Annotated in this window: 35 protein-coding genes and 4 pseudogenes; 14 read left to right on the plus strand and 25 right to left on the minus strand. The window is 60.3% G+C overall.

What is annotated here, in order from left to right:
• On the plus strand, nt 1-2,834 hold a 2,834-nt coding region (locus IT775_RS19350; protein WP_212702891.1), incomplete at its 5' end, for an OmpA family protein.
• 314 nt (nt 2,835-3,148) lie between these two features.
• Nucleotides 3,149-3,306 (plus strand): annotated as a pseudogene (locus IT775_RS21340) (IS3 family transposase); the annotation flags it as partial.
• Between the two features lie 113 nt (nt 3,307-3,419).
• Here the strand turns inward: IT775_RS21340 and IT775_RS19360 are convergent.
• The gene (locus IT775_RS19360) at nt 3,420-4,805 is read right to left on the minus strand and encodes a M20 family metallopeptidase (protein ID WP_212702893.1); all 1,386 of its coding nucleotides are present in this window, start codon (nt 4,803-4,805) and stop codon (nt 3,420-3,422) included.
• A 307-nt stretch (nt 4,806-5,112) separates the two neighbouring features.
• On the opposite strand from IT775_RS19360, the gene IT775_RS19365 reads away from it, so the two are divergent.
• From IT775_RS19365 to IT775_RS19380, 4 genes are all read left to right on the plus strand, one after another.
• Nucleotides 5,113-5,256 carry a hypothetical protein gene (locus IT775_RS19365; protein WP_212702894.1) on the plus strand — a complete coding sequence of 48 codons (144 nt, stop codon included), beginning with the start codon at nt 5,113-5,115 and terminating at the stop codon, nt 5,254-5,256.
• 237 nt (nt 5,257-5,493) lie between these two features.
• Complete coding sequence (locus IT775_RS19370; RefSeq protein WP_212702895.1) at nt 5,494-7,452, plus strand: ferritin-like domain-containing protein; 1,959 nt, start codon at nt 5,494-5,496, stop codon at nt 7,450-7,452.
• 132 nt (nt 7,453-7,584) lie between these two features.
• On the plus strand, nt 7,585-7,965 hold the full coding sequence (locus IT775_RS19375; protein WP_212702896.1) for a DUF3307 domain-containing protein: 381 nt from the start codon (nt 7,585-7,587) through the stop codon (nt 7,963-7,965).
• A gap of 25 nt (nt 7,966-7,990) precedes the next feature.
• Nucleotides 7,991-9,871 (plus strand): cation:proton antiporter domain-containing protein, encoded by a 1,881-nt coding sequence (locus IT775_RS19380; protein ID WP_212702897.1) that lies wholly within the window; start codon nt 7,991-7,993, stop codon nt 9,869-9,871.
• A 23-nt stretch (nt 9,872-9,894) separates the two neighbouring features.
• On the opposite strand, the gene IT775_RS19385 is transcribed toward IT775_RS19380, so the two are convergent.
• On the minus strand, nt 9,895-11,673 hold the full coding sequence (locus tag IT775_RS19385; protein ID WP_212702898.1) for an adenylate/guanylate cyclase domain-containing protein: 1,779 nt from the start codon (nt 11,671-11,673) through the stop codon (nt 9,895-9,897).
• 40 nt (nt 11,674-11,713) lie between these two features.
• On the opposite strand from IT775_RS19385, the gene IT775_RS19390 reads away from it, so the two are divergent.
• Nucleotides 11,714-15,181 (plus strand): adenylate/guanylate cyclase domain-containing protein, encoded by a 3,468-nt coding sequence (locus tag IT775_RS19390; RefSeq protein WP_212702899.1) that lies wholly within the window; start codon nt 11,714-11,716, stop codon nt 15,179-15,181.
• Nucleotides 15,182-15,457: 276 nt separating this feature from the next.
• Here the strand turns inward: IT775_RS19390 and IT775_RS19395 are convergent, their stop codons facing one another.
• From IT775_RS19395 to IT775_RS19425, 7 genes are all read right to left on the minus strand, one after another.
• A complete protein-coding gene (locus tag IT775_RS19395; RefSeq protein ID WP_212702900.1) occupies nt 15,458-15,829 on the minus strand; it encodes a VOC family protein in 372 nt (123 codons plus the stop codon).
• A 60-nt stretch (nt 15,830-15,889) separates the two neighbouring features.
• A complete protein-coding gene (locus IT775_RS19400) occupies nt 15,890-16,663 on the minus strand; it encodes an SDR family oxidoreductase (protein ID WP_212702901.1) in 774 nt (257 codons plus the stop codon).
• A gap of 4 nt (nt 16,664-16,667) precedes the next feature.
• Complete coding sequence (locus tag IT775_RS19405) at nt 16,668-17,435, minus strand: SDR family NAD(P)-dependent oxidoreductase (RefSeq protein WP_212702902.1); 768 nt, start codon at nt 17,433-17,435, stop codon at nt 16,668-16,670.
• Nucleotides 17,432-18,745, minus strand: coding sequence for an acyl-CoA dehydrogenase family protein (locus IT775_RS19410; RefSeq protein ID WP_212702903.1), 1,314 nt, complete (start codon nt 18,743-18,745; stop codon nt 17,432-17,434). Before IT775_RS19410 ends, IT775_RS19405 begins: the two co-directional genes overlap by 4 nt.
• 45 nt (nt 18,746-18,790) lie before the next feature.
• Nucleotides 18,791-19,570: an enoyl-CoA hydratase-related protein gene (locus IT775_RS19415; RefSeq protein WP_212702904.1), complete on the minus strand. Its 780-nt coding sequence runs from the start codon at nt 19,568-19,570 to the stop codon at nt 18,791-18,793.
• Nucleotides 19,567-20,793, minus strand: coding sequence for a 3-hydroxyacyl-CoA dehydrogenase (locus tag IT775_RS19420; RefSeq protein WP_343231167.1), 1,227 nt, complete (start codon nt 20,791-20,793; stop codon nt 19,567-19,569). Before IT775_RS19420 ends, IT775_RS19415 begins: the two co-directional genes overlap by 4 nt.
• A 62-nt stretch (nt 20,794-20,855) precedes the next feature.
• Nucleotides 20,856-22,562 carry a class I adenylate-forming enzyme family protein gene (locus IT775_RS19425; RefSeq protein WP_212702906.1) on the minus strand — a complete coding sequence of 569 codons (1,707 nt, stop codon included), beginning with the start codon at nt 22,560-22,562 and terminating at the stop codon, nt 20,856-20,858.
• A 214-nt stretch (nt 22,563-22,776) separates the two neighbouring features.
• Here IT775_RS19425 and IT775_RS19430 point away from each other — a divergent pair.
• The 5 genes and pseudogenes from IT775_RS19430 to IT775_RS21620 all read left to right on the plus strand — a co-directional run.
• Nucleotides 22,777-22,956 (plus strand): annotated as a pseudogene (locus IT775_RS19430) (integrase core domain-containing protein); the annotation flags it as partial.
• Entirely contained in the window at nt 22,926-23,066 is a 141-nt protein-coding gene (locus tag IT775_RS19435; protein ID WP_212702907.1) for a hypothetical protein, read from the plus strand. The pseudogene IT775_RS19430 and the gene IT775_RS19435, both read left to right, overlap by 31 nt.
• Before the next feature lie 10 nt (nt 23,067-23,076).
• Complete coding sequence (locus IT775_RS19440) at nt 23,077-23,283, plus strand: hypothetical protein (protein WP_212702908.1); 207 nt, start codon at nt 23,077-23,079, stop codon at nt 23,281-23,283.
• 132 nt (nt 23,284-23,415) lie between these two features.
• Nucleotides 23,416-24,243 carry a hypothetical protein gene (locus IT775_RS19445; RefSeq protein ID WP_212702909.1) on the plus strand — a complete coding sequence of 276 codons (828 nt, stop codon included), beginning with the start codon at nt 23,416-23,418 and terminating at the stop codon, nt 24,241-24,243.
• Between the two features lie 330 nt (nt 24,244-24,573).
• On the plus strand, nt 24,574-25,419 hold the full coding sequence (locus IT775_RS21620; protein ID WP_212702910.1) for a peptidoglycan-binding domain-containing protein: 846 nt from the start codon (nt 24,574-24,576) through the stop codon (nt 25,417-25,419).
• 115 nt (nt 25,420-25,534) lie between these two features.
• Here IT775_RS21620 and IT775_RS21350 read toward each other — a convergent pair.
• The 8 genes and pseudogenes from IT775_RS21350 to IT775_RS19485 all read right to left on the minus strand — a co-directional run.
• Nucleotides 25,535-25,673: pseudogene (locus IT775_RS21350) on the minus strand (IS3 family transposase); the annotation flags it as partial.
• 101 nt (nt 25,674-25,774) lie between these two features.
• Nucleotides 25,775-26,683 carry an alpha/beta hydrolase gene (locus IT775_RS19455; protein WP_212702911.1) on the minus strand — a complete coding sequence of 303 codons (909 nt, stop codon included), beginning with the start codon at nt 26,681-26,683 and terminating at the stop codon, nt 25,775-25,777.
• A gap of 4 nt (nt 26,684-26,687) precedes the next feature.
• A complete protein-coding gene (locus IT775_RS19460; protein ID WP_212702912.1) occupies nt 26,688-28,310 on the minus strand; it encodes an ABC transporter ATP-binding protein in 1,623 nt (540 codons plus the stop codon).
• Between the two features lie 10 nt (nt 28,311-28,320).
• Nucleotides 28,321-29,142 carry an ABC transporter permease gene (locus tag IT775_RS19465; protein ID WP_212702913.1) on the minus strand — a complete coding sequence of 274 codons (822 nt, stop codon included), beginning with the start codon at nt 29,140-29,142 and terminating at the stop codon, nt 28,321-28,323.
• A 3-nt stretch (nt 29,143-29,145) separates the two neighbouring features.
• Nucleotides 29,146-30,108: an ABC transporter permease gene (locus IT775_RS19470; RefSeq protein ID WP_212702914.1), complete on the minus strand. Its 963-nt coding sequence runs from the start codon at nt 30,106-30,108 to the stop codon at nt 29,146-29,148.
• The gene (locus IT775_RS19475) at nt 30,105-31,616 is read right to left on the minus strand and encodes a carnitine 3-dehydrogenase (RefSeq protein WP_212702915.1); all 1,512 of its coding nucleotides are present in this window, start codon (nt 31,614-31,616) and stop codon (nt 30,105-30,107) included. Before IT775_RS19475 ends, IT775_RS19470 begins: the two co-directional genes overlap by 4 nt.
• Nucleotides 31,617-31,721: 105 nt before the next feature.
• Entirely contained in the window at nt 31,722-33,272 is a 1,551-nt protein-coding gene (locus tag IT775_RS19480) for an ABC transporter substrate-binding protein (RefSeq protein WP_212702916.1), read from the minus strand.
• Nucleotides 33,273-33,331: 59 nt separating this feature from the next.
• Nucleotides 33,332-34,225: a beta-keto acid cleavage family enzyme gene (locus IT775_RS19485; protein ID WP_212702917.1), complete on the minus strand. Its 894-nt coding sequence runs from the start codon at nt 34,223-34,225 to the stop codon at nt 33,332-33,334.
• 97 nt (nt 34,226-34,322) lie between these two features.
• Between IT775_RS19485 and IT775_RS19490 the strand changes: the two genes are divergently transcribed.
• On the plus strand, nt 34,323-35,276 hold the full coding sequence (locus IT775_RS19490) for a GlxA family transcriptional regulator (RefSeq protein WP_212702918.1): 954 nt from the start codon (nt 34,323-34,325) through the stop codon (nt 35,274-35,276).
• A 277-nt stretch (nt 35,277-35,553) separates the two neighbouring features.
• Here IT775_RS19490 and IT775_RS19495 read toward each other — a convergent pair whose 3' ends face one another.
• The 5 genes from IT775_RS19495 to IT775_RS19515 form a co-directional block, all read right to left on the minus strand.
• Nucleotides 35,554-36,462, minus strand: a complete 909-nt coding sequence (locus tag IT775_RS19495; protein ID WP_212702919.1) for a sugar phosphate isomerase/epimerase family protein — start codon at nt 36,460-36,462, stop codon at nt 35,554-35,556.
• 75 nt (nt 36,463-36,537) lie between these two features.
• Nucleotides 36,538-37,401: an ABC transporter permease gene (locus IT775_RS19500; protein WP_212702920.1), complete on the minus strand. Its 864-nt coding sequence runs from the start codon at nt 37,399-37,401 to the stop codon at nt 36,538-36,540.
• Nucleotides 37,398-38,333, minus strand: a complete 936-nt coding sequence (locus IT775_RS19505; protein ID WP_212702921.1) for an ABC transporter permease — start codon at nt 38,331-38,333, stop codon at nt 37,398-37,400. Before IT775_RS19505 ends, IT775_RS19500 begins: the two co-directional genes overlap by 4 nt.
• Nucleotides 38,272-39,420, minus strand: a complete 1,149-nt coding sequence (locus tag IT775_RS21675) for an ABC transporter ATP-binding protein (RefSeq protein ID WP_425519565.1) — start codon at nt 39,418-39,420, stop codon at nt 38,272-38,274. Before IT775_RS21675 ends, IT775_RS19505 begins: the two co-directional genes overlap by 62 nt.
• A complete protein-coding gene (locus IT775_RS19515; RefSeq protein WP_212702922.1) occupies nt 39,413-40,537 on the minus strand; it encodes an extracellular solute-binding protein in 1,125 nt (374 codons plus the stop codon). Before IT775_RS19515 ends, IT775_RS21675 begins: the two co-directional genes overlap by 8 nt.
• A gap of 147 nt (nt 40,538-40,684) precedes the next feature.
• On the opposite strand from IT775_RS19515, the pseudogene IT775_RS19520 reads away from it, so the two are divergent.
• Nucleotides 40,685-40,831, plus strand: a pseudogene (locus tag IT775_RS19520) (IS3 family transposase); the annotation flags it as partial.
• 110 nt (nt 40,832-40,941) lie between these two features.
• On the opposite strand, the gene IT775_RS19525 reads toward IT775_RS19520, so the two are convergent.
• The 3 genes from IT775_RS19525 to IT775_RS19535 all read right to left on the minus strand — a co-directional run bounded on the left by IT775_RS19525 (nt 40,942) and on the right by IT775_RS19535 (nt 45,859).
• A complete protein-coding gene (locus IT775_RS19525) occupies nt 40,942-43,599 on the minus strand; it encodes a TRAP transporter large permease (protein ID WP_212702923.1) in 2,658 nt (885 codons plus the stop codon).
• Nucleotides 43,600-43,609: 10 nt separating this feature from the next.
• The gene (locus tag IT775_RS21520) at nt 43,610-44,605 is read right to left on the minus strand and encodes a TRAP transporter small permease subunit (RefSeq protein WP_343231168.1); all 996 of its coding nucleotides are present in this window, start codon (nt 44,603-44,605) and stop codon (nt 43,610-43,612) included.
• A gap of 162 nt (nt 44,606-44,767) precedes the next feature.
• On the minus strand, nt 44,768-45,859 hold the full coding sequence (locus tag IT775_RS19535; RefSeq protein ID WP_212702925.1) for a TRAP transporter substrate-binding protein: 1,092 nt from the start codon (nt 45,857-45,859) through the stop codon (nt 44,768-44,770).
• Nucleotides 45,860-46,300 lie beyond the last annotated feature (441 nt).

The raw sequence follows: 46,300 nt of genomic DNA on the forward strand, positions 1-46,300 counted from the left end.
CCTACACCGTGACCCAGGCCGATATCGACGCCGGGGGCCTGCGCAACAGCGCGACCGTGGTCGGCACCTACGGCGGCGCCGATTACACCGACGTGACCGACGATGGCGACGACAGCGATGGCAACACCACCGACGACGAGACGGAAACGCTGGCGACCATTGCTCCCGTGATCAAGGTGACGAAGACCGTCGATGACAGCGCCTTGGAAGACGGTGTGCGTGCTGGCGACACGCTGAACTATACGATCAAGGTCGAAAACATCGGTAATATCACCCTTTCGGATGTTGCGCTGACCGACAACTTCAAGGATCTGCACGGCGGCACGTTGTCCCTGACCGCCGGTCCGACCAAGGCATCGGATACCGGCGCGATCGCGACCGACACCACGATGGACGTGGGCGATGTCTGGATTTACGAGGCCAGCTATGACCTGACCGACGGGGCGATTGCCACAGGTGGGGTCGAAAACATCGCCGTTGTGACAGCCAAAGCGCCGGACGATTCCGTGGTAACTGCGGAAAGCAAAGTTGGCGGCAACACCTCGGTCGATGGCGACGGAACGCCGACAGACACCGGCTTCCCCGGTGAAGTCAGCGGCACTGTCAGGCAATATGAGCGAGGCATCTCGGGTATCGTTGTATACCTGTTGAAGGAAACCGCGCCGGGATCTGGAGTGTTTGACTACGTGATGGTTCCCGACAATCCGTCGCAACGGCTTTCGACAGTGACGGATGAATCCGGGGAATACGTGTTCATCGGGCTGGCGCCCGGCACCTATGGTGTCGAATTCGACAACCCGGGGTCACAGGCCGATCCGACCGCGATCAGCGCCGACTACTCGGAAACCGCGAACCGCATTACCGGGATTGTCGTGGATGCGGGCGACGTGGAGGTCGAACAAGACGCATTCTTTGTCGATCCGAGCGGCGTGATCTATGACTCATCAAGCTTTACGCCGATCCCCGGCGCGGTGGTCACGCTTTACTATCAAGCCACCTCAGGCGCCTCTCGCTCTGTGGTTCCCAATGCCTGGCTGAATGACGCGTTGGGTGACCTGAACGCTGTTTCGACCGGAACCGACGGAGCGTATTCTTTCTTCCTCGATCCGGCCACGGCGCAAAACGGTATATACTCCATCGAGGTTTCGAAATCCGGATACGAGTTCGCTTCGCAAACCATCGCGCCCCAGCCCGGGACGTTCGATCCCGGTCTTGGTGGCGGCGTGGTGCAGATCACCAATGCGGCGGTTCCTGCCGATGGCATGGATACGAGCTACTACCTGTCCTACCAGATGGCTTTCAGTGCCGACCCTGCGACGACCTCCAACGGGGTGGTGAACAATCATATTCCGCTGGATCCGGGCCTTGTTCTGCCGCTGGTCGAAGACGATCTGTTGTTGATCCTGAAAGACGATCTGGCCGTCACGATGACGCAGCAAAGCCGTCAGATGAACAGCTATGCGGCGGGCGCGCTGCAGCGGCTCAAGTCGCGCGACAGGGATCAATGTCTTGTCGCGTTGGCGAAGGCATTGGATGATCAACCAGTTCTGTTCGACACGGACAAGTCGACGCTGAAGCCGGAAAGCGGCGCGATCCTGGACAAGATGGCCGACATCCTGAACAGCTGCGAAGCGGCGTCCTTCGAAATCGCCGGTCATACCGACGACCGCGCCAGCGATGCCTACAACATGGTGCTCAGCCAGGCCCGCGTCGACGCGGTGGTCGCGGCGTTGGGGCAACGTGGCGTGAATACCGAGCGTCTGGCTGCCAAGGGCTATGGGGAAACCCGGCCGATCGCGGACAATGCGACGGCTGAAGGCCGGGCAGCGAACCGCCGGGTGGAATTCCTGCCGCTTGATAAACGGCACAAGGCCGAGGAGTGCGTGGCAACCGACACGATCGACCGCGGCATCAATGCATCTGCCAACAATTCCGGGGCGGCCGTGGATGGCAGCTATCATCGCGAAACCCGGAATTGCCAGAACGATAGCTGGCGCATCGTTTCCGGAACCGCGAGCTATCTGAAAAACGACAACGGCGTGTCGCAGGGCATGTTCAACCTGACGGTTCGGACGGAAAAGTTCGTCACGGATGATCGCGTTTTTGGCCGCTTTCTCGGGGTTTACGGATCGAAAAGCGACATTACGGGTCTGGCAACCGGCGACATCAAAGGGTTCGGCCTTAACGCTGGGATCTACGGTGCAAACCGTTTCGCAAGCGGGCTGTTCCTGGACTATTACCTCGGCGGGGCCATCGGGCGCCACGCGTTCGACCTCGACTTCGATCGGACGGGCGGCGTGGTGCATACCGAAGGGAACTATCGCTATTTCGCGGCATTCGGCGGCGCCGCGCTCTCGGGTCAGACCCAGATGGGTAGGTTGATCGTGTCGCCCCGGGCAGGTCTGGATCTGGCATGGTCCCCCGGCGGTGACGTGGATGTGACCGCCACGCGCGGCGCCATCGAGGACAGCGGCAACCTCAGGATCGGCAGGATGTCGGGCGCACGCCTGTTCGGAGAGGCCCGGATCGAAGACTTGTTGCCCGGGAGGGCGGAGGTTCTTGCAATCACCCCGAGGATTTTCTGCGATAAGCCTATCGGTGGCGGTGAAAACAGCTGTGGTTACGGCGCCGCGATCGAGCTTTCGCGGGAAAATCTCGGAAACAGGACGAGTTTCAGCGCAACGCTTGATGGCGAACGGTCCGAGAACCACGACTCCATCGGCTTGGTTTTCGAATACGCCAAGTCCCTTTCGGGTGGTCAGTTGACGGGAACCACGTCTGTTTCCAGTCAAGGCGAAATTGCGATCACAACGCAGTACAAGCTGGAGTTTTAATCCGGAAATCGGGACTTGTCCTCCTTGCTTGAACCAGCCGGGCCAGGCAGGGAGGATACAACCGCTTCTGATATGACCAGTGCCTATTTTTCAAAATGCTGCCGCTGAATTCCTGCCTATGCGGGCACAAGTATCCGTGAGCTGGAACATCGCAATCAGTCCATGCCGAGCGCTCGCGTCGGGGAGTGAATTAAGTGCCCCGTTTCCCGTTTGGCTGACCATTCATGCGGCACCACGGCGAAAGTCGGCTCTCCGTCCGACCTGGATGGGCCTCCTTAAAGGTTTTTTTTGTTGCAGGTTCGCAAAAGGCTGGGACCGACCAACTCAGGGTTCTGAAGCGCCTTCAGGAGGAAAGCGAACGGCTTGAAAAGGCCATCTCGGATCTGACGCAGGACAAGCTGATCCTGGCGGAGGCTGCCAAGGGGAACCACGGTATCCTGCTCGCCGCCGTACTTGCGCCGATCACGTACGCACCCGGTTCCGGCTGCCCGCATGTCGATCGGATTTTGCGATTTTGGGTCAACCCGAAGCTGACCTGCAGCGAGGCCTCCTCCACCCCCGTGGCACACAACTGATGCGCATATCTCACCGCGGCGCATTGCCAGCGCCGATATCCCAGAATAGCCCCGCCATCAGCCGCAGCGCATCGCGGCACAGCGGCTTGAGCACATGTTCGTTCGGTGCATGCTGCGAACAGCCGCGATAGGAATGAGGCACCCACACGGTCGGCAGCTCGAGTATGTCGGCAAACACGTCATTGGGCAGCGAGCCGGCCAGATTCGGCAGGATGTGGGGGGCTCGTTCCGACGTTTCCTCCAACGATGCTGCCACGAACCGGACCCAGGGATGATCCGGGGCCAGTCGCGTGGCCGCGAAGACGCCCTTGCCCTGCAATGCGATCTTGACCATCCCGAAGCCATGCGCGTCGAGATGGCGGCGCAGGGCCGGCAAGATGTCCTCGGCCTCGGTCCCCACCACGTAGCGCAGCTGACAGGTGGCGCGGGCATGGCCCGAGATCGCGTTGACCGGCGCCTCGGGGACGCCGCTTTTCATCGCCAGTATGGCAAAGCTGTTCCAGCCAAAGGCGCGCTCGGCCGGTGTCAGGCTTTCTTCGCCCCAGTCCTCATCGATGGCGGGGCCGTCGCCGCCCGCGACGGGCAATCCGCGCAGCGCGGCGCGCACGTCGGCGGTCAGGCTGTCGGGCCGCCATTGGGGGATGCGGATCTGGCCGCGCTTGTCAGTGATGGTGGCAAGCGCTTGCGCCAGGATCATCGCGGGATCGGCCAGCAGCCCACCCCAGTTGCCGGAATGATGCGCCCCCTCGCGCAGCTCCACCACCAGATCGAAGGTAACGGCGCCGCGCGACCCCATAAACATGGTGGGCGTGCCCGCCTGCAGCCGCGGGCCGTCCGAGGCGATCAGTACGTCGGCGGCCAGATCGTCCCGGTGCGCGGCAAAGAATTCGGCAAGGCCGGGCGATCCGGTCTCTTCACCGGTCTCGATCACCACGCGGCAGTTGAAGCCCAGACAGCCGCGCACCTGCATCACGGCGTCGAGCGCGGCAAGGTTGATGAGGTGCTGACCCTTGTTGTCGGCGCTGCCCCGGCCATAGAGCCGATCGCCCTCCTCCGTCAGCCGGAAGGGATGCAGACCCGCGCGCCACTGGTCGGTCTGGGCGCGGGTCACATCGCCATGTCCGTAGGTCAGGATCGTCGGCAGATCATCGCCTTCGTGCCGTTCGGCCACCAGGATAGGCCCGGCCCCGTCCACCGGGTTGGGATGGATCCGGCAGGAAAAGCCCATGCCGTTCAGCTGCGCGGTCATCGCCTGATCAAGGTAGCGGACGAGTTCCGAGGCCTGTTCGGGGTTCTGGCTTTCGGTTTCATAGACCACAAGATCGGCCAATTCGGTCTGGAAACGCCCGTCGTCGAAATAGGCGGAGGCGGTGTCGATCGCGGAAGTTCTTGTCATTCTCTACCCGTTGAATTCATCGCAAGTAACGTCTTTCTCGGTGCAGCCGGCGTCGACACTCCCCTTGCGCAAAACGACCGCATGACGGCCAAAGGGGTGGTGACGTTCATTCAAGAGCAGTATCGCGACCATGTCCCGGTCTCAATCCGGCACAGTCAAACGAGACCGCGGAGCGGCTGGATAAGGATTTCGAAACCAGCGCCCGCTGACAAGCCTTTATCGCGGTCAGCCACAGGATGCGTTTCCCGATCTCGAACGCGCAAGCCGCCTCGCTCCGGCGCTCAGCCAACAGTCCTTCATTCCTTCGATGTCGCCACACCTGATGCTGGGGAGTTTCGCAAGTGCCGCCATGCTGTTTCGCGATCAGCTGCTGATTGCCAAGGGCACCGATGCCAGAACCGGGCATTCAGGTGCGCTCGAAGAAACGCAGGTGCCGGCGGGAAATGCCTGAAATAAAACCGAAGTTTTCCACCCGGCACCGGTCGGCCCGGCTTCCGTTCCCTGACGCTTCCTGCGCCGATTGCGTGATGAGCGGATTGGCCAAGACCGGGCCCGGTGACAAACGCACGCGCCGTGTTAAAAACATATCGCGCCGCAAGGGCCAGCAGCTTTCCACCAATGGCTTTCGGCACTCCCGTAGAGAGAAAGCCTGAAATGTGGTAGCTTTACAGGCAATGGGGGACGGAAAATGGCAGAGGAAGAACCGAAAATCCGTATCGGGGATCGTGAAGAACTGATCTACATGCTCTCCGAGGCCGCCGAGATCGAACACAATGTCATGTGCGGCTATCTCTATGGCATCTGGAGCCTGAAACGCGATGAAGCCGACGGATTGACAGCCGAACAATGCGGCCTGATCGCGCAATGGCGCGACCACATGACCGCAGTCGCCGTCGAGGAAATGACCCATCTCACATTGGTCGGAAACCTGCTTTGCGCGATCGGCGCCCCGGCGCATTTGTCACGATCCAATTTCCCGATCCCGGCAGCAGATCACCCCGGCACCGTGGACCTTGAACTATACGGCTTCTCGCCCGAACTGGTCGAACACGCGATATATCTCGAACGCCCCGAGGGCGTGGATCTGGCCGACGCACCCGAATTCGAACACTTGGATAATTATCACCGGGAGGCCCCCAAGGGTCGCGTCATGCCGAACGCCCAGGACTATGCCAGCATCGGCCATCTATATCGCGGCATTTACCACGGGATGGAACGGCTGACCCAGAAGCTGGGCGAAGAGGCGCTGTTTTGCGGCGATGTGGCCGACCAGATTTCGCCGGCAGATGCGCCGTTGCCCGGACTGAGCGTGGTGACCAATCTGGCAACCGCGCACCAAGCCATCGAAACCATCGTCGAACAGGGCGAAGGCGCCCCCGATCATTCCGAGGACAGCCATTACCAGAGATTTCTGAACCTGCGGGCCTCGTTTCAGGCCGCGACGGAAAACTATCCCGGTTTCGAACCCGCCTTCCCCGTCGCGCGAAATCCTGTCCCGGCCCAGCCCGCCGACCCCGCCGGCACGATCTGGGTGACCGATCCCGAGGCTTGCCTCGTTCTGGATTTTGCCAATTCGGTCTACAACCAGATGCTGCGCTTCCTTGCCCAGGCTTTCGGGCGCGACGACACGAAGGGGCATAACAAGCGCCTGTTCGTCACCCTTGCACGCGAAATGATGTCCGTTCTGACCCCCTTGTGCAATCACCTGGCCAGCCTGCCTGCCGGGCCCGAGCACCCGGGTGTGAATGCCGGTATGAGCTTCACCATGGTGCGCGATATCACCCGTCTGCCAGCGGGTAGCGGCGAAATGCGGGTGATGCGCGAACGTATGGATGAATTGGCCGCGCAGGCGCGCAAGCTGTTTGCCCCGGACCACAGGCTGGGGTCGATATCCGACGCCCTGAGCGGCATGGCAGACCGAATCGACGCCCCATCGGACAGGGCAACGCCGCAAAAGGCGCCCCCCGCGCCCCCTGCCCCGCAGGCGGGTAAGCCGAAAAAGACGAACAAAGCGATCGTCGGCCATGCCGAGGGCAAGGATATGCATCTCAGCTTTGACACCGGACGGTGCATTCACGCGCGGTTCTGCGTGCTGGGCGCTCCCAAGGTGTTCCTGTCAGGCGTCAAGGGCCAATGGCTCTTTCCCGACAAGATGGACACCGAGGCGCTGCGCGCCGTCTGCCACAACTGCCCGTCGGGCGCGGTGCAATACACCCCCAAGGGTGGCACCCAGGCCGAACCTGCCCCGCCGGTCAATATCGTCAAGCTGCGTGAAAACGGCCCCTACGCGTTCCGGGCGCCAATGCGGGTCGACGGAGAGAATGTCGGGTTCCGGGCAACCCTGTGCCGATGCGGGGCCTCCGGGAACAAGCCGTTCTGCGACGGTTCGCATGTGAAAGCCGGGTTCAGCGCCAGCGGCGAACCGGACACCCGCCCGTCCGAACCCCTGGCGGTTCGCGATGGCCCGCTCGATATCAGGCCGCAAAAGAACGGCCCCCTGCAGGTCAGCGGCAACCTCGAGATCTGCTCCGGAACCGGTCGCAACATCGACCGGGTAACCGGGGCGCGGTTGTGCCGCTGCGGCGGCTCCAAGACCAAACCGTTCTGTGACAACACCCATCTGAAAATCGGCTTCAAATCCGATTAGCGCCAGCGCCGAACCATCCGGCACCGCCGTCCCGGTCCCGGCTGTTTTGAATTTTTTATGTGAAATATGGGCATTCGCCCGTAAGCTTCCGCGTAAAAGTCTGCATCTTGACTGCGAAAACAGGGGGCGCGGATGACGGAAACGGCAATCTTGGTCATGCTGTGCCTGGTAGTGAAACACTACGTGGCCGACTATCTTTTGCAGTTTCCCTGGATGATCCGGCAAAAGGGCAACCCGAGAGCGATCGGGGGGTATGCCCATGTCGGCATACACGCTTTGGGCACCGTGGCTGTTTTCGGGCTGCTTGGTCTGCCCCTCGGGGTGACGCTGGCGCTGGCGCTGGCAGAGGCCGTCACACATTACCTGATCGATTTCACCAAGGACCGTACCGGCAACAATGTAACCAGTAGTGACCGTCCACGCCTGTTCTGGGCGATCCACGGATTGGATCAGCTTTTTCATTCCCTGACCTACCTCGCCATGACCTACGTCCTGATCACCGCGATCAGCTAGACCTCAGAAGGAAAGATCAGATTTCATGCAACAACGCCTGACGCCCAATTTCCTTGTTCTGCTATCCCGAATTTGCCTTGCCGCAATCTTCTTTGCCAGCCTGCCCCGCCTGGCCTTCGCGGCCGGCGGCGCAGTGCCTTCGCTCGTGCAGGATATCGGCACCAGCCTTCTGGTCGCGGGGGGGCTGGCCATCCTGTTCGTGCGCCTGAAAATCCCGTCCATCGCGGGGTTTCTCGTGGCCGGTGTTCTGTTGGGACCGCAGGGCCTGCACCTGATCACCGATCCCGGCAATATCGAAGCCATCGCGCAGATCGGCTTTGTCCTGCTGTTGTTCATGATCGGGCTCGAAATCGACGTGCGCAGCATGCTGTCGGGCAACCGGGCCGTGCTCGCGGCCAGCGCCATCCAGTACCCGCTGACACTGCTTTTCGGTTTCGTGATCGCCAAGGGGCTGATCCTGGCCGGGATCGGGGGCGTCCTTGGCGACATGCCTCTGGCGCCGCTTTATATCGGCATCGCGGTGGCGGGATCGTCCTCGCTCCTGGTGGTCAAACTGTTTCAGGAACACTTCCAACTCGATACCCAGCCGGGGCGGATCTGCCTTATGGTGCTGATCTTCCAGGACATCTGGGCGATCGTTGCCACTCTGGTGCAGCCCAGCCTCGAACAGCCGGAACTGTCCGCGATACTGTTTTCATTCCTCGGCATCGGCGTGCTGATCCTGATCGCGGCGGGACTTGCAAAGCTGGTCGTCAACCGTGCCTTCGGCTGGATCGCGAAAGTGCCGGAAATGATCCTGCTGGGCGCCATGTCGTGGTGTTTCGCGATGGTCGCCATTGGCACGCATCTCGATCCTGCGACCGAATTGCTGGGCTTCAATCTGCACCTGAATGTCGGTTCGGGCATGGCGGCGCTGATCGCGGGCGCCACGATCGCCAGCTCGCCCTTCAGCACAGAAATCGTGACCAAGGTCGGGCTGGTCAAGGACTTCTTCATCACGCTCTTTTTCGTCGGCCTCGGCATCACCATGCCCGCGCTGGCCGGGATCGAAGTTCCGCTTCTCGCTCTCGCGGTGGCAGCGATCGCGCTGCTGGCGCGGCAATTCGTGGTGTTCCCCCTGCTCTACTTGTTCCGCGTCGACCAGCGCTGCGCGCAGGTCAGCGCGATCCGGCTGGCGCAGATTTCAGAATTCGCGCTGGTGATCACCTTTCTCGGTCTCGAACTCGGCCATATCAACCACGAAATCGCTTCGGTCATCATCCTGGCCTTCGTCATCACCGCAGTCCTGACGACACCCCTATTCGAGCGGGCCTATGATATTTACGAGGCCATGAAAGGCACGCTGACACGGCTTGGCTTCAAGGAACCCGCCGACGGCGGCGGCGATGAAGCCGAAGAAATCGAGCTCGCAGTCCTGGGGATTCACCGCGATGCTTCGTCCTTCCTTGTCGAACTGGCGCGGGCCCATCCCGAGATCATGCCCAAGACGGTTGTCGTCGATTTCAACGTGTCGGTTCACCCGCGCACGCGCGAACTGGGCGTCAAGGTCAAGTATGGCGATATCGCCAATGAGGAGGCGCTGATCCATGCCGGCGTCGATCGGGCCAAGGTGATCCTGTGCACCATCTCCGACGACCTGTTGCGCGGCATCAGCAACCTGGAACTGGTCAAGGTTCTGCGCCGCCTGAATCCGACAGCCACGATCATTTCCAACGCGATCGAGATGAAATCCATCGCCGAACTGCGCGCGGCCGGGGCCGATATCGTCTACATGTCCCGGCTCGAGGTCGCGCATGCCCTGCTCGACGTTTTCGCCAAGGCGCGGGACGGCCGCATCGACGCGGTCACCGAAGACCAGCAGACGCGCTTCGGGGATATCGAGGCAAGATCCGAGATCATGCGCTAGGAACCCGCGCGAAGGTCAGACGGCTAGTCGTTCCTGACACCCGCCTCGGCCATCAGCCTGCGCACCCTGTCCGCGTCCTCGGCCTTGGGAAAAAGGCCGAAGAAATTCCATTGCTTCAGGCTGAAGCCGGGAAAGCGCTGTCGTAGCCGCGCAATCGCCGCCGCGGCGGCTTGATCGTTGCCCAGCGCGTGATGGGCCGCCGCCGACCATGCCAAGGCCGGTGGTCCCGTCGGCCCGCCGCGTGCGACATTCGCCTCGTGCGCTTCGATGGTTCCGGCAAAGTCCCCGTCCAGAAACTTCAGCAATGCCATCAGGTTCAGATAGGGGCCATTGATGAACTGAGGGTTAAGGCGCATCGCCGCGTCCAACGCCTCCATCCCTTTGATCCGATCCCCCGTCACCCCGGCCATCATGCCGCAAAAGGCATGTGCGTCGGCATCGTTCGGCAACAGTTCAAGCGCACGCATCAATTCATCGTGCGCCTCGTCGAAACGACCCTGTGGCCACAGCGCCATTCCCAGCGCCAGATGGGACCAACCGAAACTGTCGTCGACCGCAATCGCCTTGCGCCCAAGCGCTTCCGCCTCGGCGGCCAATTCCGTTCGGTTACCCTGCCCCCAGATCGCGTTGAATCCGATCATCCATGCCGATCCTGCGTAGCCCCCGGCAAATTCGGGATCCATCTTTATCACTCTTTCGAACATTTCGCGCGCGGCGGAAATCCGTTCGGGGATCGGCGGATAGGGGGTCGCCTTTGCCCGCACGAAAAGTTCATAGGCATCGACATTGCGGGTATGAACCTGATTGATCAGGTTCGCCTCCTGCTGCGTCAGGCGAACGGACAATGCCGAAACGACCTCGGCGCAGACGCTGTCCTGCAGTTCGAACACGTCCTCGATCGACCCGTCGTATCGATCGGCCCAGACCTGTCCTCCGGTCGTGGCATCGATCAACTGAACATTGATACGCGCGCGGCTTCCCGATTTTCGAACGCTGCCCTCCACGACATGGCGCACACCCAACTGGCGGGCTGCAACGGCGATTTCAGGCGACTGCCCCTTGAAGGCGAATGTCGAGTTACGGGCGACCACGAACAGCCCCGACACCTTGGACAGATCGGTGATCAGGTCTTCGGTCATGCCATCAGCAAAGGCTTCCTGTTCACTGTCGCCGGACATGTTCAGGAAGGGCAGAACCGCGATCGAAGGCTTTTCAGGCAGTGGCGGGGCGGCGGTTGTGATTGTCGCCGCCCCTGCCGCTTTGTCAGCCGCCGCGCCATCCGCGTTCCAATGCCAGATACGCACCGGGCGCGGGATGTTCTTCAATGCATGTCTGCCGCCATCCACCCAAGCCAGATCAATCCGGTCGCGCACTTGCCGGTAAGCGTCGTCCGAAATACCCACGCCCCCGGGCGATGCAAGCGGTTCGATCCGGGCCGCGATGTTCACGCCTTCGCCGAAAATATCCGTATCTTCGATTACGATGTCGCCGACATGCACGCCGATCCGCAACTGAAGCTTCCTTGTCGAATTCTCGCCCGCTTCCATCGCGCCCAGCGCCTTCTGGGCCTGCGTCGCGGCCTTCACGCCTGCCACGACCGATGGAAACTCGATCAGGAACCCGTCCCCCATCGTCTTGACCATCCGGCCGCCATATTCCTGCAAAAGCGGCTCCAGAATGTCCGTTTGCAGGCGGCGCACGGCAAGGATGGTGCCGGTTTCATCGGCGCTCATCAAGCGGGAATAGCCCACCACATCTGCCGCTACGATCGCAGCCAGCCTTCTTTCCACCGGGTTGGACATGATTGAACTGTAGCTGCGGGGCAGGTTCAAATCTATCGCTTTGTTTTCGGGACTGTTTGGCGGCCCGCCCAAGCCTAGACGGGGCATCGGCAATCTCTGCTTCTGCACGACATTGCCCCGCAATCGCTATTTTCTTTACCGCCAAAAGCACTTTCGGGGGTACAAATGTCAAAACGGAGATGGAATGGCATCGACGGACGCACATGAAAACGTGGCTTCATGGCTCAGTGCACTGGGCTTGGCCGAACATGCGCCCAGCTTCGAAGAAAACGGCGTCGACATCAATTTGCTCGCGGAGCTGACGAATGAGGACCTCAAGGATCTAGGGGTGACCCGGCTGGCCGACCGAAAACGCCTGTTGGCCGCGATCGCCCAGCTGCGGGATGCGCCCGCAACACCACAATCAGATCCGGCGACACATACCGACACCAACCAATTGCTGCACAGGGAAAGGCGTCAGGTCACCATTCTTTTCGCCGACCTTTCAGGTTTCACCGACCTGTCGCTGAAACTGGACGCCGAAGACCTGCATGAATTGCTGACCCGATATTTCCAGCTGGTCGATGGCATCATCGAACGATACGGCGGCACGGTCGACAAGCATATCGGCGACGGTGTCATGGGCCTGTTCGGGGCCCCTGTCGCGCATGGAGACGACCCGTTGCGCGCGTTGCGCGCGGCCTTTGAAATCCATGACCGCGTGGAGACATTGGCTGCCGAGACGTCACAACCGCTTTCGGTGCACATCGGCATCGCGTCCGGCACCGTCATCGCCGGCGGGTTGGGCAGCGAAGGTTATCAGGAATACACGGTCATCGGCGACTCGGTGAACCTGGCGTCGCGGCTTGATGGGGTGGCCAGATCGGGGGAAACGGTATTCGACCGCGAAGTCTACCAGTCCGTCGCGGGGGCGGTAAATTGCGAGGATCTCGGCAGGATCGCGATCAAGGGGCTGGATCGACCTGTACAGGTCTGGCGCGCGCTGTCCCTGTTCGATGCCGACGGCGACACCGATCAGCGGCAGACCAAGTTCGTCGGCCGTCGCAGGGAAATCCGCCAGTTCAGGAATGCACTGAGCTATTGTCGCGAAGACGGTACCGGGCAGGTCATTGTTGTGCGCGGCGAGGCGGGCATCGGCAAATCGCGACTGCTGGCGGAGTTCATGAAGGAAAGCAAAAGGCTCGATTTCGGAACCCACCGGGCCCTGGTTCTGGATTTCGGCGCCGGGACCGGCCACGACGCCATCCGGACCCTGGTCAGAAGCATTCTGAACACCAACCGTGCTGCTGGCGAAGACATTTCCCAGTGTGTCGATGCCGCGGTTGCCGAGGGGTGGATCGAAAACAACCAGGCCAGTTTCCTGAAGGAATACCTCGACCTGACCAACTCGAGCGACACGCATGCCGGCGGGGAAAACCTTGATGCCACCGCACATCAGGCCGAATTGCGAAGGGCGTTGTCCAACCTTCTGACCAACGCAGCCAGAGATCGTGCAATCGCGCTCTTCGTCGAAGACATTCACTGGGCGGACCGGGCCGTGCTGCGCCAGTTGGCCATCATCGCTGCTCAGGTGCGCGACTCGCCGATCATGCTGGTCATGACGACCCGGGTCGAAGGCGACCCAACGGATTCGGCGTGGCGCAACAGCACCTCTGGCAGCCAGTTCATGACGATCGATCTGGGGCCGTTGCGCCAAGCCGATGCGATGGAACTTGCGCAGGATTTCGCGAAAAACGGCGACACGGCCGCCCAGCGATGTGTCCAGCGGGCCGACGGCAACCCGCTGTTCCTAGAACAGCTTTTGCGCAATGCGGCCGAGGCCCGGGACGAAACCGTTCCCGGATCGATCCAAAGCCTGGTGCTGGCCCGGATCGACCGGCTCGATCCATCCGACAAGGATGCGCTTCAGGCGGCCTCGGTCATTGGGCAACGGTTTTCCATCGATGCGATGCGGTGCCTGATTGGCAAGCCGGATTACGACCTCCAAACCCTGATCCGTCATGAATTGATACGCTCGGAAGGGGACGAATATCTGTTCACCCACGCCCTCATCCGTGACAGCGTATATGGCTCCTTGCTTCGGAAACGCCTGCGCAACCTTCACTTGAAGGCCGCCGAATTCTTTACGCCCACCGATCAGGTCCTGCGCGCCGAACACCTGGACCGTGCCGGTGATCCGGGCGCCCCGGCCGCCTATCTGAGCGCGGCCCGAACCCAGATAAAATCCTACCAGTACGAAAAAGCGCTTGCGCTTCTCGACCGTGGCCTGACCTTGGCGACGGACCATGGGGGCAGATACGAACTGACCATCGTCAAGGCAAAGCTCCTGCACGATGCGGCCCAAGTCGAACCTTCGATCCAGGCCTTTTCCGACCTGATCGACCTGGCCGAAACGGAAGAACAGAAGTGCCGAGCATGGCTCGGCATGGCTGCCGCCATGCGGCTGGCCGACAGGTACAAGGAGGCGCTGGCATACCTCGACAAGGCCGACGGCATTGCACGGGACCGCGGCGATGCTTCGGAACTGGCCCAGATTCACAGCCAGCGGGGCAGTCTCTACTTTGCCTTGGGCCGCACCGACGAATGCGCGGCAGAGCACGAAAAATCACTCGCATATGCAGAACAGGCCGGTTCGCCCGAACTCGAAGCGACGGCCCTGAGCGGCGTTGCCGATGCGCGTTACGTCGCTGGCCGCATGGCTACGGCCCTGACCTATTTCACCAGAAGCACTGAGGTTGCAGCGGCCGGCGGATTTCCCGGGATCGAAAGCGTCAACCTCGCCATGGCGGGGTTCTGCCAGTTCTACAGTGCTGAATTGCGCAAGGCGCACGATCTGGCGCAAAGAGCGATCGACATCGCCACTGAAGCCGGTCTTCCGCGCTCGAAGATGATGGGCGACCTGGTCGCTTTCGCGGTCAATTTCGAGATGGACGATCTGCAGGCGGCTCGCGCCCACAACAATGAAGCGCTTGAGATTTCCCGGCTGCTTGGCGCGCCCCGGTTCGAGGCACAGTCTCTGGCATTCATGGGGCGACTGGCCTGGGCGGAAGGCGAAGGCGAAACGGCGGTCAAGGCGCTGCGGGACGCTCTCGAAATGAGCGCAAGGGTGGGACACGGATTTACCGGAGCCAGAATCATGGGCGTTCTCGCGCTCTGCATGACAAATCCACACGAGCGGCGTCATGCCTTGGAAAACGGCGAAAAACTTCTTGCGGCCGGCGCGGTGTCCCACAACCACCTCGAATTCTATCCCGACGCGATCAATGTATCGCTAGATCTCGGAGACTGGAATGAAGCAAGACGGTTTGCCGCGGCCCTTAAAGACTTCACGCGTTCTGAACCGTTGGCATTGTCCGATTTCTACATTGCCCGTGGTCAAGCATTGGCCAACCTGGGAAAAAACCCACGCGACCCGGAAGCCTTGAAGCAGCTTCGGGAACTGGAAAAGACCGCTGCCCTAAGCGATATTGTACGTTCGAAGGCCGCTATCGAAGCTGCGTTGGACTGATTGGCCTGCGTGAAATCTTGTCTCCAATTGGAATGCGGGTCCGGCCCAACATGCCGGGGATCAATGAAGCGAACGAGCGCATGAGCCGGGTGCGAAGCACGCCGACCTGCGCCGCAAGAACTGGATATCGAAAGCGCGGGCCTGCACGATCAGGACCGCTTCACCGCGCTCAGCATCTTAAACACGATGCCGCTGCATGTATTTACCCGCGGCCATGGTGCATGCAGCCGCGCGCGCCGGGACCGGGATTGGCCCGGAACGCGCGCGGCGCTCAAGTCAACCGAAGACGAAAAAGCAAAGCTTGTTGCCGTCGGGATCGCGCACATAGGCGCCGTAGAACCGGTCTGGAATGCGTTGCCCCGGCTTTCCCTCGTCGGTCGCGCCGAGCGACATTGCCTTGTTGTAAAGCGCTTCAGCTTCGTCCTTGGTGCTGGTCGGGAAGGCCACCATCACGCCATTGCCGGGAGTTGGGGCCTCCTTGTCATAGGGTTCGCACACCGCCAGCATCGGCTTTCCGCGCTCGGTCCCGATAAAGGCGATGCGCCCGGAATCGATGACGACTTTCGCGCCCTGATCGGCGAAAAGGTCGGTGTAAAATTTCTTTGCGCGCTCCATGTCGGAGACGCCAATAGTCATGTATCCGATCATTCAGATGTTCCTTGTTTGGCTGTTTTTTCGCCCCCCGGCCGGTCAGGCCGGGTGGGACAGTTATCCCTCGAACCCGCCAAAGCGCCGGTTCAGTTTGCGCATACCGCCGATCCAGCGATCGTAGTTTTCGGTCTTGGCACGCATATAGCCCAACACTTCCTTGTGTGGCAGTACCAAAAAACTTTCCTCGCGGATCGCCTGCACACAGGCCTCAGCTACCGGCTCGGGTTCCATCATGCCGTCGATAGACGCGACGTGATCCTCGTGGCCGCGCGTCATTTCTGTTCGGACCGCCTGAGGGCACAGCACCGAGACCGTGATCCCCTGGTCGCCATAGCTCATCGCCAGCCATTCGGCCAAGCCTACGGCGGCGTGTTTCGTGACGCCGTAGGGTGCCGATCCGATCTGGTTGAGCAGCCCCGCCGCAGAAGAGGTGTTGAGCAGATAGCCCCCGCCTCGCGCGGTCATCCGTGGCACCAGCGTGCGCGCGGCCCAGACATGGGACATCACGTTGATATCCCATATGCGTTGCCAGCCGTCATCCGACACTTCCACTCCACCGGCCACGGAAATACCGGCGTTCGAGCAGAATAGATCGATGGGTCCGATGTCACGTTCCACCGTATCTATCAGAGCGACGATCTCGTCCGCCTTGCCGACATCCACACGAAAAGCCGTGCCGCCGATCTCGTCCGCGGTGGCTTGCGCGCCATCAAGATTAATGTCGACGCAGACGATGTGCCGGGTGCCCTCCCGTGCAAAGCGCAGGCACATAGCCCGCCCAATCCCGCTGGCCGCACCGGTGACGACAACGATCCTGTCCTTGAGTTCCATGATCCTATGTCCACATGTTGGAACCGCCACAGACGGTAAGCGCCTGTCCCGTCATGTAGCGGCTGGCGTCGGAAGCCAGAAATACCGCGAGACCGGCAAAGTCTTCCGGCTCACCCAGGCGGCGCAGGGGGATGTCCTGTTTGATGCGCGTCTCGACCTCCGGGTTGTCCCATAGCTCGCGCGCGAACTCGGTCTTCACCAGACCGGGGCAGATCGCATTGGACCGCAGACCTTGGGGCCCGAATTCGGCCGCGAGGTTGCGTACCAGGCCGATCAGCGCCAGCTTGGACATGCCATAGGTGCCCAGCATGACAGACGGTTTGAACGCCCCGATGGAGGAGGTGAACGCCATCGACCCCGCCCCCTTCGCCACCATGTCCGGTGCCACCATCCGGGCCAGCCATAAATTCGACTGCACGTTCACATTCATCGTCTTCTCATAAGCGTCATCGGGGATTTCGGACGTCTTGCCGAAATAGGGGTTCACGCCCGCATTGCCGATCACCACGTCAATCGGGCCGGCGAGTTCGTGGGTCTTGTCCACCAGCGCCTGAAGCTGATCCTGGTAGCCCACGTTGCACGACACTCCGTGTGCCCGGCCTTTGCCTCGCGCATTGATCTTCTCCGCCGCCGCATCCAGCTGATCCTGCTTGCGTGCGGAAATCACTACCGTCGCGCCATGATCAGCCAAGGCGGTGGCCATCGCCAGCCCCATGCCCTTGGATGCGCCGGTCAGCAGCGCGACCTTGCCGGTCAAATCGAACAGGCTCATCCTACGAACCCTCCTGCAGGCTTGGTCATTTCGCGGCCATGCGCGCGGGCCTGACGCGAGTTGCTTTCCTGATATTCGCGAACTTCGTTACGGGCGATGACATGGTGGTGCACCTCGTCCGGGCCATCCGCGTAGCGTAGCGTGCGCTGCTGCGCGTACATGCCCGACAGCGGCGACCACTGGCTCAGGCCCGTAGCCCCGTGAACTTGCATCGCCTTGTCGATGATATCGCAGACCTGTTCGGGAACCTTCGCCTTGATCATGCTGACCCAGATACGCGCTTCTTTGTTGCCCAGCACATCCATAGCCTTGGCCGCCTTGAGCACCAGAAGGCGCATCGACTCGATCTCGATCTTTGCCCGGGAAATGGTTTCCATGTTCTTGCCCAGATCGACGATCTTCTTGCCAAAGGCCACACGGTTCAGACCTCGGTCGATCATCAGATCCAATGCCTTTTCGGCCTGCCCGATGGAGCGCATGCAATGGTGGATACGGCCCGGCCCAAGGCGGACCTGGGAAATCTCAAAGCCCCGGCCCTCGCCCCAGAGTATGTTCTCTTCGGGGACGCGAACATTGGTAAACCGAATATGCATATGGCCATGGGGCGCATCATCGTGGCCGAAGACATGCATCGGCCCCAGGACCTCCACGCCCGGCGTGTCCATCGGCACCAGGATCTGACTCTGCTGACGGAAGGGTTCGGCATCCGGCGAGGTCTTGACCATCACGATCATGATCTTGCAGCGCGGATCGCCGGCGCCGGAGATATAGTATTTTTCGCCGTTGATGACCCATTCGCCGTTTTCCAGCACCGCCGAGGTCGCGATGTTCTTGGCATCCGACGACGCCACGTCCGGTTCGGTCATCGCAAATGCCGAACGGATTTCACCCGCCAGCAGCGGCTTGAGCCATTGTTCCTTCTGCTTGGAAGTACCGACACGTTCCAGCACCTCCATGTTGCCGGTATCGGGCGCCGAACAGTTCAGCGTTTCGGATGCGAGCGGGTTCTTTCCCAGTTCGGCCGCGATATATGCGTAGTCGAGGTTCGACAATCCTTCGCCCGTTTCGGCATTGGGCAGAAAGAAATTCCAAAGCCCTGCGTCCCGGGCCTTCTGCTTGGCTTCTTCCAGCAGTTCCAGTTGACCCGGCGCATAGGACCAGCGATCCGAACGGCCTTCGCCCAGGCGCTGGAATTCATCCGTCATCGGATCGACGTTTTCGCGAATATGCTTGATTACGGCGGCCAAAAGCGGCTTAGCCTTCTCGGACATTTCGAGATTGTTAAGTTCAAGAGGGGTGCCCTCAGACATTGGTGTCTCCCTTTTTTCTGTTTTCGTTTCCCCGAGAGGGGCGAGTTACCTGTTCACCCATTTGGGTGCGCGTTTTTCGACGAAGGCATTCACGCCTTCCTTGAAGTCTTCGGTCTTGGCCAGATCGGCGATCACTTCACGGGAATAGGCAATGCTGTCCTGCACCCCGTCGCGGGCGTTCATGTCGTTAAGCACCCGCTTGGTGGCCTTCACGGCAGAGGGCGAGACGGTGCAAAGTTGCTCGGCCTTCTCCATCGCCCTGGCCATCAGCTGATCGGCCGGGTGAACCTCGTTCACACAGCCCAGCGCAAGCGCCTCCCGGGCGTCGATCGTGCGCCCGGTAAGCATCATTTCCTGCGCGGCCAGTCGCCCGATATAACGTGACAGGCGCTGCACACCCGAAGCGGCGGCAAAGAAGCCGACCTTCACTTCGGGCAAAGCGAATTTCGCGGTCTCGGACGCGAGGATGATGTCGCAGGACAGCGCGGTTTCGAACCCGCCGCCCATGGCAAAGCCGTTCACCGCAGCGATGATCGGCTTTTCCAGATCAAAGCGCGAGGAGAGGCCCGCAAACCCTCGGTCGGTCATCTTGGCTTTGCCAACACCCTGCGCAGTGGCCTTAAGATCATTGCCCGCCGAAAACGCCTTCTCCCCTGCCCCGGTGAGCACCGCGACCCAAAGATCCCGGTCCGCCGCGAACGCGTCCCAGCAATCGGCCATCTCATTGTGCATATCCACATGCACGGCGTTGTAGACCTCGGGGCGGTTCATGGTGACCACGAGGATGTGACCATGCTTTTCGGTCTTGATATGGTCATAGCTCATACCTTCAGACCTCCGGTATCGATCTGTATGAACTTGCCGCCCTTTGTGGCCAGCTTGCGCAATGTCTCCGCAGGCGCGAACTCGGCATCCTCGCGTCCCAACTCTTCCATCCGGTCAAGCACAGCCTGCGCGCCCACCATGTCACCATAAAACATCGGGCCACCCTTTTCGGGCGGCCAGCCGTAGCCATAGAGCCAGACCACATCGATATCCGAAGGGCGCTGCGCCTTGTTCTCTTCGAGAATCTTCACCGCCTCATTGATCATCGGGTAAATACATGTTTCGACGATCTCCTCAGCACTCTTGCTGGTGGGCGCCGCACCGGTGATGTCGCGGATGATCCCGGCAGTCACATCCGAAGGAACAGGCCGGCGGTTTTCGTCGTAGTCATAAAATCCCGCCCGCGTCTTCTGCCCTCGCCGGTTCAGTTCGCACAGCGCGTCGCGAATCGGATTGTCGGTCTTGGCTCCTTTGGACCAACCGATATCGAGCCCTGCCAGATCTGACATCTGGAACGGCCCCATTTTGAACCCGAACTGGTTGAGCGCGGCATCCACGTCCCAAGGCATAACGCCCTGATAGACCAGCTTGTTCGCCTGCTTCTGCCGTGCAAACAAGATACGGTTGCCAACAAACCCAGGGCAGACACCGACCAGCGCGGCCACCTTGTTGATATCCTTGGCCAGAGACATGCAGGTCGCCACGACATCATCGGCAGTGTGTTTGGCGCGCACGATTTCCAACAGCTTCATCACATTGGCCGGCGAAAAGAAATGTAGCCCGATCACATCCTGGGGTCGCGCCGTCATACCCGCGATGTCGTCAATATTCAGCGCAGAGGTGTTCGTGGCCAGGATCGCGCCGGGCTTCATAACACGGTCAAGTTCGGTGAAAATCTTGCGCTTTAGGTCCAAGTTCTCGAACACCGCCTCGATCACGAGATCGCAGCCCGCCAGATCGGACAATTGCAGCCGTCCGTCAAATCGCGCCATGCGCGCTTCGACCTCGTCCTGCGGGAAGCGTCCCTTGTCCGCCGAGCGCTGGTAGTTGCCGCGCACGACCTTCAGCCCACGGTCCAGCGCCTCCTGCGAAGTCTCGACAATCGTCACGGGAATGCCTGCGGTAGCGAAATTCATCGCGATGCCGCCGCCCATGGTCCCGGCGCCGATAATCCCCACGCTTTTCACCTGCCGGAGCGGCGTATCCTCGGGCAAGCCGGGCACGTCCCATGCATTCCGTCCCGCCTGCGCGATGTAGGCGCCGATGTCATCTGCATTCAATTCGTTCATGTGCTTGTCTCCAGCTTTTTCAGACAGATCGAGCGCACCCCGCGTCGGTCGATCTTATCGGTCGCGCCCCGCATCAGGGGCGTGTACTGGCACCACAAGTGTGTCGGCATTTTGAAGGTCGCGAGATGCCCCTCCAGTGCTTGCGTCATCTGCGCATGGCTCAGCATTGTGCCCTCGCGCAACTGCACGGCGGCACCGACCGTTTCTCCGAGACGTTCATCAGGGATCGAAAACGCGCAGGCTTCCAACACCTGTGGCACCTTGTGCAACGCGCCCTCGACATCCAGACAAGCGATATTTTCGCCGCCTCGAATGACGATGTTCTTCTTGCGGTCGAGAATGGTCACATAGCCCTCTTCGTCGATCACTCCCAGATCACCGGAACGCAGCCAGCCATCCTGTATCGTCTCGGCGGTGGCCTCGGGCTTGTTGAGATAGCACCGCATGTTGGCTGGGCTCTTGACCGTAATCTCGCCCAGTTCGCCCACCGCCACTTCGTTTCCCGCGTCATCGAGGATTTTTAACTCCTGCACCGGCGGGTGCAGCTTGCCCGCACTCTCGGGACGCTTGATATAGTCGTCCCCGATCATCCCGATGCCCAGCGCGTTTGTCTCAGTCATGCCCCAGCCGGTCGCGATACCTGCATTCGGAAAGGTCTCGGCCAGCTGTGCCACCTGGGCGCCGGGCCGCTTGGCGCCGCCCGAGCCGAGGTAGTCCAACAGCGGCAATGTCTCGCCCATTTGCCGGGCCGCCATCATCAGTTCCGCAGACTGCGTGGGCACGCCCAAAAAACGCGTGATGTCGTGTTCCAGGATAAGCCGCACGGCCTTTTCCGCGTCCCATTTATGCATCAGTGTTATTTTTGCCCCAGCGGGCAGGCTTAGCAAAAACAGCGGATGTGTTGCCGTCACATGGAAAAGCGGCGTCACCACCAGCGCCGAAGGGCGCGGAGGTTCGGGCGCCCCCGGTTCGGGCGGCGTGACCAGTGGAGCCACGACCGACTGCATCAGCCAGCTGAACACGGCATTCACTGCGCCCCGGTGCGTCTGCACCACTCCCTTGGGATGGCCCGTCGTGCCCGAAGAATACATCACCGCGAAATCGTCGTCCGTGTCTATCGAAACCTCCGCCGCATCCGCACGACTGGCGCCGCTCAGTAAATCACTGAAGTCACGGTCGGCATGGCCTTCGGCATCTCGGACGCCGACGATCGTCAAGCCCAGTGTTTGTTTCAGAGGTTCCAACCGCTGCGCCCGCGGCCCGTCGGCGAACACCACCTTCGCTTCACTGTCGCTCAGGGCGTAGTGCAGCTCTTCGGTAGTCCACCACGCATTCAAAAACACCACCGTCGCCCCGATGGATGAAATCGCCAACATCGTCACCAGGAACTCGGGATAATTCCGCATTGCAATAGCGACCCGGTCGCCCCGCCCCAATCCCAGATTATCGCGCAGTGCATGGGCCATTCGGTGCACGTTCTCAGTGAACTGCGCATAGGTCAGCCGCTCGTTCTCATAAACGAGATATTCCAGGGCACCATCGCCATGACGCGCCCAACCTGCCGCCAGCAGGTCCGGCACGGTTGGCGGAATGTTCTTGAACGCCTTGTATGTCACGCCGCGAACCTCGGTAAGTTCCACGGCGAAGGTCGGGTCGGTGCTCAAGACGTGCTGCACCGCTTCTTCAGGCGTCGTCCCCGTCATAGACGCACCTTCTGAGTTCGCCAGCGGGCGATTGGATAATGCATGTTTTCTCCTCCCAATGCAGAGCGCTACTTCCGATTCTGATGACGGATGTGCGCGTCTGCTTCGGCTAGCTTATGCAAGCTATCGACTTGAGCCAATACCGCAAAGCAGAATTTTATTCCGCATTTTTTGCATCATGAAAAGTTTGACATGACCAGGCCCGTTCAATCGTCTTGAGGTTGGGCCACCCCTTCTTCCCGGGATCTGCGGTGCCCGCAAACCCGATAAGATCGCCGAATGCTTCAACGCCAGATTCGGCGATGGACTGCTGAACGGGGAAGTTTTCTTCGACCTTCGGGAAGCAGCGAACCTGATCGAGCAATGGAAAAAACACTCCAGAACGAAACGACCACTCAGGGAGGGGCTGATCAACCGGAGCTTTTGCGCCAGAAAGCGCTGGAGTTTTTTGATGCCAATGCTGCACGCATAGAGCGTGCATGGCTACGTGAAGCGAACGACTAAGAGCCTTCAAATGGGCGATGCGTCGAGTTTAACCAATGATTTCATTGACGGCATCAAATCTGCGAGCGACTTACGACAAGTGGCAGAAATATTTGCCCCAGAGGTTCTGAACTCCTGCATGGGCGGGCAACTGACCACGCTCGGCCCTACCTTAATGTTGCTGGAGGCACGTGAAATTCGCGACCTGGACGACTGCAACAAAATCAATGGGTCCTGAGCCTAAGGATAGCTGAAGGATCATAGGTATATATGGGGCTCTGACTTCCTGCTGATGGGAGGGTTTAAAAGGCTTACCACGTGGTATCGCGATCAATCTGCCATATTCTTGCCTTCATTATCACATCAGAATGTGCAGCCCGAAAACACGACAGGAAATGAAGAAATGACGCACGGTTTGAAAGCCTCACTGAAAGCAGCCACTATCGCTTTCTCTGTTTTGGGGATCGGGATAGCAGCGACCGTTTCAATGACCGCGACCGAGGTCTCGGCCAAGGGGAATGGCGGTGGTAACGGAGGCGGCAACGGCGGCGGCAATGGCGCTGGCAATGGCGGCGGGGGGCATGGCGGCGTTGGATCGGGGCATGGCGCCATGGGTGGCAACGGCAAAGGGCTCGGCAATGCCAATGGTGTCGCGAAAGGATTCGGACAAAACTCCGCCAAGGGCAAAAGCGCCGCAGCCAAGGGAAAAAACGCCGCAGCCAACAGCAAAGGCGCCATCGCTTCCGAAATGAAGGGCCTGAATGCAGTTCATGCCAGCGCGACGGCCTTTGCGAATGCCTCTCCCGAAAGCATGGTGGGACAAATCGCGGCCTACGGCGATGCTCTCGGGGCTCTGGCGGACGCACAGGACGCGCAGGAAGACGCAGAGAATGCGGTTTCCGATGCTCAGCAAGCCGTCGACGAAGCAATCGATGCCGTGGCTGAAGCCCAGAAAGCCGTAGACAATGCAGAGGACGATTCAGCACTGGCAGAGGCCGAGGATGCGCTGGCAGAGGCCGAAGACGGGTTGGCGGATGCTCAAGCCGCACTGTCGGAGGCCCAGGATGACGCGACCGCTGCGGAAGACGCGGTTGCAGTTGCTGAAACGGTCGTCGGCGATACCAGCACCGCACTTGGCCTCGATTCCCTGTCCAACGAGGCACGGGAAGCCTTCGAGGCCGAACTGGCAAGCAAATAAGTCCTGGGTGGGGGCAGCCTGTTCCTGCCCCTTCCAAACGCCCGATCAGGTGGGACGGCGCCAACACAGTCGCCCGCCCTGTCTGATCGTCGCGTCACGCCTGCAGGCCGGTATCCCACCACCGGCCATGCAGCGCGGCAGGACCAGCGGGTTGCGTTGAAATGCGCGTGCGCGACTTGCAGCCGACCAAAAGCGCCCTGCAACCCGGGCGCTTCCACTCCGGGCAAAGGGCAGTATGCTCGGGCCGTTTTGAAGAAACCGGGACCTGAACCTTTGCCCAAGGACAAAATCACCAGACCTCAAACCGCTGCCTCCAACCGGAAGACGCCCGTGCGCAACACCATCGCCGCTTTGCTCTGTGCGGGCACCCTTGCGGGTCTGACCGCCCCCGCCATCGCCGAAAACCCGACGGTAGATATCGCGCAGCCGGGCACGCCCGCGCGGGAGGAAATCGCCGTAAAGGAAGCTGCGCAAGCGGCATCCGAAGCGTCCCGTCAGCAGGAAAAATTGCTAAAGATGGCACTGGGCGGATGCTTTCAGCAACCGCCGGATGTCGCACCGGGTACGAAGGTGACAATCGGCTTCGAACTCGACGAGCGAGGCGAGCTTGTCGGGATTCCCGAACCTCTCGGCGATGCAACCGCGAACGCGGATGTACGGCGCCTCTATCTGAGGGCTGCCACGGCTCTGGACACCTGCGCGCCCTTTCCGCTGACGGGCGAAAGCGCCAGTTTCAAAGCCGTTCTGTCGAACAGCAATGTCCTGTCGATGAGACGCATTTCGGACGCCAAAGCGCCATCCGTGCGCCAAGCCGCTGCGGCGGTGCATAGACCGACGACAGAGGAGACCGAGAATGCGCTTTCGCTGAACCGCTCCCGGCGCATCGAAATTCAGCGGCGGCTGCAACTGCTGGGCTTCGACCCAAAAGGGGTTGACGGGGTATTCGGGCAGAACACCAGGGACGCCATTTCATCGTGGCAGGCGGATAAAGGATTCCCCGCCACTGGTATCCTTGGTGCGGTCCAGTTGCTGGCCCTGAACGCGCAAAGCCAGGTTCTCTATGCCGACTACATCGAAAAACACCCGCCGAAGCTCAGAAAGCATCGCGTCAAAGTCTGCCGAAACAGCGGCTTTTTCGATATCAAGCAGTGCCGGTACGAAGACCGCTGGTACTGAAGAGACGCCGGGGCTTCCCGATCAGACCCGCTGGCGAGCCGCCGCTGGCCGCGCGAACGTACGGGCGGCCGGATCGTTTCGGAAGGCTGTGACCTGATCCCCTTGGAGACCGCTTTCATAAGTTAGCTCTGTTCAGGGGCTGGCCCTCATTTGAGCGTTGGTGACGCTCCCGCGTGTTGAGACCGTCGTAGCTCGACTGCGGGGCGGTGGTGATTGCAATCGTTGCGCCATGCCGCAATCATGCGACGGACATGTAGTCGAGCGGCCAGAAAAGAGTGCTCATCACGCCCCCATCCGTTCAGGAGCGAGCAACACGCGAACAAAACGACCGCAAGCCGGTTAACGGGGCCAGACCCTAAGCCAAGAAACGGTTGATCCAGTCACAAATCGCCCCAAAACTTCTCTTCGCACGCTCGCTGCAATGCCGGGCGCGCAGATACCCGTGAACAAGTTGCGGCTCGTTGCGCCAATCGGCCCGGATGCCTGCGGCCTGAAGCGCCGCCTGGTAGGCGGGACCGTCATCGCGGATCGGATCGACATCGGCGGTTACGACAAAGGCCGGGGGCAGGCCCTCGAAACTCGCGGCGCGCAGCGGCGAGGCCTCGGGGTTTGAACGCCGAATTTCCGCATTGCCGCCGGTGATCATATCGGCATAGCCTTTCAGGTCCTGGGTACGCAGCAGCGGTGCCTCGGCATTTTCGGTATAGGAAGGCGCATCCATATCCCCGCCAAGCCCGGGATAGATCAACACCTGCGCCAAGGGCACGGTTCCTCCGATCCGCCGCATACGGAAACACAGCGCAGCGGACAGGTTCCCGCCCGCGCTGTCCCCGATCGCAATCCCGGACCGGCCATTTGCCGTTTCCGCCTGCCAGACGGCGGCGACATCGTCGATCTGGGCGGGAAACAGATGCTCGGGCGCCAAACGATAATCGACCGAAACCACCTCGCATCCCGTCGCCACCGCCAGTTCCGCGCAGACATCGTCGTGACTGTCCAGGCCGCCGACGACGTAGCCGCCGCCGTGGGAATAAAGCAGGAAAGGCCGGCCGGCGGATCCTTCGGGGCTGTAGCGGCGCACCGGCACGCCCGCGACCATTTCGTCCCGGACAGGCAGGCCCGCGGGACGCGGTGCCCGAAAGATGTCGCACATGGCATCGTACATGCGGCGATTATCCTCGGCCGTCGCGCCATTCGCCTCGGCGGGATAGGCGGCCTCGGTGTCAGCAATGAAGCGCAGCACTTCGGGGTCGGTGATCTGCATGGGCTCAGCCTTTCTTGCGGTCTTGTATCGTGGTGTCCAGCCAGTCCGGGTCCATTTCGGGGACCGAACTGAGCAGCAGTTTGGTGTAGGGGTGGTGCGGCGGGGAGAACATCTGTCCCTTGGGGCCCTGTTCAACCACGCGCCCCTTCTGCATCACCACCACATAATCGGCGATGGCCTTCACCGTCGCCAGATCGTGGGTGATGAACATATAGGCCAGCCCGCGTTCTTCCTGCAGGCGCTTCAGCAACCGCAGGATGCCCTCGGCCACCAGTTGGTCCAACGCCGAGGTCACCTCGTCGCAGATGATGAAGCGCGGCTCTGCCGCCAGCGCGCGGGCAATGCCGATCCGCTGCTTTTGTCCGCCCGACAGGGCCGCGGGGTAGCGATCGATGAACTGGTCCGGTTCCAGTTCGATCGCTGACAGCAATTCGCGGATCTTCTCTTCCTGCGCCTTGCCGCGCAGTCCCAGATAAAACCGGATCGGACGGCCGATAATTTCCCGGATGGTCTGTTTTGGGTTCAGCGCGGTATCGGCGGATTGATAGATCATCTGAACCTGCCGCAGCTCGTCCTTGCTGCGCGCCGCCAGTTGCGCGGGCAAGGCTGCGCCATCCAGTTCGATCGCCCCCGCGACCGGCGGCAGCAGCCCGGTGATCGCCCGCGCGGTGGTGGATTTTCCGGACCCGCTTTCGCCCACCACGGCCACCGTATGACCGGCATGGATGTCGAAACTGACATCGTCGAGGACCGGCGCCCCGCGCACGTATTCTGCGGTGACGTTCCGAACCCGTATCACGGGCACCTCATCCGACGCGGGGGCGCTTTTCTCCTCGGAGGTGAAGCTGCGCACCGCCCAGAGCGATCTGGAATACTCCTCCTTCGGGGCGGCCAGCATGTCGCGGGTCGGTTGTTCCTCGACCTCTTCGCCCCGCAGCAGGATCTTGATGCGGTCGGCCATCTGCGCAACCACCGCCAGATCGTGGGTGATATAGATCGCGGCGGTCCCCAGTTCCCTGACAACGTCGCGGATCGCGCCCAGCACTTCGATCTGGGTGGTCACATCCAGCGCCGTGGTCGGTTCATCGAAGATGATCAGGTCCGGCTTGCAGGACATGGCCATTGCCGTCATCGCCCGCTGCAATTGGCCGCCGGAAACCTGATGCGGATACCGGAAACCGATCTCGTCCGGGTTCGGCAGGCGTAGCTGGGCGTAGATTTCGCGCGCTTCCTGTTCGGCTTGCCCGCGCGGGATCAGGCGGTGGATGCTGGTCGGCGCTTCGGCGTACTGGTCGATCAGCCGATGGGCGGGGTTGAAATACGCCGCTGCGGATTGCGCCACGTAGGCAATGCGCTTGCCCCGCAGCCCGCGGCGGCGGCGCTCGCTCATCCCCAGCAGGTCCATGCCATCGAAGGTGACGCTGCCCTGCGAAATCCGCGTCCCGTCCCGCGAATATCCCATCGCCGCGAGACCCAGCGTGGATTTGCCCGCCCCGGATTCTCCGATCAGGCCCAGCACCTCGCCGCGCCGCAGGTCAAGATCCACGCACTTGATGATCGGCTGCCAGATATCGCCTTGCCGGCCTTCGATCCGAAGATCGCGAATGGTCAGAAGAGTGTCGCTCATCGGATCGCCCTCAGTCTTTCAGGCCGGATGCGCGATGCAGCATCCAGTCCACAACGAAATTAATGCTAACCGTCAGAAGGGCGATGCAACCGGCGGGCAGAAGCGGGGTGATGTCGCCGAAAGTGATCAGCGCCGCGTTGTCCCGCACCATGGACCCCCAATCCGCTGTGGGCGGCTGTATCCCCAGCCCCAGAAAGGACAGGGCCGAAATCGCCAGGAAGACGAAGCAAAAACGCAGGCCGAACTCGGCCACAAGCGGGGCCATGATATTGGGCAGGATTTCGCGCCGGACCAGCCAGCCCAGCCCTTCACCGCGCAGCCGGACGGCCTCGACATAGTCCATCACCACCACGTTCATCGCGACTGCGCGGGACAGTCGAAACACACGGGTCATTTCCAACATGGCGATGATCAGGACCAGCATCAGGATCGACGTGCCGAAAATCGACAGCAGCAGCAACGCAAACACCAGCGAGGGGATCGCGATCAGCATATCCACCAGACGCGACAGCGCCTGATCGGTCAGCCCGCCCAGGACAGAAGCCAGCAACCCAAGCGCAGTGCCGATGGTGAAGGCGAGAACGGTCGTGGCCAATGCGATCCCGATGGAATTGCGCGCCCCGAAGATCAGCCGCGACAGCATGTCCCGGCCCAGATTGTCGGTGCCCAGCAGATAATCGCCGCCCCAGGGTTCGAACTCCATCCCGACGATTTCGGTCTCCGCAAAGGGGGCCAGCAGATCGGCAAACAAGCCGGTCAGCAGGAAGCCGGTGATCACCACGATCCCGAACAGCGCTGTCAGAGGTACGGATTTAAGCGAAATCGATGTCATGGATTACTTCCTGTGCATCAGGCGCGGATTGGTGGCGATGGCCAGCACGTCGGCGCCAAGGTTCAGAAGAATGTAGATACCGGCAAAGATCAGGCAGCAGGCCTGCACGACCGGGATGTCCCGCTTCGCGACCGAGTCCACCATCAGCTGCCCCAGGCCGGGATAGACGAAGACCACTTCGACAATCACCACCCCCGTCACCAGATAGGCCAGGTTCAAGGCCACCACGTTGACAATCGGGGCCAGCGCGTTCGGCAGCGCGTGCCGCAGGATGACCCGGACCGGGGAGGCGCCTTTGAGCCGGGCCATTTCGATATAGGGTTGCGCCAACAGATTGATGATCGCGGCACGTGTCATCCGCATCATGTGGGCGGTGACCACCAGCACAAGCGTCAAGGCAGGCAGAAAGGTCCGGAACAGCATCGTGGACAAATCCGCATCGCTGCCGAAATCCGCGATCGAGGGGAACAGCCCCCACGTCACCGAGAAATACAGCAACAGGATATAGGCCACGAAATATTCCGGGAACGAAATCGAGGTCAGTGTCAGGATGTTCACCGCGCGGTCGAACCAGCTTCCGCGGTACAAAGCGGCCAGCAGGCCCAGCGTGATCGACAGAGGAACCGCGATGGCGGCGGCATAGATGGCCAGGAACAGCGTATTGGCGAAGCGCCCCGCCAGCAATTCGGCGATGTCCCGGCCATTCGCCAGAGACGTTCCGAAATCGCCCCGTACGACGCCGCCCAGCCAGTTGAAATAGCGCAGCATCGCGGGTTGATCCAACCCCAGTTCGCGCCTGAACGCCTCGACCGTTTCGGGGGTGGCGGATTGGCCCAGCACTTCCTCGGCCAGATCGCCGGGCAACAGTTCGATCGCAAAAAAGATGAACAGGGATATGGCGAACAGTGTCAGCAGGCCAAGCGCGAGCCTGTGCAGGATCATCGAGACGAGCGGGTGTAGCGTCATGTTGCCTCCACTTCCCTAACCGGCCAGCCAATGTCGCGGATCGGCTGGCCCGCATGCGCCGGGGCGGCGATCCCGCGCTGACCGGGGGACAGTTGCGCCAGGCGTTCGGTCAGCGGAGAGGCCATCGGCGCGGCCTTCCCTGCCGCCGTATCCACATGCATCAGCATATGTTCGGCCGTCGCCTGAACATTTCCTGCCTCGTCAACCATCTCGTGATGCAGACGGATTCGCTTGGCATCGTGGCCCAGAACGGTTGTGCGTACGGAAATATGCGTGTTCGCCTTGGTTTCCGACAGGTGGCGGATATGGGTTTCCACCGTGTAGACCGACCGCCCCGCCGCGCGATACCCGGCATCCATGCCGATGTGGCCCAGAAAGGCGTCGGTCGCATCGCCGAACACCTGAAGATAGCGGAACTCTGTCATGTGGCCGTTATAGTCCAGCCACTCGCCCGAGACTTGCGTTTTGTGCAAGACCAAAGGCCTCGTATAGTCCGGGGTTTCCCGGACAGCCGTGTCTTTGGCCCGCTCGAAGAAGCGTTCCTCCATCTGCCGCAGGCTCTGCCCCGCGCCCCAGTCCTGCGCTTTCAGCGCTTGATAGATGCCGATCAGGTTGTCGTCGCGGATGCGTTCCAATTCGCGGATCGAATACTGCCCGGATTGCGCATCCGACTGATCGCCGATCTTGCCGGCAAGCTCGTCCGTCATCTCCGGCACGTCCATCAGCTTGGTCCAGGGCCATTTCAGCGCCGGGCCGAACTGTTCGATGAAATGCTTCATCCCGGCTTCGCCGCCCGCGATGCGATAGGTTTCGAACAGGCCCATCTGCGCCCAACGCAGGCCGAAGGAATATCGGATGACGTCGTCGATTTCCTCGGTCGAGGCGACATCGTCATGCACCAGCCACAGCGCTTCGCGCCAGACCGCTTCCAGCAGGCGATCCCCGATATGGGCGTCGATTTCTTTGCGCACCCGCAGCGGGAACATCCCGATTTCGCGCTGAATGCCGGCGGCGCGGGCCAGGGCGGCTTCGTCATTGGCGGGGCTGCCCACCAGTTCCACCAGCGGGATCAGGTAGACCGGGTTGAACGGATGCGCCACGAACAGGCGTTCGGGATGGATCATCCCCTCTTGCAGTTGCGACGGCTTGAACCCGGAGGTGGACGAACCGATCAAGGCATCGGGCCGGGCGGCCGCTTCGACTTCGGCGATCACCTTGTGTTTCAGGTCAAGCCGCTCGGGTACGCTTTCCTGGATGTAGTCGGCATCGGCCACCGCGCTGGCCAGGTCGTCATGGAAGGTCAGCACACCTTCGGGGCACGCCGGGGCCTGTATCATCTTGCCATAGGCGCGGCGGGCGTTTTCCAGCACCTCCCCGACGATCCGCGCCGCTTCGGGATGGGGATCGTAAATCGCCACGTCGATGCCGTTCAGCAGGAACCGGGCGATCCAGCCGCCACCGATGACGCCACCACCGATACAGGCGGCTTTCTTGAGTGTCACAGACATTGCAATCCTATTGCTACAGAGGGACCGGCGCCCAAAGGCGACGAAGTCGAAGAAAAAGAAAATGTATCGCCCCGCCGCCGACAGGCGACGGGGCAGCGGATGCGCTTAGACCATCCACCAGCGTTCGACGGCTTTCCAGCCATCGAGGAAGCGGTTCGAGGCCAGCTTGCCATGCTGGATACGCTCGGATTTCCCATCGATGAAGTTCGAGAACATCGGGATGATCGACCCGCCATCGTCGCGGCAAAGCTGCTGCATCTCGCCGTACATCTCGGCACGCTTGGCGTCGTCCAGTTCCACCCGCGCCTCTTTCAGCAGGGCATTGAACCGTTCATTCGACCAATGGCTTTCGTTCCAGCTTGCCCCGTCCGCATAGACCATCGAGAACATCCAGTCCTCGGTCGGGCGACCGTTCCAATAGCTCATGCAAAAGGGTTTCTTCAGCCAGACGTTGGACCAGTACCCATCTGCCGGTTCGTTCTTCACATTCACCTTGATCCCGGCCTTTGCCGCAGATTCCTGGAACAGCACCGCCGCATCCACCGCGCCGGAAAAGGCCGCGGAAGACGCCGACAGGGTAACGTCCAGCGCATCCATTCCGGCCTGTTTCAGGTGGAACTTGGCCTTGTCAGGGTCATAGCTTCGCTGTTCCAGTTCGGCGTTGTAGAACCGGTAGGCCGGACCGATGGGAGTGTCATTGCCCACGGTGCCATGACCGCGCAAGATTTTCTCGACCATCTCTTCGCGATTGATGGCGTGTTTCAGGGCCAACCGCACGTTCACGTCATTGAACGGTGCGGAATCGCAATGCATCGGGAACGGGAAGTGTGCCGATCCGGTGACTTCCACCGTTTCGATCCCCGGCCGGCGTTTCAGCATGTGCACCGTCTTCGTGGGAACACCGTTGATGATCTCCACTTCGCCGGTGACAAGCGCGTTTTGCCGTGCGGTCGGGTCGTTGATGGTCAGCAGCGTCACCTCGTCGAACCAGGCGCGGCCTTCCTTCCAATAGTCGTCCCGCCGCTTCAGGCGGATACGCACACCCGGTTCATGTTCTTCCAGCGTATAGCCGCCGGTGCCGATCCCGGATTTCCAATCCAGTTTGCCCGAGGCATCGGCAGGCATGATCAGCAGGTGGTAATCCGCCGCGACAAAGGGGAAATCGGCATTGCCCGACCCCAGTTCGAACACCACCACATGATCGCCATCGGCGCGGATATCCACCACATCCTTCAGCAATTCCTTGGCGCCCGATTTCGTTTCTTCGCCCCGGTGGTGATTGTAAGACGCAATGACATCCGCTGCGGTCAGCGGTTTGCCGTTGGAAAAGCTGACCTTGCGCAGTTTGAAAGTCCATGTCTTTGCATCTGCACTGGGGGTGATCTCCTCGGCCAATTCGGGTTTGGCCGCGCCGTTTTCGTCGATTTCGACCAGGTTGTTGCAGACACCGCCCAGCATGGCCGTCACCACCGGCCCACCGGTGTAGGTCGCCGGATCGATGCTGTCCGAGGTCGCCCCGCCGGAATGGCCGATCCGCGCATGACCGCCCTTTTGCGGTGCAGGCTGGGCAAATACCCTGGGGGCGACCCCCAAGGCAAGCGCCGCAGCAGACGTGCCGCGCAGAAATCCGCGGCGGTCAAGATGGGTCAGTGTCATGGTCTTCTCTCCCTTTGGTTCTGGGGTTCGAGTGCCCCAAACTTGTGATAAACGGCGCCTTACCAGCGCTTCTTCAATTTCAGTTTCTCCCGCACCTGCGCGGGCGTCATCAACGACACGTTCATCGCCGACAGCAAGTTGGCCGTGCGTTCGACCAGATCGCCATTCGTCGCCAGAACGCCCTTTTCCAGCCAGATATTGTCTTCCAGGCCCACGCGAACATTCCCGCCCGCCAACACCGCCTGCGCGGCATAGGGCAATTGCATGCGTCCGATCGAGAACATGGAATAGACCCATCCGTCCGGGATGTTGTTGACCATGGCCATCAACGAATTCGGATCGTTCGGCGCACCATAGGGTATGCCCATGCAAAGTTGGATCAGAACCGGATCGTCGATCAGCCCCTCTTCGACCAGCGTTTTCGCCAGCCAGAGGTGCCCCAGGTCGAATACTTCGATTTCGGGCCTCACACCGGCATCCTGAATGCGCTTGGCCATTGCCCGCAGGGTACCGGGCGTGTTGGTCATCACGTAGTCCGCCTCGGCGAAGTTCATTGTGCCGCAATCCAATGTACAGATTTCGGGCAGCAGTTCCTCGACATGCACCAACCGTTCGGTGGCGCCCACCATATCCGTGCCGTCCGGATTCAACGGCAGCGGCGCCTCGGCCGATCCCAGAACGATATCGCCGCCCATACCGGCCGTCAGGTTCAGGATGACATCGGTGCCACTGTCGCGAACGCGGGCCACGACTTCGCGATACAGCGCCGGATCGCGCGACGGCGCGCCGGTTTCAGGGTCTCGCACATGCACGTGCGCCACCGCCGCGCCCGCCTGCGCCGCCTCGACACAGGCCGCCGCAATTTGTGCAGGTGTCACGGGCACCTTGTCGCTTTTCAGGTGGCTTTGTCCCGATCCCGTCACAGCACAGGTAATAAATGCATCCCAGTTCAAGGTTGCGCCTCCGAATCTCTAAAATTGGTTCCGATGACGGATAGCCTAGACACGAAATTCTCTTTCTATTTTGCCGTATCCGCCATACTATTTGCCTATGACGCCAAATTTACCAATCCATCTGACATTCGTCCTGTTCGATGGCTTTTCGAATATGGTGCTGGCCAATGCCGTGGAACCGCTGCGGGCGGCTCGCAACCTGTCGGGGCGTAACCTGTTCGAATGGCAGATTGCCACCATAGACGGCGCTCCCGCGCGCAGTTCGTCGGGGTTGCAGCTGCAGGCAGACAAAGCCTTGTCCGAAGCAGATACGAATACCGGGATGTTGGTGCTGGTGGCCGGATACGGCGCACGCGAACACGCCGCAAAATCCCAAGTGCGCGCCGCCATCCGGGAAGCGGCAAGGCGGGCGGAAACCGTGATCGGGCTGGACATGGGGGCCTGGATCATGGCGTGCAACGGACTGTTGCACGGGCGGCGCGCCACCGTCCACTGGCACGAATTCGATGCCTTCGAAGAGGAATTCCACCATGTCGAGGCCGTGTCCGACGGCCATGTGATCCAGGGCGATCGCATGAGTGCCGGAACGGCGACCTCGGCCATGTCGCTGATCCTCGAAGTGATCCGCGCCAACGCCGGAGATGCGTTGGCCTACGATGTAAGCACCCTGTTCCGCTATGACAGCGCCGAAAAGCAGCGGACCGCCAGCAGCGCGCTTTCACCACGCCTCGGCCGTGCCGTGCGCGAAATGCTGCGTCATATCGAAGACCCCAAACCCCTCGCCGATATTGCCGGGTGGGCCGGGGTCTCGCTGCGCACGATGGACAGGATGTTCCAACGCGAACTGGGCGTCACGGCCGGGGAATATTACCGTTCGGTCCGGTTGGCCCGGGCGCAGAACCTTGCGTCGGCAACCAGTTTGCCGGTGCATGCGATCGCGGCACAAACGGGTTTCGCCTCAGCAGCTACCCTCTCTCGTGCATTCCGAAGGCATTTTGGACAGACGCTGATGGATACCCGCCGCAACGCGCAGCGCGATACGCCCTTCTAGCAACTCTATCTGTCGGGCTCAGGGCCCGTTAACATGCTTGAGGCTGGATTGTCTGCGTGTTTCAAGCCCCAAACTGAAGGGGCGTGATGAGCAATCTCTAGTAACTGACTGACGAGCAGATGGCACGGTTGCAGCAGTTTCAGACCTCTGCGCCGGATCAGGTCTGGGTGACGGGCATCACGATAACAAACCCCACGAGGGCTGGCTTCATCTCTGTGTCGTGATCTGCGCGCCGGGCAAAGTCTTCTAGCGCACGCTTGTAGCCGTTGATTCCAGCCTAGAATGTTCGAATTCTCTCCGACAAGATGCGCGTTGCTTTCAAACATTCCGACGCATCTTCGGAGAACCGGGGATTCAGTTCTATGTTCATGACCGCTCCAGCGGGGAAGACACATGCGTCCATCAACTTCGTCCAGGGAATATCCCCCCACCCTACCGGCAGGTGCAAATCCCCTAGCCCCAGGGCCAGGCGCTCACTATCGGTATATGCCCACATATCGTCCTGACGTCCAAAACAATCGTGGACATGCAGGTGCCGCGCATAGGGTGCCAGCGCGGCACATTCTGCAACCAAATCACCGCGCCGGTTTTCAGCATCCAATTTGATATAGCTGTGACCGAAATCCAGTGTTGCACAGACGTGCGAGTGATCGATTGCAGCAAGTTCCTTGGCCAGTTGGCAGGGATTTGGAGTGTGAATCCAGCCGTCATGCTCAAAGAGCGTTTCAACGCACAGATGGAGCCCCCGTGCGGCGGCAGCGTCACCAGCTTTGAAAAGCCATTCGCGTTGCCGGAGATAAGCGTCTCTTTGCCGAACCGGATCGTTCTCCATTGTCATGCCCGCATGAAGTACAAAATGCTTGGCCTCCAGCGCCTCCGCGACATCCAGGAACACTTCCAGCAGTTGGAAATGCTTCGGCAAGCGGTCTTCAATATCCATGAAGTTCAAGGCCAAAGGACCATGTACGGAATACGGGACTTCGCGGCCCCCGCAGATATCCAGAATTTTTTTCAGCTGCGACTGACGTAGTCTACCACCAATAATCAGATCGAAATCGAAGGCAGAAAGTTCGATCAGGTCAACTCCAAGCCCTTGCAAATTGTCCAATTCCGCGCCCAGATCTGACAGGTTCCCGTCGCGCAGTCGGGTGGACATGCCGACCCCAAAAATGCCGTGTTTTTCCAAGGTTAGAACCTTTACTCATGTATTTTTCGAGATATGCTTTCCTGCCGCAGCAGGCCTGCCGCAGCAGGCCGGGCGTCACGCCGTTTTTGCGACCCGCCCACGCCGCCGCAGCCAGAATTCCCACAGCACCGCTCCCAAGATTGTGCTGGCCATCAGCACCAAGCCCAAAGCATTGATCACCGGCGTCAGCCCGGTCCGGACCTTGGTTGCAATAAAGACCGTCAAGGGGGTTTCGGTACCGCGGACAAACAGCGTGGTGTTGTAGTTTTCAAACGACTGCAGGAAGGCGAGGCAGCAGGCCGCCAACAACGCCGGACGCAGATAGGGCAGCAGGATGCGGCGGAACACCAACAGCTGGGATGCCCCCAGACCAAGCGCCGCGTCCTCCATTGTCCGATCGAACCGCTGCAGCTGCGCCACGACCATCAGCATGACAAATGAAATGATAAAGCTCGACTGGGCCAGAATAGTTAGGAAATAGCCGCCGTTCACGCCCAACTTGCGCCAGAACAACAGTGTGGAGATCCCGATTACAATTCCCGGTATCAGCATCGGGGACACCATAAGCGCATAGGCAAAGCTGCGGGCCCGCCCATGCAGGCTGGTCAGTACAAACGCAGCAGCGACACCTACCGGAAGCGACACCAGGATCACCCCTGCTGCGATGATCCCCGAACTGACCAGCGCACGTCCGATTTCCCCATCTTGGAACAGCGCCACGATCCATTTCAAGGTGCTTCCCTGCCACGGCGAAACTGTCGGAAAACTGCTATCGTTGAAAGCCGCAAGGCCCAGGATCAGCAGCGGACCCAGCAAGAACCCGATAAATGCCAATAAGTAGAACCGCGCGGCAAGGGATCTGAGCCCGGCCAGCAATCCCGCCTTGGAAAAGGAAGGCATCATGATCTTGGCAGATGCAGCCATGGTTGCTTTGGTCATTTGATTGCACTCGTCAGGTTCACGCGGAACAGCGCAAGCAGCCCCAACACAACGCTCAGGCACATTGCCATCAGGGCCACACCATAGGCCGCACCCCGGTTCCAGTTTCCGATTTCGAAAAACCATTCATAGACAATCTGGGTGAACCAGCGGCTGCCCGGGGCCCCCAGCAGGGCCGGAGCCACGTAACTGCCCGCTGCCATCATGAAGACAAAGACGCAGCCGGTCGCGACACCAACCTTGGCATGCGGCAGCACAATCCGCCAATGGATGCGCCAGGCGCTGGAGCCAAGATCACGGGCGGCGCTGATCTGATCCTTCTCCAACGTGGCGATCGCGTTGCAGATGGGAAACAGCATGAACAGCACATAGGCATAGGCCATGCCCGCCACAACACCGCCGTCGCCATACCAGCGCACCGGCTCATCAAGCAGCCCCAGAGCCATCAGCCCCGCATTCAACGGTCCGGCCAAAGCCAGAATGATGTACCAGGCAAGACCGCGCAGCACCTCGTTCATCAGATAGGGTACCAGCATCAGGACCAGCATCACCCGCATCTGCCACTTGCTCGCCACCTGGGCCAGCCAATAGGCCACCGGATAACACAGCAGCAGCGTGGCCATTGTAACCAAGGCGCTGGACCAAACTGTTTTCAGAAAAATCTGCCCGTGATTTGAGTGATTGATAAGATAGGCAAAGTTATCAAAAAGGTAGACATCCTGATCTCCACCGCGCAAAGGGGGCGGCAGATGCGGGCGCAGCGATGAATTGATCATGAAGATCCCGGGCACCAGCACCATCCCCGCCAGCCAGAGCAGGACAAGAACCACAAAACAGCCGCCAAGCGGCTTGCCGAAACGCTGGAAAATCTCAGTCATCTGGCAAAATGATCGCATCTTGCGAAGAGAAACCCGCCCGGAAGGCCGCGCCAACGGCCGGCGCTTCGGATAGGTTTCTCTGGGAAATGGTCAAAGAGATCTGCCGCGGCTCCGTGCCCCCGGAAACCACCGCCTTGGCGATGGCAAAAGCACCTTCGAAATCGAAGCGCTCCATCGTCAGAGGCAGGCTGTTTTCATAGCCATTAGCCTCCAGGTTCAGGGCTTCCGGCCGGACATACAGGCATGCCCGCATACCGGGCTGCAAACCGGCAAGGCAGCGCCCAGTAAATCTACCGTCCGGGCCATCCAGAACCGCGGTTCCGCTGGCGGAGCTAACCACAACACCCGCGATGGCATTTGTTTCGCCGACGAAACTGGCCACAAACTGGGTAGCGGGCTGGCTGTAAAGCTGTTGCGGTGTGCCAACCTGCTGCAAGGCCCCCGCATTCATCACCGCCACCCTGTCAGACATTGCCAATGCTTCGGACTGATCGTGGGTGATATAGAAAAATGTAACGCCAGTACGTTTTTGCAGATCGCGCAATTCGGTCCGCATATGCTGGCGCAGCTTCAGGTCCAAGGCAGACAAGGGCTCGTCCAGCAGCAGGACTTCGGGCTTGATCGCCAGAGCACGTGCAATCGCGACGCGTTGCCGCTGCCCGCCGGACAGCTCGCTGGGCATCCGAGCACCGTAGCCCGGCAGCGCGACAAGCTCCAGCAGCCGCTCCGCCTCGCGCCGTCGTTCAGACTTTCCGACCCCTCGCGCCTCCAACCCAAACGCGACATTTTCCCATACAGTCATAAAAGGAAACAAGGCCAGCGACTGGAAAATCATCGCGGTCGCCCGTTTATTTGACGGCACGCTCAGCATGTTACGGCCATTAATGAACACCTGCCCGGCGGTGGGCTGCAAAAAGCCAGAAATCAAGCGCAGCAATGTTGTTTTGCCGCAGCCCGATGGACCAAGGATCGAAAAGAATTCACCCTTTTTTACGTCCAGAGACAGCCGCTTGATGGCCTGAGTGCCGCCGAAATCCATTTCAACGTCACTAAGCCGTACGGCACTTGGCGGGCAGCCGGATGCGACGAGCATATCGCCTGCCGCATTCCCGGCCTTTTCCGAGAGCAAAGTATCAAGCACTGAGAAACTTGTCCTGATATTCTCCGCGCAGTTCAACGAACCAGTTCTCCTGAACCGGCCACCACCACAGATTGTTGATCGCATCCGCTGGATAAGCGGTCTGGAAGAAGGTCTTCATTTCCTCCGGCAGGAAGGCGTCTGCCCCTTTGGCAGTGGTGTTTACCTTTGCATGGCTGGCATACATTGCCCCGGCTTTGGCGGTCAGCATCCAGTTGATGAAAGCATAGGACTGCTCGATGTTCTCGGCGCCGACCGGCAGCGAAATACCCTCCATCCAAGACAGCGCCCCCTCTTTAGGGGCTAGATAGCTGATCGGCTGGCCTTCCTCCTTGAGCCCGGCGGCGGTAGAGTCCCAAGTCTGGCCTAGAATGCACCCATTGGTTCTGAAAGCTCCCTGGGCTTCGTTCTGATTACTCCAGAACTGAGCGATCGTCGCCTTGCGCGCCACTGCTTCGGCTAGGACGACATCATAGTTCGCGCGCATCGCTTCGGCATCCGTGAAGCTGTCCAAGAAAGGACGCGGAAGCTTGCCTTCCTGCTCTAGCCATAGCGCCAGCCCCACCAGCGCGGAATGGCCGCGCACCGTGACTTTTCCGGCAAGCTCAGGCTTCCACAAGTCCGCGTAGGATGCGGTGCCATAATCCAACGAAAGCTTTTCGGTGTTGTATGCCAGCGCCTCTGTCCCCCAATCCGTCGGAACCTGGTAGCGCTTTCCATTCACTACCGCGCCCAGCGTTTCAGAGCTTTTGATTGCACTCTCGATGCAGCGGTCCCATTCAACCCGGCTTTCGTTGATCGGCTGGATCAGGTTGTCGTCGACATAGTTCGGCACCCGGTCCAGTGCCGGCCAGATCACATCAAAGCCCATGCCCTGATTGACACGCATCATGCTGAGGATTTCCTCATTGGTGCCATAGGGTGTGTAGCTTGCCTTGATCCCGGTGTCCTGCTCAAAGGCTGCCAGCATTTCGGGGGAAACATAGCCGGCCCATGCCGCGATGCGCAATTCTCCGGAGCTGGACCTTGCAAAACCAGGTCCAGCCACGAAGGGAGAGGCCAAAACCGTAGCTGCAGCACCGCGCAATAATGTGCGACGGCTGTATGTGTTTGTCTTCATGCGTATATGCCCGCTTCTGTGACCATCATAGGTCCGATTGCTCTCCCACGATCTCTTAGAGCTCTCGAGCAAAACATATGTGAAGGAATGGTATTGTTTTTGTGAATCAAGTTGACCGGGGGTTTGAGCTACCCCCCGAAAATCGGATGGTCGGCCCGCGAAGCCGCACGGCAGGACGTGTTTGAGTATATCGAGATGTTCTACAATCCGAAACGCAAGCACACGAACAACGGTATGCTGTCGCCCGTTGATTTCGAAACCAGACAGCTCAATCTGAACAAGGCAGGTGTCTAGGAAACTAGGGGCACCTCACTACCCGGTTTTCAGGGCCAGGTCATTTTTGAATAACCCGTCAAATCAGGGGAGGCACGGCGAAGCCGCGCCTCCCCTTTTCGCTCCACCACTCAGAAGTGAAGCGACAAGTCGCGGTGATCAGCGCTGCAACGGGCAATGTAGAGCGCTTGAGCACGGGTCAGGTGCTCGTTTTGACGTGCGCCGAGGGTCTCGGCCATACTGTCAAGATACGCTTCCAATCCGGGCCGCAAACGCTCCTTCGCCACGCCGCGCCAAGTGACTTGTTCCGCGAAGGCTTCCATCGCGGACTGCCACTCTTTCAGAGTAGCCTCCCGGTCGCCTTTGCGCATCTTACTGCGAGCCTTAGACAGAGCCGAGTTGACGGACCGCGCTCCGTTCACCGCGTTGAACGCGCTCCCGACTTCTTTGATCGCATCTTCAGCAGCCTTCGGATCAGCCGTTTGGATGGTCTGTTCCAATCCCGCCAGCTGCCCCTCCAGTGCAACAAACGCGTCGTTGGCGTCGAGCACGGCCAGGAATTCCCGAACCGGTTCGACCGACCGGTCCGCATTCCGGCGGTAGATCGTTCGCGCCTTGCTCTCGGCGTTCAGAAGAGCGCTGAAGTTGGAATATGTTTCCTTCCAGCTGTCTGGGATCTCGGCCTGGAGGGCCTCGATCTGCGCGGCAATCTCGTCACGACGGGCCTCGCCAACGGCTATGGTCTCCAGGTTTTCCTCGACATCGAGGAACCGGATATTTTCGCGAATTTCTTCCGACTGCCGCTCGAGATCTCGAATCTCGCCCTGAATGTCGCGAACCGCGCTTAGCTGCGGGCGGAACTCCGGTGCGGCGGCTTCGACCTTGGCGTTACTCTGCCAAACCTCGTCAAGGGTCGTTATCGCGCTATCGGCGGCGTCGTAAGCACCCGAAAGATCACGCACCATCTTGTCTGGCAGCATCGAATAGTCGAGCGATCGCGCCGCCGCAATGGCGCCCAGAACACTGTCCTTGTTTGTCTTCAGTTGCTCGTGGACATAGTCCTCAAGGCAGATTTGAAGCTTGGGATTGCGCGGCGGAGGTGCGCTTTCCGAAAGCAACGACACGCGGGTCGGAAGGTAATTTACCAGAGGAGGATAGTAACCCACGATCCCAAGAGCCGTAAGTTGCAGCAAAATGAAGGGTATCACGCCCTTGTAGATCTGGATCGTCTTCACGACAGCCGGCGCCACGCCTCTCAGATAGAACAGCGCAAAGCCGAAGGGTGGCGTCAGGAACGAGGTCTGGATGTTGAGACCGATCATGACACCCAGCCAGACGGCAGTAATGTTGGCATCGGGCTGCGCCAGCAGAATCGGCGCGACAATCGGCACGACAACCACGGCGATCTCGATGAAATCGAGGAAGAAGCCAAGGATGAAGATCACGAGCATCACGATGATGAACTGTGTCCAGAAGCCACCGGGCAGCGAGTTGAGGAAATCGCGCACCAACTCTTCGCCACCGAACGCGCGGAAAGCGGCGGTCAGCATCGCGGCGCCAAGCAGGATGATGAAGACAAGCGATGAGGTCTTCGCGGTTTCGACCATCACTTCCTGCATCGTGTTTTCGATACGCAGAACGCGGACACCCGACCAGATCAGCGAAACCACCAGAACCACGCTGGCAATCGCCCCGATCCAGATGCCGGTCATGTCGCCGCCACTGGAAAGAAGCGCCTTGATGTTCATCTGATAGCTGGAGAGCGCGAAGGTAATCATCAACAGCGCAGCGATACTGGCGATCGCGGGCACAAAGGTCGACAGGCTTTTCTGTTCCGGTAGCCGGTAGCCAGCCATGATCAGAGCGCCTGCAGCACCGATGGCGCCAGCCTGGTTCACCGTGGCGACGCCCGCGATGATCGATCCCAGCACGAGGAAGATCAGCGTCAGCGGCGGAATCAGCGTCAGCGCCACATTGCCCCAGAACTTGCCGCCACGCTCGCCTTCGTACGGAACCGCAGGGGCCATTTTCGGACGGATGATCGCATAGACAAGGATAAATGCCATGTAGAGCAGGACAAGCAGAATGCCCGGCACAAAGGCCCCCAGGAACATCTCACCCGCGCTGGCCGAGGCGACATCAAACACGCTTGGCATGGACAGTTCGCCGGTAGCGTCCTTGTACAGCACCTTACGCAGCGTCGAGGCCTGATCAGAGGCGCTCGCCAGCTGGTCGGCAAGAATGATGAGAACGATCGAGGGCGGAATGATCTGCCCCAGCGTGCCGGAGGCGGCAATCGTGCCCGTGGCAAGCGTCTGGGAATAGTTGTTGCGCAGCATTGCCGGGAGCGAAATCAGCCCCATCGCAACCACGGTGGCACCCACGATGCCTGTGGTTGCAGCGAGAAGCGCCCCCACGAAAACCACGGTGATGCCAAGGCCGCCGGGCACGGGGCCAAAAAGCTGGGCCATCGTGACCAGCAGGTCCTCGGCGATCTTCGAGCGCTGCAGCATGATGCCCATGAAGATGAAGAGCGGGATCGCGATAAGCGTATCCCTTTCAACCTCGAAATAGACACCGCGCAGGTTGGTCACACCCGCCGTAAGCCATTGCGATGGCCCGCCGGAGTGGAAAAACGCGTCCACGTTGCCGGCGAGGAGATATCCCGCACCGGCAGCCAGAAAGATCGATATGATCGCGGCACCGGGCAAGGCGAACGCCACCGGGTAGCCCGAGCCGAGCGCGGCAGCCATGATGCCGATAAGCAGAATGAGAAAGAAGAGTTCCATTATCTAAACCTCAGGCCGACGCGCCGGCGTGTTCTTTGTGTCCCGGCTCAGAGCGGGCATCCGCGACGGCCTCGAAGAGGTAGCTCACGAACTGAATCAGCATGGTGACCGCGAAAACAGCGAGGAAACCGGCCATCTGGTACTTGATGAACATGCCAGCGGTTCCGCTTTGGCTGACCTCGAAATTCTTGATCGGTGCGTTGATGATCGCGTGGGACGATCCCATGCCGATCGCGATGATGACCCAGCAAGTGGTCATCCCGAGCAGGATCGTGCCGATCGAATTCACCTTGCCCTTGGTCGGCGTTTTGAAGCCTGCATAAAGCACATCGACCCTGACATGCCCCTCTTCGAGAAGGGTATACGCGGATGAGAACAGGAAAAGAGCTGCATACCAGTAGCGCACCAGATCGCCCATCAGGGCCTGTTCATATGAGAAAACGAAGCGCGAGATGACGATCAGAAGTTCCGCCGCCACGATAAGCAGAGCAAGCCACTGGAAACCGAGAGTCCGCGAGAACCGCGCCACCACGAATGCGACAATGATCAGCGGGAAATGAATATACGGCCCAACGAACCGGGCACGCAGCAGGTTTTTTGCGGCAGTTTCGCCGAACAACCCGGTGAGCAGGTTCTCGACCCTCAGGAAGGCAATGACGAAATCGGCTATTCCGACGAACAGGATAGCAAAGAAGCAAGCCCGGATAAGGTAGGCGTTGAAATCGCTGATCTTGCGAGCTTCGTGACGCAATGCGTTGTCGGACCGGCTGATCACCCACCACCCCGCGCCGGCAAGGCTGATCACGTAGAGCGCCAAGCTGCCCCAAACCCGGGCATCACCGCCATCTAACACCGACACTAGCGTCGGAAAATCAAACCAGACAATCAGGATGTTGTTCACGAGAAACGCAGCCAACACCGCCAGCGAAGCCCAGCCAATGAAACGCACGACAGGTGCGGGTTTTCCGATTGGCGAGAGGATTTCGTCATTTGTTGAATCGCCCACTGCACTCCCCCTCATTTTGTTCCGGCCAAGTCATCTTCACGTGCACGGACGTCATGCTTGGGCCGATTTTGCCGTATTTCTAGCCCGCTCGAGCACCGGTTGCGGGCAGTAAGCAGGAACCGACGAAATGGCCGGATCCTGCCAATCTCGTGTCCCGTCGAATCAGCTCAGGCCGAAGATCCGGTTACGCTGGTTCGAGTAGGTGACCTCTGCAGCCGCACGCCAGCCTGCGATCTCGCGCAACTTTTCCTGGTACTGGTCGTTGATCTCTGCCGCCAGCGGCGAGTGATCGCGGGTTTCCTCGAACACTTCCTCCGCGGCCATGCCAAAGGCATCCCAGACGTCGTCGTTGAACTGACGCGCCTGCACACCGTGATCGTCGATCAGACGCTGCAGATACTCGCCGTTCAGCGCCGAAGCTTCCTCGGGCTGGGCTGCGTGTTCTTCGTAACAGCAGGCGGTGATCACGGCCTGTTCGTACTCCGACAGGCTTTCCCACCACGACTTGTTCATGCCGAAGGCCAGACCGCCGCCCGGCTCGTGCATACCAGCGGTGTAGTAGTAGCTGGCGGCTTCATAGAACTTCATGAAGTAATCGTTGTACGGACCGACCCATTCGGTTGCTTCGATCGCGCCAGACACGAGGTTTTCGTAGATCTGGCTACCCGGCAGCGAAACGGTCGAGGCACCGAGCTTGGACATCACGTTGCCGCCAAGACCCGGGATACGCATCTTCAGGCCCTGCAGGTCGTCGGGCGAGTTGATTTCCTTATTGAACCAGCCGCCGGCCTGTGCGCCGGTGGCACCGCAAGGCAGGGCTTTGAGGCCGAATTCGGCGCCGAGCTTGTCCCAGAGTTCCTGGCCGCCGGCAAACTTGATCCAGGCGTTCCACTCGGGCGTGGTCATGCCGAACGGCACCGAGGTGAAGTAGGCCCAGGCAGGATGCTTACCGGTCCAGTAGTAATCTGCAGCGATGTAGGCTTGCGAATTTCCGCTGGCGACTTCATCGAAAACGTCGAATGCGCCGACGCGCTCACCGGCAGCAAAGTACTCCGTGCGCAGTGCGCCGTTCGATACGATCGGAATCCGTTCGGCCAGACGTTGCGCCGAAAGGCCCAGACCCGGGAAGTCCCGCGGCCAAGTCGAAACGATCGTGATCGTCTTGGCGCTTTGGGCATTCACTGCTGGCGCGGCAAGCGCTGCAGCCCCGGCGGTCCCGACGGCAGCCGTCCTCAGAAATTTACGGCGATCCATATTATCTCCTCCCTTTGGGCGGGGTTTGTTATTGGCTTACCCCAGCACGCCGCCCCGTCGACGCGTTGGAATCTACCCTCACGATATTATTAAATAGGAATATTTCAACAATGCTGTTCGTAAGGTTCAGATATCGCGTAACTGAGGCGCGTTCGTCGCTCATCAAATGATCAACCTCATCACCTGTCGAGAGCGATGTTTGAATGTATTGCCTGGGCTCAGGACCCATTAGTTGTCTTGAGGCTGGCACTACTGCGCGATTGAAGCCCCAGAACTGATGTGAGCATGATGAGCAATCAACTTTGGCTGACGGACGAACAACGGCATGCTGTCGCCCGTTGATTTCGAAACCAGACAGCTCAATCGTAAGCGCCTCGGCGATCCCCTACGCGGCGCGGCTTGACGCGACCGCGAAGTTCCAGGGCATGAGTTCGTCGATGC

The sequence above is a fragment of the Thalassovita aquimarina genome (genome assembly GCF_018219815.1).
Taxonomy (GTDB): Bacteria; Pseudomonadota; Alphaproteobacteria; order Rhodobacterales; family Rhodobacteraceae; genus Thalassobius; species Thalassobius aquimarinus.

Bases quoted from the DNA above. Each gene is read 5' to 3' on its own strand.
- IT775_RS19480 (WP_212702916.1), bottom strand. From the start codon at position 33,272: ATGACACTGACCCATCTTGACCGCCGCGGATTTCTGCGCGGCACGTCT.
- IT775_RS19515 (WP_212702922.1), bottom strand. From the start codon at position 40,537: ATGAAGACAAACACATACAGCCGTCGCACATTATTGCGCGGTGCTGCA.
- IT775_RS19360 (WP_212702893.1), bottom strand. From the start codon at position 4,805: ATGACAAGAACTTCCGCGATCGACACCGCCTCCGCCTATTTCGACGAC.
- IT775_RS19435 (WP_212702907.1), top strand. From the start codon at position 22,926: ATGGAAAAAACACTCCAGAACGAAACGACCACTCAGGGAGGGGCTGAT.
- IT775_RS19470 (WP_212702914.1), bottom strand. From the start codon at position 30,108: ATGACGCTACACCCGCTCGTCTCGATGATCCTGCACAGGCTCGCGCTT.
- IT775_RS19375 (WP_212702896.1), top strand. From the start codon at position 7,585: ATGACGGAAACGGCAATCTTGGTCATGCTGTGCCTGGTAGTGAAACAC.
- IT775_RS19365 (WP_212702894.1), top strand. From the start codon at position 5,113: ATGTCGCCACACCTGATGCTGGGGAGTTTCGCAAGTGCCGCCATGCTG.
- IT775_RS19455 (WP_212702911.1), bottom strand. From the start codon at position 26,683: ATGCAGATCACCGACCCCGAAGTGCTGCGCTTCATTGCTGACACCGAG.
- IT775_RS19370 (WP_212702895.1), top strand. From the start codon at position 5,494: ATGGCAGAGGAAGAACCGAAAATCCGTATCGGGGATCGTGAAGAACTG.
- IT775_RS19525 (WP_212702923.1), bottom strand. From the start codon at position 43,599: ATGGAACTCTTCTTTCTCATTCTGCTTATCGGCATCATGGCTGCCGCG.
- IT775_RS19425 (WP_212702906.1), bottom strand. From the start codon at position 22,562: ATGACGGGGACGACGCCTGAAGAAGCGGTGCAGCACGTCTTGAGCACC.
- IT775_RS19385 (WP_212702898.1), bottom strand. From the start codon at position 11,673: ATGTCCAACCCGGTGGAAAGAAGGCTGGCTGCGATCGTAGCGGCAGAT.
- IT775_RS19490 (WP_212702918.1), top strand. From the start codon at position 34,323: ATGACGCCAAATTTACCAATCCATCTGACATTCGTCCTGTTCGATGGC.
- IT775_RS19410 (WP_212702903.1), bottom strand. From the start codon at position 18,745: ATGTCTGAGGGCACCCCTCTTGAACTTAACAATCTCGAAATGTCCGAG.
- IT775_RS19535 (WP_212702925.1), bottom strand. From the start codon at position 45,859: ATGGATCGCCGTAAATTTCTGAGGACGGCTGCCGTCGGGACCGCCGGG.
- IT775_RS19395 (WP_212702900.1), bottom strand. From the start codon at position 15,829: ATGATCGGATACATGACTATTGGCGTCTCCGACATGGAGCGCGCAAAG.
- IT775_RS19415 (WP_212702904.1), bottom strand. From the start codon at position 19,570: ATGAGCTATGACCATATCAAGACCGAAAAGCATGGTCACATCCTCGTG.
- IT775_RS19440 (WP_212702908.1), top strand. From the start codon at position 23,077: ATGGGCGATGCGTCGAGTTTAACCAATGATTTCATTGACGGCATCAAA.
- IT775_RS19460 (WP_212702912.1), bottom strand. From the start codon at position 28,310: ATGAGCGACACTCTTCTGACCATTCGCGATCTTCGGATCGAAGGCCGG.
- IT775_RS19380 (WP_212702897.1), top strand. From the start codon at position 7,991: ATGCAACAACGCCTGACGCCCAATTTCCTTGTTCTGCTATCCCGAATT.
- IT775_RS19475 (WP_212702915.1), bottom strand. From the start codon at position 31,616: ATGTCTGTGACACTCAAGAAAGCCGCCTGTATCGGTGGTGGCGTCATC.
- IT775_RS19405 (WP_212702902.1), bottom strand. From the start codon at position 17,435: ATGAGCCTGTTCGATTTGACCGGCAAGGTCGCGCTGCTGACCGGCGCA.
- IT775_RS19500 (WP_212702920.1), bottom strand. From the start codon at position 37,401: ATGACCAAAGCAACCATGGCTGCATCTGCCAAGATCATGATGCCTTCC.
- IT775_RS19400 (WP_212702901.1), bottom strand. From the start codon at position 16,663: ATGGAACTCAAGGACAGGATCGTTGTCGTCACCGGTGCGGCCAGCGGG.
- IT775_RS19465 (WP_212702913.1), bottom strand. From the start codon at position 29,142: ATGACATCGATTTCGCTTAAATCCGTACCTCTGACAGCGCTGTTCGGG.